Annotated in this window: 47 protein-coding genes (2 of these 47 running past the window's edge); 12 read left to right on the top strand and 35 right to left on the bottom strand. The window is 72.1% G+C overall.

Annotated features, from left to right (window positions below; genetic code table 11):
- The 4 genes from IL992_RS31960 to IL992_RS31945 all read right to left on the bottom strand — a co-directional run.
- Nucleotides 1-1,308 carry the 5' portion of a bifunctional glycosyltransferase/CDP-glycerol:glycerophosphate glycerophosphotransferase gene (locus IL992_RS31960; protein ID WP_193207047.1) on the bottom strand. 1,638 nt of this gene lie to the left of the window's left edge, so the window shows 1,308 of its 2,946 coding nt (coding positions 1-1,308); its start codon is at nucleotides 1,306-1,308; its stop codon lies beyond the left edge, outside the window.
- A 95-nt stretch (nucleotides 1,309-1,403) separates the two neighbouring features.
- Nucleotides 1,404-4,790 carry a bifunctional glycosyltransferase/CDP-glycerol:glycerophosphate glycerophosphotransferase gene (locus tag IL992_RS48580; protein WP_193207046.1) on the bottom strand — a complete coding sequence of 1,129 codons (3,387 nt, stop codon included), beginning with the start codon at nucleotides 4,788-4,790 and terminating at the stop codon, nucleotides 1,404-1,406.
- A gap of 195 nt (nucleotides 4,791-4,985) precedes the next feature.
- A complete protein-coding gene (locus IL992_RS31950) occupies nucleotides 4,986-6,587 on the bottom strand; it encodes a glycosyltransferase (RefSeq protein WP_193207045.1) in 1,602 nt (533 codons plus the stop codon).
- Entirely contained in the window at nucleotides 6,584-8,485 is a 1,902-nt protein-coding gene (locus tag IL992_RS31945; RefSeq protein ID WP_193207044.1) for a glycosyltransferase, read from the bottom strand. Before IL992_RS31945 ends, IL992_RS31950 begins: the two co-directional genes overlap by 4 nt.
- 219 nt (nucleotides 8,486-8,704) lie before the next feature.
- Here IL992_RS31945 and IL992_RS31940 point away from each other — a divergent pair, with 219 nt between their 5' ends.
- Nucleotides 8,705-9,442, top strand: a complete 738-nt coding sequence (locus tag IL992_RS31940) for a polysaccharide deacetylase family protein (RefSeq protein ID WP_193207043.1) — start codon at nucleotides 8,705-8,707, stop codon at nucleotides 9,440-9,442.
- Here IL992_RS31940 and IL992_RS31935 read toward each other — a convergent pair.
- Complete coding sequence (locus IL992_RS31935) at nucleotides 9,381-10,601, bottom strand: acyltransferase family protein (protein ID WP_319018960.1); 1,221 nt, start codon at nucleotides 10,599-10,601, stop codon at nucleotides 9,381-9,383. The genes IL992_RS31940 and IL992_RS31935 overlap by 62 nt on opposite strands.
- Before the next feature lie 93 nt (nucleotides 10,602-10,694).
- The gene (gene guaA, locus IL992_RS31930) at nucleotides 10,695-12,266 is read right to left on the bottom strand and encodes a glutamine-hydrolyzing GMP synthase (protein WP_226874148.1); all 1,572 of its coding nucleotides are present in this window, start codon (nucleotides 12,264-12,266) and stop codon (nucleotides 10,695-10,697) included.
- A gap of 124 nt (nucleotides 12,267-12,390) precedes the next feature.
- On the opposite strand from guaA, the gene IL992_RS31925 reads away from it, so the two are divergent.
- Nucleotides 12,391-12,918 (top strand): MarR family winged helix-turn-helix transcriptional regulator, encoded by a 528-nt coding sequence (locus tag IL992_RS31925; RefSeq protein WP_193207041.1) that lies wholly within the window; start codon nucleotides 12,391-12,393, stop codon nucleotides 12,916-12,918.
- A 5-nt stretch (nucleotides 12,919-12,923) separates the two neighbouring features.
- On the opposite strand, the gene IL992_RS31920 is transcribed toward IL992_RS31925, so the two are convergent.
- Both IL992_RS31920 and IL992_RS31915 read right to left on the bottom strand, forming a co-directional pair.
- Nucleotides 12,924-13,781 carry a class I SAM-dependent methyltransferase gene (locus IL992_RS31920; protein ID WP_193207040.1) on the bottom strand — a complete coding sequence of 286 codons (858 nt, stop codon included), beginning with the start codon at nucleotides 13,779-13,781 and terminating at the stop codon, nucleotides 12,924-12,926.
- A 39-nt stretch (nucleotides 13,782-13,820) separates the two neighbouring features.
- A complete protein-coding gene (locus IL992_RS31915) occupies nucleotides 13,821-14,486 on the bottom strand; it encodes a TetR/AcrR family transcriptional regulator (RefSeq protein WP_193207039.1) in 666 nt (221 codons plus the stop codon).
- Between the two features lie 101 nt (nucleotides 14,487-14,587).
- Between IL992_RS31915 and IL992_RS31910 the strand changes: the two genes are divergently transcribed.
- A complete protein-coding gene (locus IL992_RS31910; protein WP_193207038.1) occupies nucleotides 14,588-16,573 on the top strand; it encodes a HelD family protein in 1,986 nt (661 codons plus the stop codon).
- A gap of 9 nt (nucleotides 16,574-16,582) precedes the next feature.
- On the opposite strand, the gene IL992_RS31905 is transcribed toward IL992_RS31910, so the two are convergent.
- From IL992_RS31905 to IL992_RS31870, 8 genes are read right to left on the bottom strand one after another with little or no spacing between them, the layout of a single operon-like run.
- Entirely contained in the window at nucleotides 16,583-17,290 is a 708-nt protein-coding gene (locus tag IL992_RS31905; RefSeq protein WP_193207037.1) for a tyrosine-protein phosphatase, read from the bottom strand.
- A complete protein-coding gene (locus IL992_RS31900) occupies nucleotides 17,287-18,900 on the bottom strand; it encodes a beta-N-acetylhexosaminidase (protein WP_193207036.1) in 1,614 nt (537 codons plus the stop codon). Before IL992_RS31900 ends, IL992_RS31905 begins: the two co-directional genes overlap by 4 nt.
- A 34-nt stretch (nucleotides 18,901-18,934) precedes the next feature.
- Complete coding sequence (locus IL992_RS31895) at nucleotides 18,935-20,932, bottom strand: NPCBM/NEW2 domain-containing protein (RefSeq protein WP_193207035.1); 1,998 nt, start codon at nucleotides 20,930-20,932, stop codon at nucleotides 18,935-18,937.
- Nucleotides 20,933-20,943: 11 nt separating this feature from the next.
- Nucleotides 20,944-22,488, bottom strand: coding sequence for an alkaline phosphatase D family protein (locus tag IL992_RS31890; RefSeq protein ID WP_193207034.1), 1,545 nt, complete (start codon nucleotides 22,486-22,488; stop codon nucleotides 20,944-20,946).
- 7 nt (nucleotides 22,489-22,495) lie between these two features.
- On the bottom strand, nucleotides 22,496-23,830 hold the full coding sequence (locus tag IL992_RS31885) for an ABC transporter substrate-binding protein (protein WP_193207033.1): 1,335 nt from the start codon (nucleotides 23,828-23,830) through the stop codon (nucleotides 22,496-22,498).
- Nucleotides 23,831-23,845: 15 nt separating this feature from the next.
- On the bottom strand, nucleotides 23,846-24,655 hold the full coding sequence (locus IL992_RS31880) for a carbohydrate ABC transporter permease (RefSeq protein ID WP_193207032.1): 810 nt from the start codon (nucleotides 24,653-24,655) through the stop codon (nucleotides 23,846-23,848).
- A gap of 8 nt (nucleotides 24,656-24,663) precedes the next feature.
- Nucleotides 24,664-25,572 carry a carbohydrate ABC transporter permease gene (locus tag IL992_RS31875; protein ID WP_319018959.1) on the bottom strand — a complete coding sequence of 303 codons (909 nt, stop codon included), beginning with the start codon at nucleotides 25,570-25,572 and terminating at the stop codon, nucleotides 24,664-24,666.
- Nucleotides 25,569-26,882: a glycoside hydrolase family 36 protein gene (locus tag IL992_RS31870; protein ID WP_193207031.1), complete on the bottom strand. Its 1,314-nt coding sequence runs from the start codon at nucleotides 26,880-26,882 to the stop codon at nucleotides 25,569-25,571. Before IL992_RS31870 ends, IL992_RS31875 begins: the two co-directional genes overlap by 4 nt.
- A 171-nt stretch (nucleotides 26,883-27,053) precedes the next feature.
- Here IL992_RS31870 and IL992_RS31865 point away from each other — a divergent pair, with 171 nt between their 5' ends.
- Complete coding sequence (locus tag IL992_RS31865) at nucleotides 27,054-28,238, top strand: ROK family transcriptional regulator (RefSeq protein WP_193207030.1); 1,185 nt, start codon at nucleotides 27,054-27,056, stop codon at nucleotides 28,236-28,238.
- On the opposite strand, the gene IL992_RS31860 is transcribed toward IL992_RS31865, so the two are convergent.
- Together IL992_RS31860 and IL992_RS31855 are read right to left on the bottom strand one after the other, a co-directional pair.
- Entirely contained in the window at nucleotides 28,235-29,944 is a 1,710-nt protein-coding gene (locus IL992_RS31860) for a GMC oxidoreductase (RefSeq protein ID WP_193207029.1), read from the bottom strand. The genes IL992_RS31865 and IL992_RS31860 overlap by 4 nt on opposite strands.
- 13 nt (nucleotides 29,945-29,957) lie before the next feature.
- The gene (locus IL992_RS31855) at nucleotides 29,958-31,514 is read right to left on the bottom strand and encodes a succinic semialdehyde dehydrogenase (RefSeq protein WP_193207028.1); all 1,557 of its coding nucleotides are present in this window, start codon (nucleotides 31,512-31,514) and stop codon (nucleotides 29,958-29,960) included.
- A 120-nt stretch (nucleotides 31,515-31,634) separates the two neighbouring features.
- Here IL992_RS31855 and IL992_RS31850 point away from each other — a divergent pair, with 120 nt between their 5' ends.
- Together IL992_RS31850 and IL992_RS31845 are read left to right on the top strand one after the other, a co-directional pair.
- A complete protein-coding gene (locus tag IL992_RS31850; protein ID WP_193207027.1) occupies nucleotides 31,635-33,770 on the top strand; it encodes a serine/threonine protein kinase in 2,136 nt (711 codons plus the stop codon).
- A gap of 45 nt (nucleotides 33,771-33,815) precedes the next feature.
- A complete protein-coding gene (locus IL992_RS31845; RefSeq protein WP_193207026.1) occupies nucleotides 33,816-35,759 on the top strand; it encodes a beta-propeller domain-containing protein in 1,944 nt (647 codons plus the stop codon).
- A 3-nt stretch (nucleotides 35,760-35,762) separates the two neighbouring features.
- Here the strand turns inward: IL992_RS31845 and IL992_RS31840 are convergent, their stop codons facing one another.
- Nucleotides 35,763-37,523, bottom strand: a complete 1,761-nt coding sequence (locus tag IL992_RS31840; protein ID WP_193207025.1) for a glycerol-3-phosphate dehydrogenase/oxidase — start codon at nucleotides 37,521-37,523, stop codon at nucleotides 35,763-35,765.
- 191 nt (nucleotides 37,524-37,714) lie between these two features.
- On the opposite strand from IL992_RS31840, the gene nagA reads away from it, so the two are divergent.
- Nucleotides 37,715-38,860, top strand: a complete 1,146-nt coding sequence (nagA, locus tag IL992_RS31835; protein ID WP_193207024.1) for an N-acetylglucosamine-6-phosphate deacetylase — start codon at nucleotides 37,715-37,717, stop codon at nucleotides 38,858-38,860.
- 57 nt (nucleotides 38,861-38,917) lie between these two features.
- On the opposite strand, the gene IL992_RS31830 is transcribed toward nagA, so the two are convergent.
- Together IL992_RS31830 and guaB are read right to left on the bottom strand one after the other, a co-directional pair.
- Complete coding sequence (locus tag IL992_RS31830; RefSeq protein ID WP_193207023.1) at nucleotides 38,918-40,036, bottom strand: GuaB3 family IMP dehydrogenase-related protein; 1,119 nt, start codon at nucleotides 40,034-40,036, stop codon at nucleotides 38,918-38,920.
- A 33-nt stretch (nucleotides 40,037-40,069) separates the two neighbouring features.
- Entirely contained in the window at nucleotides 40,070-41,551 is a 1,482-nt protein-coding gene (gene guaB, locus IL992_RS31825; protein WP_193207022.1) for an IMP dehydrogenase, read from the bottom strand.
- A 572-nt stretch (nucleotides 41,552-42,123) separates the two neighbouring features.
- Between guaB and IL992_RS31820 the strand changes: the two genes are divergently transcribed.
- Together IL992_RS31820 and IL992_RS31815 are read left to right on the top strand one after the other, a co-directional pair.
- Nucleotides 42,124-43,128, top strand: a complete 1,005-nt coding sequence (locus IL992_RS31820) for a helix-turn-helix transcriptional regulator (RefSeq protein WP_193207021.1) — start codon at nucleotides 42,124-42,126, stop codon at nucleotides 43,126-43,128.
- 84 nt (nucleotides 43,129-43,212) lie between these two features.
- Entirely contained in the window at nucleotides 43,213-43,590 is a 378-nt protein-coding gene (locus tag IL992_RS31815) for a DUF5319 domain-containing protein (RefSeq protein ID WP_030508386.1), read from the top strand.
- On the opposite strand, the gene IL992_RS31810 is transcribed toward IL992_RS31815, so the two are convergent.
- The 5 genes from IL992_RS31810 to IL992_RS31790 form a co-directional block, all read right to left on the bottom strand.
- On the bottom strand, nucleotides 43,551-43,766 hold the full coding sequence (locus tag IL992_RS31810; protein ID WP_193207020.1) for a hypothetical protein: 216 nt from the start codon (nucleotides 43,764-43,766) through the stop codon (nucleotides 43,551-43,553). The genes IL992_RS31815 and IL992_RS31810 overlap by 40 nt on opposite strands.
- Nucleotides 43,763-44,389 carry a sigma-70 family RNA polymerase sigma factor gene (locus IL992_RS31805; protein WP_030508385.1) on the bottom strand — a complete coding sequence of 209 codons (627 nt, stop codon included), beginning with the start codon at nucleotides 44,387-44,389 and terminating at the stop codon, nucleotides 43,763-43,765. The genes IL992_RS31810 and IL992_RS31805 overlap by 4 nt, the downstream gene beginning before the upstream one ends.
- Nucleotides 44,390-44,704: 315 nt before the next feature.
- On the bottom strand, nucleotides 44,705-46,330 hold the full coding sequence (groL, locus tag IL992_RS31800; RefSeq protein WP_193207019.1) for a chaperonin GroEL: 1,626 nt from the start codon (nucleotides 46,328-46,330) through the stop codon (nucleotides 44,705-44,707).
- Nucleotides 46,331-46,397: 67 nt separating this feature from the next.
- Nucleotides 46,398-46,709 (bottom strand): co-chaperone GroES, encoded by a 312-nt coding sequence (groES, locus tag IL992_RS31795; protein WP_030508383.1) that lies wholly within the window; start codon nucleotides 46,707-46,709, stop codon nucleotides 46,398-46,400.
- A gap of 277 nt (nucleotides 46,710-46,986) precedes the next feature.
- On the bottom strand, nucleotides 46,987-47,829 hold the full coding sequence (locus IL992_RS31790) for an NAD-dependent epimerase/dehydratase family protein (protein ID WP_193207018.1): 843 nt from the start codon (nucleotides 47,827-47,829) through the stop codon (nucleotides 46,987-46,989).
- A 140-nt stretch (nucleotides 47,830-47,969) separates the two neighbouring features.
- On the opposite strand from IL992_RS31790, the gene IL992_RS31785 reads away from it, so the two are divergent.
- From IL992_RS31785 to IL992_RS31775, 3 genes are all read left to right on the top strand, one after another.
- Nucleotides 47,970-48,530 (top strand): MarR family winged helix-turn-helix transcriptional regulator, encoded by a 561-nt coding sequence (locus IL992_RS31785; protein WP_193207017.1) that lies wholly within the window; start codon nucleotides 47,970-47,972, stop codon nucleotides 48,528-48,530.
- Between the two features lie 44 nt (nucleotides 48,531-48,574).
- Complete coding sequence (locus tag IL992_RS31780; protein ID WP_319018958.1) at nucleotides 48,575-49,783, top strand: class I SAM-dependent methyltransferase; 1,209 nt, start codon at nucleotides 48,575-48,577, stop codon at nucleotides 49,781-49,783.
- A 156-nt stretch (nucleotides 49,784-49,939) separates the two neighbouring features.
- Complete coding sequence (locus IL992_RS31775; RefSeq protein WP_193207016.1) at nucleotides 49,940-50,800, top strand: hypothetical protein; 861 nt, start codon at nucleotides 49,940-49,942, stop codon at nucleotides 50,798-50,800.
- A 47-nt stretch (nucleotides 50,801-50,847) separates the two neighbouring features.
- On the opposite strand, the gene tsaD is transcribed toward IL992_RS31775, so the two are convergent.
- The 9 genes from tsaD to IL992_RS31730 all read right to left on the bottom strand — a co-directional run.
- The gene (tsaD, locus tag IL992_RS31770) at nucleotides 50,848-51,885 is read right to left on the bottom strand and encodes a tRNA (adenosine(37)-N6)-threonylcarbamoyltransferase complex transferase subunit TsaD (protein WP_193207015.1); all 1,038 of its coding nucleotides are present in this window, start codon (nucleotides 51,883-51,885) and stop codon (nucleotides 50,848-50,850) included.
- Nucleotides 51,886-51,978: 93 nt separating this feature from the next.
- Complete coding sequence (gene rimI, locus IL992_RS31765; protein WP_404804800.1) at nucleotides 51,979-52,476, bottom strand: ribosomal protein S18-alanine N-acetyltransferase; 498 nt, start codon at nucleotides 52,474-52,476, stop codon at nucleotides 51,979-51,981.
- A 19-nt stretch (nucleotides 52,477-52,495) separates the two neighbouring features.
- Nucleotides 52,496-53,218: a tRNA (adenosine(37)-N6)-threonylcarbamoyltransferase complex dimerization subunit type 1 TsaB gene (gene tsaB / locus IL992_RS31760; protein WP_193207014.1), complete on the bottom strand. Its 723-nt coding sequence runs from the start codon at nucleotides 53,216-53,218 to the stop codon at nucleotides 52,496-52,498.
- A gap of 112 nt (nucleotides 53,219-53,330) precedes the next feature.
- Complete coding sequence (locus tag IL992_RS31755; RefSeq protein WP_193207013.1) at nucleotides 53,331-53,885, bottom strand: class F sortase; 555 nt, start codon at nucleotides 53,883-53,885, stop codon at nucleotides 53,331-53,333.
- A 2-nt stretch (nucleotides 53,886-53,887) separates the two neighbouring features.
- The gene (locus tag IL992_RS31750) at nucleotides 53,888-54,526 is read right to left on the bottom strand and encodes a hypothetical protein (RefSeq protein ID WP_193207012.1); all 639 of its coding nucleotides are present in this window, start codon (nucleotides 54,524-54,526) and stop codon (nucleotides 53,888-53,890) included.
- A gap of 292 nt (nucleotides 54,527-54,818) precedes the next feature.
- Complete coding sequence (tsaE, locus tag IL992_RS31745) at nucleotides 54,819-55,280, bottom strand: tRNA (adenosine(37)-N6)-threonylcarbamoyltransferase complex ATPase subunit type 1 TsaE (RefSeq protein WP_193207011.1); 462 nt, start codon at nucleotides 55,278-55,280, stop codon at nucleotides 54,819-54,821.
- On the bottom strand, nucleotides 55,277-56,329 hold the full coding sequence (locus IL992_RS31740; RefSeq protein WP_193207010.1) for an alpha/beta fold hydrolase: 1,053 nt from the start codon (nucleotides 56,327-56,329) through the stop codon (nucleotides 55,277-55,279). Before IL992_RS31740 ends, tsaE begins: the two co-directional genes overlap by 4 nt.
- Nucleotides 56,330-56,353: 24 nt before the next feature.
- Nucleotides 56,354-57,499: an alanine racemase gene (gene alr / locus IL992_RS31735; protein WP_193207009.1), complete on the bottom strand. Its 1,146-nt coding sequence runs from the start codon at nucleotides 57,497-57,499 to the stop codon at nucleotides 56,354-56,356.
- 54 nt (nucleotides 57,500-57,553) lie between these two features.
- Nucleotides 57,554-57,671 carry the end of an NAD(P)H-hydrate dehydratase gene (locus tag IL992_RS31730; protein ID WP_193207008.1) on the bottom strand. Its footprint extends 1,385 nt past the window's final position, so 118 of the gene's 1,503 nt are visible here — the last part of the coding sequence; the start codon falls outside the window, past its right edge; its stop codon occupies nucleotides 57,554-57,556.

The following is a 57,671-nucleotide window of genomic DNA, read 5'->3' as shown; positions in this document are numbered from 1 at the left end:
GGTCACGCCCCGCGCCCGCACCCGCGCGTGCAACGCCCACCGGCCGGCGGGCAGGACGTCGAGGGCGATCACGGTCTCGAAGCCGGAGTCGTCGTGGCAGGCGACCGACTGCCGGGAGTCGGCGGTCACGTCGGGCCTGCGGGTCCGCCGCACCGGCAGCATGATCCGCTCCTCTCCCCGCTGGAGCCACAGCTCCATCCGGCTGCGCCCGCTGTCCAGATGGGCGATGTACGCGTGGCCGGTCAGGGCGAGCCTGCCGTCCGCGTGGCGTACGTCGTCCACGCAGGCGACGAGCCGCAGGTCGGGGGTGGCGTCGAACAGTGAGCGCGGCAGCCGGGGGTCCCGGCGGAAGGGATAGTCGAGATACCAGCGGCGGCGCCTCAGCCCCCGCCGCAGCACGCCCCGGTGCCTGATCTCCGACGCGGCGAACGTGCGCAGCTCCGCCAGTTCGCCGATCATGCCGCGCGCGGCGAAGTGGATCTGGAGCCGCCTGAGCACCGGCAGCCGTTCCACCGCGTTCGGGTCCAGGCGGCCCAGGGCCTCGGCGAGCCCGTCGGGAACCCGGTCGCGTACGGCCTCAAGCACGGCTTCGAGGTCGGGCCCCTCCGCCAGGCGCAGGTCGTAGGCCGTACGCAGGCGCGGCGCGTGCCGTCCGAGCAGGTCCGACACCTCCAGCATGGCCCGCAGGCGGCGCAGCGGGTCGGCCTGCGGCCGGGACCCGCGCGTGAGGCAGACCACGTCGCCGAGCACGTCGGCCGAGCTGGACAGCACGTGCGCGGGGATCGTCACCGGGAAGTCCTCGCCCAGGCCCGGCGGGAAGGCGAACCCGTGCCGGTTCCAGAACTCCCGGCGGAACACCGTGCCGCCCGCCCGCGGGTCGTCCAGCAGCTTCTGGTGCCGGGTGATGTGCGTGCGCAGCCTGGCCTTCGCAGCCGGGGCGGGCGCCTGGCTCGGCGTCCAGGTGCGGATCCGGCCGCAGGCGAGGTCGGAGCCGGTGTGCTCGAGGGCGCCGACCAGCGCGCGGTAGGCATCCGCGGGGACGACCGAGCCGGGGTCGGCGAAGGCGAGGTAGCGCCCGGTGGCGAAGGCCGCGCCCGCGTTGCGCGCCGTGCCGGGGTCGTCGCCGCCATCGCCGAGCGTGAGGAGCGTGAACCTGTGGTCGGGCGGGCGGAGACCGCGCGGGCGGCCGACGAGGATCACCTCCATGTCGTCCAGGGTCTGGTCGCGCAGGGATTCGAGGCACTCCTCGGCGTGTTCCTCCCCGCCGTGCAGGGGGACGACCACCGAGAGCCTGGCAGGCACCGTCACGCCGTCAGGATGCCGACGCGTGGCCGCATGCCACCCGCTCATCCCCATTGCCTTACGGTCGCTTGGGCACCTCTTGACCTGCCTCCCCGGCGCGGTCACCCGAACAGGGCGTCCACCAGGCGGCGGGCGGCCTGCCCGTCGGCCATCGGACGATACCTCGCCAGGAACGCGGCGTACGCGTCCCGGTGCTTGTCCGCCACCTCGTCGAGGTGCGCGAGCGCGTCGAGCACCTCGGCCTCCCGCCGAAGCACCGGCCCCGGCGCCTCGGGCAGGAGCCACAGGTCCTGCGGCCGGCCGGCGTGCAGGAGCACCGGGCGTCCCGTCACGGCGAAGTCGAACACCGCCGCCACGTCCCCGGCGAGCAGGACGTCGGCGGCGAGGTACAACTCGTGCGGGTCCGGATGGCCGCCGGCGTCCCACAGACGGACGCCGCCCGCCCCGGTTCCTGAGGGATGGGTTTCCGAGGGATGGCGGACCAGCAGGACGTGGTCGCCGGTCAGGCCCGCCGCCAGGCGCCCGGCGTCGAGCGTGTCGTGTTTCCCCGCGACGTACAGCAGGACGTGGGCGCGTTCCGGCAGGCTGAGGCGGCGCCGCACCTCGGCGGCGCGCTCCGGGGCGTCCGGACCGGTCAGCAGGTCGTCGCAGGGCAGGCCTGTCTGCAGCACCTCTCCCTCGAAGCCGGACGTCCGCCGCAGCGACGCCGTCGACCACGGGCCCGCGGACACGAGATGGGTCCACTGACCCGCCCCGCGACCGCCTGCCGCGTCCGTCCCGGTGCAGACGACCACCTGACCGGGCCTGCGCTCGAACCACGGCGGCAGCGGCGCGTCGGTGACGACGTAGCGGCACCGGGCGAGGGCCTCGTAGTGCTCCCGTCCCAGCATGCGCACCGGTTCGACGTCGCCGGGCAGGGCGACCTGGCCGTCCCGCACGTTCCACAGCAGCGGCAGGTCGGTCCCCCGGCGGCGCAGTTCCTCGCAGACCGCCCTCGGGCCGCCGCCGAAGCGGGTGCCCGCGCCGCCGTCGAACAGGACGGCGTCCCGCAGCGGCCTGTCCCTCATCTGGGGGTAGGTCCTCGTGCGCAACACCCGCTGAGCCTTCTTGCCGCGCTCGTCGGCGGTCAGGTCGCCGCTCACCGTCAGCACTGCCCGGCCCGGGCCCGACGTGACGATCCCGAACGTACGGCGGGCCGTCTGGTGGGCCGCCGGCACGTCTGTGTCGAACTCCAGCGGGAGGTCCGTCCACTCTCCCCCCGTGGTGCGTGCCCGGATCGCCAGGGCGTACCGGCCGCGCGGCAGCGGCAGCCGCCCGGCGGGCGAGCCGACCTGCTCGGGCGTCAGCCGCGCCCTGAAGCGGGTTCCCGCTCCCCCGATCGGCAGCAGCCACTCCCCGCGCCGCCCGGGGGTGGCGCGGGTCGCCCGGGTGACGGGGCCGAGGGCGGCCACCACCAGCGCCGACATCTCGTGCGGCACCGCGAGGCCGCCCTCGACGAGCAACTCGCCGCCAGGCAGCCACTCGGCGAGGTCGGCGTACGCCGCGACGGGCTGGTCCCGCAGCACGAGGCCGCCGGTGCGGTCGCGGAACACGACGATCTCCCGGCCGTCCAGGCCGTACCGGCCGGTGGGCACGTCCTCGGCGACGGTCACGGGCGTCACCGTGCCGTCGGCGGCCCGCACCTCGACCTCCCACCACGTCTCGGGCGCGGCGACCTCCGCCGGCACGGCGATCTGTGAAGTCCGGGACGCGGGCAGCAGGTCGTGCAGGTCGACGGCGGCCTCGAACGTACGGCGGTCGACGTTCACCGGATAAGTGCGGGGGACGCCTCCGGGGCGCCGGGTGACCTGGAGCACCGGGCTCGGGCCGAGGTCGTTGACGACGTGGCCCACCAGGCGCAGGCGGCCGTCCCGCACCTCCCGCGTGACGACCCGGGCGGTCTCCCGCTCGGCCCGCAGTACGAAGACGCCGGTCTCCCCGAGCAGCGGGGCGACGTAGTGGTCGGGGCCGACGGTGTGATACCCCGCCTGCTCGACGATCGAGGCGGCGGCGCGCGGGTCCGGGTCGGTCAGCCGTCCGCGCCGCAGGACGCCCCGGTGCAGCACGCGCAGTTCGACGTGCCACCGCCCGAGCCGGCCCGGCCTGGCCAGCGCCGCGGGGTCGATGGTGAGCCGGAAGCCGCCCCAGTCGCGCTCCTTCGACTTCGTGGACACGCGGGCCCTGGAGACCGAGGCCGGCACCCGGACGCGCCGCCCGGTCCGCTCGTGCACGAGGGCGGCGAAGACCTGCTGGTGGACCCGCCGGGTGGGGCGCAGGAACGGCGGTGCCGCGCGTCCCTCCACCACGAGCAGGCCGTCCTCCCAGCGGACGGCGTCGATGCGGTGACGCGGGACGAGTTCGTCCCTGGCCCTGGTGACGGCGGTGGGGATCTCCCGGTCGGCGGAGCGGGCGAGGGGCACGTTCAGGTGGTGGCCGCCCATCCTGCGGACGAGCCGCCGGTCGGGTTCCACCTCCCGGTCCCAGGCCAGGACCTCGAGCAGCTCGGCCGGGCGGCGCAGGCGCACCAGATGCCACTGCAGGCGCCGCAGCGCGGGCAGCCCGTCGAGCACGGGCGGCGCCACGTCCTCCAGGTAAAGGCCGGCGAGGTCGAAGAAGCGCTGCCGGAACGCCGGGGAGGCCTGGTCGAGCGCGTCGAGGAAGTTCGTGAGGTCGCCGTCGAGCACGGCGTGGTCCCAGGCGTGGATGTGCGCGGTGAAGTTGTGCCGGCTGAGGAAGCGGCGGACCTCGGAGACGGCGGCGAACCGGTCCTCCAGATGCGCGGCCCGCGTCTTGTCCTGCGTGATCGAGCGGCCGCCGCCCTCGCGCCGCCGCCACAGGTAGACCGGCGCGGGCAGCACGTCCACGGCCCGCGCCAGGAAGTGGGCGCGCAGGGCCACCGCGATGTCCTCGTACAGCACGCCTTCGGGGAAGGCGAAGCCGTGGGCGTCCCAGAACGAGCGGCGCCACAGCTTGTTGGTGACCAGGCGGTCGCGCAGGAGCGCGCGCGTCCGGGTGATGTGGGTGGCCGCGGCGGCGTCGGCGAAGACGGCCCGGTGCATGGCCGACTGGCGGGCGCCGCGCCCGTCGAGGCGCAGCACGTTGCCCGTGGCGAGGTCCGATCCCGTCCGTTCCAGAGACGCCAGGAGGTATTCGAGGGCGTGCGCCGGCAGCAGGTCGTCGCTGTCGAGGAACATCAGGTGCTCCCCGGTCGCGTGCCGCACGCCCGTGTTGCGCGCCGCCCCGAGCCCCGCGTTGGCCTGGCGCACCAGCCGGAACCGGCCGTCGCGCGCCGCGAAACCGGCGGCGATCTCGGCGCTGCCGTCGGGCGAGCCGTCGTCGACCATGACGACCTCGATGTCCTGCCAGGTCTGCGCGGCGACCGAGGCCAGGCAGCCGGCGAGGTACGGTTCCACGTCGTAGATCGGGATGATCACACTGAGGCGGGGCACGGGCGCTCCTTAAGGTCGGCGAAGCGGCGGACGGAGACACGAGCGATCCGGAGGGGCTCGCCGCCGGTCTGGACTGAGGAGCGAGCGGGGAGCGAGGGACGAGCGACTCCGAGCGACGAGGGCTGTGTCCCCGCGCGCCTGCGGCACGACCGGCGGGTGTGAGCGCCCCGATGGTGAGCGGGAAACACGCGCGGCTCAGGCCGGGCGCACGAGCGCGCGCAGGCGCCTGCGGAGCAGCCGGGCGGTGCGGCGCAGCGGCCGGGCACCCGGACGGCCCTGGTGGCGCGGATGGCGAGGCGCCTTCGCGGCGCCCGCCTCGCCGGGAGCTCCCATCCAGGCGCGGCCGGGCACCGGCGGGGCGGCCGTCGCGGCGAGCGCCGCGGGCAGGAACCCCCATTTGTCGCCCGCGTCCCACACCGTGCCGTACATCTCGTGGACCAGGTCGTCGAGGTCGTCCCCAGGCCCGGCGCACCGGCGGGCCCGGCTCATCGCGGCGGTGCGCTCCAGCCGGGCGTGCACCACGCGGCCGTCCTCGCGCTCGTCCAGCGCGAGCGAGACGATCCCGAGCCGCTGCCGGTCGGCGTGCTTGATCACCGAGCCGATGGTGCCGCGCGACGGCACCCACCCCGGCGGGCAGTGGAAGCGGAACGGCACGGGGAAGCAGTCGTCCGGCACGGCCTCGTGGAACCGCACGCGCGGCTCGCCCTGATAGCAGGCGAGCACCAGGCGCAGGTCGAGCGAGGGGTCGCCGAGCGGGTCGCGCCGCCCGCCGCCGAGCCGTCCCCAGGGCCCGACGACCGTCACCCGCACGTCGGGCAGCCGCCCGGCGAGCACGGCGTCGACGGTCGCCCTGACCTCCTCGAACGACGCGTCCCCCACCTCGACCACGACATCGACGTACGGCACGAGGTAGGTGCGGTGGGGGTGCCTGCGCAGCCAGCGGAAGCTCGGGACGCGCTCGGCGAGGTGGGGCCAGTTGTGCCGCTTCACGTCGGGCTCGCGGCGCATGACGGTGGACCGGCCGAGGTGCCAGCACCGGCTGCGGCGGTCGGGCACGAACACCGCCCCCGCCTGGGCCAGCCGGTAGCCGAGCTCGGTGTCCTCGCCGAGGACCAGCGAGGCGTCCAGCCCTCCGGCGGCGCGCAGCAGGCGGGCCGGCAGCGACGCGGTGGCCCCGACCATGACGGAGAACGCGCTGAAACCGGCCGTCCGCAGGTCGTCGGTCTGGTCCCAGCGCCGCTCGGTCCACTGCGGCGTGGCGTCCTCCTCGGCGAAGAGCTTGGGCACCGCGCCCGCCTCGACGGCCGCGAGCACCTCGCTCGCCGGAACCTCGTCGAGGCCGGGCACGAACCGCAGGTGCCCGAGCACGACCAGGTAGTCGGCCAGGTGGTGCCAGCGCATCTGGGCCTCCACGTGCTCGGGGAACAGCACGAGGTCGGCGTCCAGGTAGAGGATCACCTCGCCCTCGGCCGCCTCGGCCCCCGCCGCGCAGGCGCTCGCCCTCCCCCACGCCCCGCCGCGCGGGCGGACCACCCGCAGCCGCTCCGGCAGCGGCCCTGCCGACGACTCGGGCGGCGGCTCCATGGGCCGCTCGCCGTCGTCCACCACCACGACCTCCATGAGGTGGGCCGGGTAGGTCTGCCGGGCCAGGCCGGCCAGCGTCAGCGGCAGCGTGCGCTCCGCGCGGTAGGCGGGGACCACCACGCTCACCGTGAGCGTGGGGGTCCACTCCCCCGGCGCGGGCGGCTCTCCGAGCACCCCGTAGTCGTTGAGCGGGATGCGTGCAGCCCCCGTCACGTCCTCACCTCCGCCCGCCATCGGGCACCGTCCTCCATCAGTTCGTTGAAGACCAGCCCGCGCCACTGCTCCTGATAGGACGCGAGGAACGACTGCACGGGCTGGCGCCAGGTGTGGCCGTACGCGCTGCGGCGGCGCAGCACGTAGCCGAGGCCGTGGGTGCGGTAGATCCGGCCGCCGACGGCCTCCACCGCCTGCAGCAACTGGCCGTCCACGGTCCTCGCCAGGGGCCGGAAACCGCCGGCCGCCTCGAACGCCGCCCGGGTGACCAGCATCGTGCCGCCGGCCACCAGCGGCGCGAACCGCTCGGTGCCGATGCACCTCCTGATCGTCACGTCGAGCGGCTCCAGGTAGACGAACTCCGCGGCCGACCCGACGAGGTCGGCGCCGCTGTAACGCCGGGCGAGCAGGAGGTCGGCGAGGTGGTCGGGCCCATACCAGTCGTCGTCGTCCACCTTGGCGAGGTACGACCCGGAGGCGACGGCCGCCATGCGGTTCAGGACCTCCCCGAACGGCGTCGCGACGGAGGCCTCGATCACGGTGACCGGCAGCCGCGTGCGGGGGATCGCCGCCTCCCGCGCGGTGAAGCCGTGGAGCCCCACGATCAGCTCGGCGGTCACTCCGCGCTGGCGATCCATCTGCTCGACCGCGAACGGCACCATCTCCGGGCGGCGCGTGCACAGCAGGATCGAGACCCTCGGGTGCGGCGGCACCGGCAGGCCGGCGGCCAGAGCGAGGCGTCGCCAGCGGGCGGCGGCCCCGTGCTCGCGCAGCGCGGCCCTGCGCAGCCGGATGCTCAGCTCCTCGCGGCGCAGGTCGGACGCGAGCGCCTCCTCGGTCACGGCGGCCAGCGCGGCGGCGAGGCCAGGTCCCAGCGCCCGGTCGCGGGCGGGATCGGGCGCGGCGAGCACCGGGATCCCGGCGGCCGAAAGGGCGGCCACGACGCGGGCGACCTCACTCGCCCGCCCCTGCTCTGCCTGTGGGCCGAGCGCGGGCACCTCGATTCCGCGCACGTCCCGCAGGCGGGCGACGTCCACGTCCGTGACCCGCCCGCAGGCCGGGAGCCGTACGAGCCTGTCCGCGCCGAGGGTGACGACGAACCCGTCCCGGTGCGCGGCGAGCGCCGCCAGCCCCTGCGAGGGATGCTGCCGGAATCCGATGGGGTTGACCACGGCCTCGTCGAGCGGCGGCATCATGTAGCCGACCACCGTGTCATCGACCACCGCGCCGCCGACCACCGGCCCGTCCGCCTCCGCCCGGCGCAGCGGCAGGTCGCAGCCCGGGGCGTCGCGGCGGTCCGGCACGGGCCCGCCGGGCGGCGACAGCGTCACGTTGGGGTCGCCGGGCCTCCAGTCGGCCGTGCCGCCGCCCTCGATTCCCGCGACGGGAGTGGTCGCCTCGCATCCACCGAACAGGCCGTTCGCGACGTGGGCCACGACGTCGCCGGCCGGCACCGGCTCGGTGAAGGCGGCGTCCAGGTGCCAGCCGCGGCCCCGGCGTACGATCCGCATCTCGGTCAGGTGCCGCCAGCAGGCGCCGGGCGCGGTGACCGGCAGCGGCTGGGCCGCCCAGGACGGCACGTCGGCGAGGGCGATCCGCACGCGCGTCGCGATGGGCAGCAGGCCGCGCAGCGGTACCGCCCTGCGCAGGTCGCCCGGGGACCGCGCGGCGAGCACGACGCATCCGATCGCGTCGGCCGCGTGCCGTGTCGCGTCCCGTGTCGCGTCCCGGCTCGCGTCCGCGTCGCCCATCGGAGCTGTGCCGAGATCGGGGACGGGAACGTCCTGCAGCGGAGTCCAGGGACCGGCGAAGCCCTCGACCAGGCGGCCGAGCAGCGTGGGACAGGACTCGAACCCGATCCACGTCCCCCACGCCGACCGGGTGGCGGTTCGCGTCACCCGCCCTCCTCACGCTGCCCGGTTCCTCTTCCGACCGGCCCAGCATCGCGAACCCCACTCCTGAGGGGGCAGCCTTAGTCCCTTCCTTGGCCGAAGGTTTAATCGCTCCCGTCACAGGTGGACGAAGGTTTCCGGTCGGTACCAAAACGGACTGACGAGGAGGAAGTTACGCGGAGCACGTTACGATGCCGCGTTATAGATCCCCCCGAGGAGTACCCCATGGCTGTACGTCGTCTGATCCCTCTGGCCGTCGCGTGCGCCCTCGCCGCGGCCGCCGCCACCCCTGCGCAGGCTCGCGGGACCGATGAACCGTACTGCGCGACCCACAAATGCATCGCCCTGACCTTCGACGACGGTCCGGGGCCGTACGCCCAGACGTTGCTGAAGACCCTCTCCGAATACAAGGCGAAGGCGACGTTCTTCGTCATCGGGATGGAGGTGAAGAAGCATCCGAAGCTCACCGCGCAGATCGCGAAGGCGGGCCACGAGATCGGCAACCACTCGTGGGACGCCAGCTATCTGACCGAGCTCACGTACGCCCAGATCAACAAGAAGATCGGCGACACCCAGCGGCTGATCCAGAAGACGACCGGGAAGGCGCCGAAGCTCTTCCGCGCGCCCGGCGGGCTGCGCAACGGCGGCGTGGAGGAGATCACCGCCAAGTTCGGGCTCATCCAGGTGCCCGGCACGACCGCCACGAAGGACTACATCAAGAGCTACCGGCATGTGGACCTTCTCACCAACCGGGCCCTGGACGTCGCCGGAGAGGGCGAGGTCGTGCTGATGCACGAGACCGTCAAGGAGACCGTGGAGTCGATGCCCGAGGTGCTCCAGACGCTGACCGCGGAGGGCTACAGCTTCGTGACGGTGTCCACCCTGCTGGAGGGCCAGGAGCTCACCCCGGGACAGGTATATCCCGACCGGTCGGGGATGGAGACGACGACCGACGTCCACTGATCCTGCGGCCCAGCGCCTGGGCCGGCGCCTCCACGAAGCGGTAGGTGAGCCAGCTCAGCGTGAGCAGCGCCACGAGGTAGCCGAGCGCGACGGCCACCTGGCCGGTCGGCGTGAGCGACCGAAGGTCGCCGGCGAGCGCGTTCAGATACTTGAGCAGCGGGTGGTGCACCAGGTAGACCGAGTAGCTGATCAGGCCGAGCCAGGTCAGCACGCCGGGGACGCGCCGCCCGCGCAGCGCCATGCCGAGCGCGAACGTCCCGCCGGCGAGGACGATCGTGATGATCCACACGTCGGGCTGCACCCACCACCAGCCCGCCTGGATCGACCACACCGGCGCGGCGGCCACCAGGGCCGCCGCGGCCACGACCGGGCCGATCCCGCCCGTGCCCCGCTCCCAGCGGTACAGGGCCGTCCCCGTGAACATCACCGCGAGGATCGCCGCGCCGAACCACGGCACGAAGCTGCCGAACACGAGCAGCACGAGCGCCATCAGGCCCAGCGCGTACGCCGCGACCGTGCGGAACCGGCCGGTGATCAGGCAGGCCAGGCCCGCGACGAACAGCACGCAGGCGGCGATCGCGGGCCACGGCCCCGGCAGCAGCGGCGCCGACAGCACCAGCCCGGCGGCGACCGCAACGACGCCGAAGGCGATCGCCAGCGTCCCGCTGCGCCGGTGCACCCCGCCCACGAACAGCGCGGTCACCAGCAGGTAGAACACCATCTCGTACGACAGCGTCCACATCGGGTCGGCGAGGGCGCCGGTGTGGACGACGTCGAGCAGCATGCTCACGTGCGCGGCCACGGCCGACGGGTGCCGGGGCACCTCCTGGCGCACCGGAACCCAGAACGCCATGACGAGCACGGCGGCGATCACCAGCAGGTAGAGCGGGTACAGCCGGAAGACCCGGCTGACCCAGAACGCTCCGACGTCACCCCTGTTCTCCAGGGACGCGGGGATGATGTACCCGCTGACCAGGAAGAAGACCAGCACGCCGTACATGCCGAGGCTGAACCAGTAGGGGCGCAGCGACGGCATGAGCCAGGGCAGCGCGTGCTCGGCGACCACCGCCATCGCGCCGATCCCCCGCAGGGCGTCGAGCCACGCGAGGCGGCTGACCTTCGCACCTGACCGATCGGCGACGGGGTGAGTGGCAATCACACCGCGCCACTCTATCCGGCACGGCCGGGATCAATCCGATTGATCCCCACTAGTTGATCCCCGTTCAGCGATCCCCGCGCCTTGATCCCCGGGTCACTCCCACTCGATGGTGCCCGGCGGCTTGCTCGTCACGTCGAGGACCACCCGGTTGACCTCCCGGACCTCGTTGGTGATCCGGGTGGAGATGCGCGACAGCACGTCGTACGGCACCCGCGCCCAGTCGGCGGTCATGGCGTCCTCCGAGGTCACCGGCCGCAGGACGACGGGGTGGCCGTAGGTGCGGCCGTCGCCCTGCACGCCGACCGAGCGGACGTCGGCGAGCAGCACGACCGGGCACTGCCAGATGTCGCGGTCGAGACCGGCGCGGGTGAGCTCCTCCCGGGCGATGGCGTCGGCCTCGCGCAGCAGGTCGAGGCGCTCGCGGGTGACCTCGCCGATGATCCGGATGCCGAGGCCGGGGCCGGGGAACGGCTGGCGCCAGACCATCGCCGCGGGCAGGCCCAGCTCCTCGCCGGCCCGCCGCACCTCGTCCTTGAACAGCGTGCGCAGCGGCTCGACCAGTTCGAACTTGAGGTCCTCGGGCAACCCGCCCACGTTGTGGTGCGACTTGATGTTCGCGGTGCCGGTGCCGCCGCCGGACTCGACCACGTCGGGGTAGAGCGTGCCCTGCACGAGGAAGTCCACCGGCCCGTCGGCGAGGATCGCACGCTGCTCGTCCTCGAAGACCCGGATGAACTCGCGGCCGATGATCTTGCGCTTCTCCTCGGGGTCGGTGACGCCCGACAGCGCCTTGAGGAAGCGCTCCGAGGCGTCCACGACGCGCAGCTTGACGCCGGTCACCTCGACGAAGTCGCGCTCGACCTGCTCGGCCTCGCCCTTGCGCAGCAGCCCGTGGTCGACGAAGACGCAGGTCAGCCGGTCGCCGATGGCCCGCTGCACGATCGCGGCGGCGACCGCGGAGTCGACGCCGCCCGACAGCGCGCAGATCGCCCGGCCGTCGCCCACCTGGGCGCGCACGGCCTCCACGGCGTCCTCGACGATGTTGACCATGGTCCAGGAGGGGCGGCAGCCGGCCGCCTCCAAGAAGTGCTTGAGCACCTGCTGCCCGTGCTCGGAGTGGAGCACCTCGGGGTGGAACTGCACGCCGTACAGGCCGCGCGAGGGGTCCTCCATCGCGGCGACCGGGGTGGCGTCGGTGGCCGCGGTGACGGCGAACCCGGCGGGGGCGCCGACCACGGAGTCGCCGTGGGACATCCAGACGGTCTGCGCGACGGGCAGGCCGGCGAACAGCAGGCCCTCCTGGAGGACCTTGAGCGCGGTCCCGCCGAACTCGGCGGAGTCGGTCCTGGCGACCTCGCCCCCGAGCGCCCGGGCCATGGCCTGGAAGCCGTAGCAGATGCCGAAGGTCGGCACCCCGGTCTCGAACAGGCCCTCGGGAACCGGCGGCGCGCCCTCGGCGTACACCGACGAGGGGCCGCCGGACAGGATGATCGCCTTGGGCTTCCTGGCCAGCATCTCCGACACCGGCATCGATGACGGGACGATCTCGGAGTAGACGTGGCACTCACGCACCCGTCGCGCGATCAGCTGCGCGTACTGCGCGCCGAAGTCCACGACGAGGACCGTGTCGAACTCAGACACTGGAAAGGACCCCCATGAAGGCAGCGAGGCGGTAACGCCAGTCTATCGGCGCGGTGACGCTGCCCGCCCGGACGTGCCGGAGCCGCCGGCGCTCGAAACTTGGCCGACCAATATACAGCGGGTACGATGACCGGGTAAGGAGGTCCCCATGGTGGAGAGGGTGGAGTCGCCGACCCGGGACGCCCCGACGTGCCCCGCGGACGCCCCGGCATGTCCCACGCTGCCCGCGGACGTCGAGGACTCGCTGGGCTGCCTGATGGCCAGGGCCTCGCTGGGGCACCGGAGCCTGCTGGGCGCCCTGCTTGCAGAGATCGATCTCTATCCGGGACAGGACCGCGTGCTCAACGTGCTGTGGACGCACGGCCCGCAGTATCAGAACAAGCTCGCGGCGAAGCTGGGCATCGACATGTCCACGATGACCAAGAGCCTCCAGCGCCTGGAGCGCAGCGGCCTGGTGAGCCGTTCGCCCTGCCCCACCAACCGGCGCCTCAGCATCGTGAGCACGACCCCGAAGGGCGACGCCCTGCGCCCGCGGCTGCGCGGCATCGAGGAGGAGGTCCACCGGAGACTGGCGCGCGGCCTGACGCCGGAACAGGTGGAGACGCTCTGCTCGCTACTCGCCGTGGTCCGGGACAACACCTGCCGCGAGGCCCCGCGCTCACCCGGCGGGGACTGACCCCGTCAGGCCCTCCGGCGGGCGTGGGTGATCACCGAGATCCCGCTGCCGGCCAGGGCGTCCGCACGCTCCCGGAGGGCGGGGCCCGCAGCGTCGCACTCCGGCACCTGCTCGACCACCTCGAAGCCGTGCTCCTCCAGCAGGTCCGCCGCCTCTCGCGGGCTCAGGAACGTCAGCCAGGGCTCGCCGCCCTCCGCCACCAGCGGCACCAGGGTCTCGGCGTACGCCGTGGCACGCGGGCCGCGCAGGGCCTCGGGCAGCAGGTGGTCCACGACGATCTCGCTGCCGGGGGCCAGGCGGCCGAGCCCGGCCAGCGTACGCGCGACGGCCTCGCGGGTGAGGTAGACGGTCACGCCGAGCCAGCTCACGAACGCGGGCCGGGCGAGGTCGAACCCGTGCGCGACCAACCGCCCGACGGGGCACTCCTCCGCCTCCATGTCCGCGGGCACGTACGTGAGGCGGGGCGGCGCCGGGAGGCCCGCGCGTGCCAGCGCCTCCCGTTTCCAGCGCTGGGTGCCCGGATGGTCCACCTCGAAGACCTCCACGGGCCCGGAGGCCGACCGGCAGGCATAGGTGTCGAGCCCCGCACCGAGGATCACGTACTGGCGGACGCCCCGCCGTACGGCGCCGGCCAGGCGGTCCTCGGTGTAGCGGCCTCGGGTGACGACGGCCGCGCGCAGCCCGGCGAGAACGGGGTGGTCCGCCATCTCGCGGTGCGGGCGCACGTAGGCCTCGGCGCACTCGCCCAGCAGGGCGTACGCGAACGGGTCGCGGAAGACGACCGGCTCTCCGTCGACGATCAGGTGGGCGGCACGCGCCGCCGCCGTGTGGAGCGCGGTCCCGCTGGGCCCCTCGGTCTGCACCCGTCGAGCGTAAACCGCCTCAGCGATCTTGACGATGGGTCAGAGGCCGTGCGCCCGCGCGCCCTGCCGTAGCAGTTCGAAGGCGATGCCTGCGGCGGCGACGGCCTCGCCGTACACCTCGCCGGCCGTCCGGCCGGACGCCAGCGCCGCATAGTTGTCCCTGGCCAGGATCTGCCGCACGGCGACGTACTGCGCGGCCACCAGGCGCGACGTCAGGCGCGGCACGGGACGGGACGTGCTTCCAGGGGCGCGGGGCGCGGGGCCCGCCGCCTCGCTCATCGCCTCCGCCAGCGCCTCCGTGTCCGCCGCGGCGTACTCGGCCACGCGGGACGCCAGGCTGGGGGTGTCGAAGACGAGGCGGTGGTAGGCCATCACCGCCGGGTGGTCACACAGGCCGGTGGTCGGCTCGCGGGCGTCCAGTCCGGCCATGAAGGCGTCGTACAGCGCGTCCAGCGGGGTCCGCCCGGCCGGACGGGCGCGCACCACGGCCGCCGCCTCTCCCCTGTGGTCGGCGATCCGATGCAGGACCAGATCCTCTTTGGAGGGGAAATACCGGAACAGCGTGGGCTTGGAGACCTCCGCCGCGGCCGCGATCTCGGCCACGCCCACCTGGTCGAAACCGTGTTCCAGGAACATCGCGATCGCGACCTCGGAGATGGCCCGGCGGGTCCGCTCCTTCTTCCGCGTCCGCAGCCCCTCGACCATGCGCACAGGCTAGCAGCATCGCCGCGATAAGTTAACCCGGTTGCATTTTTAACCGAGTTGCTGTTCCATGCCCCTACGGAACCGGGGGAAGGAGTCGGCGGATGACCCCGCTGGAGGAGGAGCAGGCGTACGTCGAACGCTGCAGGGAGGGCCTGCGCCGGATGCTGGACGGCGCCCGGCACAACGTGGTCATCGGGGAGACCGTGGCGAGCGACCGCTACAGCGCCGAGCGACTGGGCCGCCACCTGAAGAGCCTGGCGAAGGAGCTCGGCGAGGACGACGGAGGGCCGCCGTTCTTCGGACGCGTCGAATTCGCCCCGGACATGAGCGAGCACGCCGGGCGGCGCTACCACATCGGCCGCCGCCACATCTCCGCCGACGGCGGCGCGCAGCCCCTGGTGATCGACTGGCGGGCGCCCGTCTCCCGGACCTTCTACCAGGCGTCGGCCCGTGACCCGCAGGGCGTGGCCGTACGGCGGCGCTTCGGCTGGGCCGGCGGGGAACTGACCGGCTTCGAGGACGAGCGCCTCGACCTCGGCGTGGATCTGGGCGGCGCAGGCCGGATCCTGACGGCCGAGATCGAACGCCCCCGGGTCGGGCCGATGCGCGACATCGTCGCCACCATCCAGCCGGACCAGGACGACCTGGTCCGCGCCGACCTGGAGGACTCCCTGTGCGTGCAGGGCGGGCCGGGCACCGGCAAGACCGCCGTCGGCCTGCACCGCGCCGCCTACCTGCTCTACGCCCACCGCAAGCGGCTGTCGCGCGGCGGTGTGCTCGTGCTCGGCCCGAACCTGGCCTTCCTCGGCTACATCTCCGCGGTGCTGCCGGCCCTGGGCGAGGTCGACGTCGAGCAGACCACGCTGGACGCGCTCCTCACCCGGGTTCCGGTCAAGGGCACCGACGGCACGGACGCCGCCGTGGTCAAGCACGACGTGCGCATGGCCGAGGTGCTGCGCAGGGCGCTCCACCGGCACGTCCGCGAGCCCGCCGAGCCGCTCGCCGTGGCCGACGGCTCCTCCCGCTGGCGCGTCTCCGAGGACGAACTGCGCCGCGTGGTCGAGGAGACCCGCCGCGAGGCGATGCCGTACGGCGTGGGTCGTGAGCGCGTCATCGCCCGCGTGGCGTCGCTCGTGCGGAGCCGGGCGGAGGCCCGCGGCCGGACGATCGACACGGCGTGGACACGCCGGACCACCCGGGCCGTCGCCGCCGCCGTGGACGCCTTCTGGCCGGCCGTACGCCCCGAGCAGGTGCTGTTCGAGGTGCTCCGCGACCCTTCGGAGGCCGCCGAGGGCGTGCTCACGGCGGCCGAGCGGGCGGCGATCACCTGGGCGAGACCGCCGCGCACCTACCGGAGCGCCGCCTGGACGGCCGCTGACCTGATCCTGCTCGACGAGCTCGCCGGCCTGATCGAGCGTCCGCAGGGATACGGCCACGTGATCCTCGACGAGGCGCAGGACCTGTCGCCGATGCAGTGCAGGGCCGTCGCCCGGCGCAGCGAGCACGGCTCGCTCACCGTGCTCGGCGACCTGGCGCAGGGCACGACCCCGTGGGCCGCCCGCGACTGGGGCGAGCAGATGGCGCACCTGGGCAAGCCGGACGCCGAAGTCATGGCGCTCACCACCGGCTTCCGCACGCCCGCCGCCGTCGTCGAGCTCGCCAACCGCCTGCTGGCCGAGCTCGCGGTGAACGTGCCGCCCTCCCGCTCCTTCCGGCGCGACGGCCGGCTGCGCATGCTGCGCGGGGACGACCCGGTGGTCGTGACGGCGGTGCGCGAGGCGCTGGACCACGAGGGCTCGATCGGCGTCGTCGCCGCCGACGCGTCGGCCGGCCGCCTGCGCGCCGCGCTCGCGGACGCCGGGCTGGCCGTCGCCGACGGTCTCACGCCCGACCCGTCCGTACGGATCTCCGTGGTGCCCGCCACCCTCTGCAAGGGCCTGGAGTACGACCACGTCGTGCTGGCCGAGCCCGCCGAGATCGTCGAGGCCGAGGAGCGCGGGCGCCACCGGCTCTACGTGGCGCTCACCCGCGCGGTGTCCCGTCTGGACGTGGTGCACCGCCGTCCGCTGCCGTCCCCCCTGACGTGATGCCCACGATCACGCCGAGGTCAGCCGGGCGCGCAGCGCGGCGACGCCCGTGAACCCCGCCCGCGTGAGGTACGACTCCGGCCCGCCGTACCGGGCGTCAAGGTAAGCGAGGGTACGCAGCATGGTGGCGGGGGTGACCTCGGCGAACAGGCGGCGTGACCGCAGCCGCGCCGCCTCGTCGGGAAGAGCGGCGAGGTGGTCGTCGAGGCTCAGGCAGCGGGCCGTCTCGGCGTAGTCGGCGGCGATGTGGCGGGCAGGAACACCGGCCAGCGCGAGCGCGATGGCGGCCACCACGCCGGTGCGGTCCTTTCCCGAGTGACAGTGCAGCAGCACGGGGCCGGGAGGCGCGGCGGCGATGGCGGCCAGGACGGCGGAGATCCGGGCCGTCCCCCGGTCGAGCATGGCGCGATAGATGCCCGCCAGCGTGTCAGCCATGCGCTCCAGCACCGAGTCGCCGGGCCCGAGAACCGAGATGTTGCGGTAGGCGGGATGGGCGGAAAGCGGGCTGGGCAGCGTCTCGCACTCCGCGGGGAGCCGGAGATCGACGATCAGACCCGGCCGGAGCGCCGAGATCGCCTCGGCCGCCGAGGCCGGGGGAAGCTCCGAGCGCAGCAGGGCGCCCGGGCGGATCCGGCCGCCCCCGGCGGCCGGAAGCCCGCCCAGGTCGCGTGCGTTGACGCAGCCGGGCCAGGACGGGCCGGGGATCGCCCTGCTCACACCCGCCCCCTCAGGTTTCTGGTCCAGCCGGCCACCGTGGCCCGCCATTCGTCGGGATCCTCGGGCCGCCCGGGTACGCCGGGCCGGGTCTGCCACGGCCGCGGACCGTCCTCACGGCGGTACTCCACCCCGATGGCGTCGAGACGGGGCAGGTGGGCCTGCAACCTGTCGTGGAACTCCGTGAAGTCCCGCTCGGGCGGGCTCCAGACGGTCTCCGCGAAGGCACACAGCCGAGGGAACGTCATGTAGTCCACCTGGCGGTTCGAGTCGATCAGCTCGGTCCACACGGCGCACTGCGAGCCGATGACATGTGCCTCCGCCGGATCACCGCGCAGGCCGGCGGGGACGGGCTCGAAGGCGTACACGTCCGCCAGCGTGAGGACGGTGCCGAACGGGACGGGCTCGCGCGGCCCCTCGTCCTGCCGATAGTCGAAGTAGACCGAGGTGTTCGGGCAGGTGACAACCTCGTGCCCGGCCCTCGCGGCGATCACGGCGGCGAGGTCGCCCCGCCAGGAGGCGACGATCGCGCCGGAGACGTGGCCGCCCTCGAGGATCTCGTCCCAGCCGACCAGACGGCGTCCGCGCGCCGTGAGGTAGTCGTCGAACTGTTCGATGAACCAGCTCTGCAGTTCGTCCTCATCGCGCAGGCCCAGCTCGGCGATCCTGGCCTGTGCGGCGGGGCTGGTCTTCCACTGGTCCTTGCGGCACTCGTCCCCGCCCACGCAGACGTAGGGACCGGGGAACAGTTCGAGCACCTCGTCGAAGACGTCCTTGAAGAACGCGATCGTGGCGTCCTCCACGTTGAGCACGTTGTCGCCGATCCCCCAGGTGGTGCGGACCTCCAGCGGTGTGCCGGCGTTGCCGAGCTCGGGATAGGCGGCGATGGCGGCCTGGGTGTGGCCGGGCAGGTCGATCTCGGGGACGACGGTGATGTACCGCCGCGCCGCGTATGCGACGATCTCGCGAATGTCGTCGTGGGTGTAGTAGCCGCCGTGCGGGCGGCCGTCCATGGCGCCGTTCCAGCCGGTCTGGCTCTCCCGGCGCCAGGCTCCGACCTCGGTGAGGCGCGGGTGGCGCTTGATCTCGATCCGCCATCCCTGATCGTCGGTGAGGTGGAGGTGCAGGACGTTCAGCTTGTGCATCGCAAGAAGGTCGATGAAACGCAGCACGTCGGCCTTGGTCATGAAGTGTCGTGCGACGTCGAGCAGGCAGCCGCGCCAGGCGAAGCGCGGCCGGTCCTCTACCCGTACGGCGGGCAGCGACAAGGGGACGCCGGTCGCCGCCCGCCGGAACGCCGCGGCGGGGAGGAGCTGCCGCAGGGTCTGTGCGGCGTAGAAGGCCCCGGCCGCTCCGCCCGCTTCGACGCGCACTTCGTCGGCGCCGACGGTGAGCAGGTAGCCCTCGGGATGCATTCCGCCGCGCAGGGCAAGGGTGATCGTTCCCGGGCCGGTCCGGCCTGGCAGCAGAGCGCCGCCGGTGACCGGGCTCAGCTCCCCCCGTAGCCAGGCGGCCACCTCGCCGAGCTCGGGATCGGCGGCGAGGGCGGTGTTCCGGTCGAGGACGAAGCGGCCCTGTCGGGTCTCAACCCGGACAGGCCTCGGGATGATCATGGGGATTCCTCCTGGTAAGGGTGGTGATCCTCGGCTAGTCGCAGGTGATCGTGGCGTCCGCGAGGTCGGCGTGGTCGAAGTAGGCGTTGTCACCGGCGTTGGTGACGACCAGGCGGACATAGCGGGCGTCCCGTACCCCGGCGCTGACCCTGACGGCCGGCTGGGAGCCGGTGATCACGCCGGAGCGGGCCACCCGCTCGCCGTCGGCCCAGATCTCGAACTGAACCGAGCCGTTCGCCCCGACCTCGTCGTCGACACCGCCGAGGAACCGCACCTCGGAACAGCGCCGTGCCACGTAGAACTCGATGTCCGCCGGCGCGTGCGCGCCGAGGCCCTTGGCGTAACGGACGCCCTCGATCGTGATCGGGCGGCCGTCGCCCGCCGCCGCGTCGCCGTTGCTGGTGTCCCGCTCGACCGGGCCGAGATGGCTGGTCGCCCGGGTCCAGCCGAGGTCGCTGAGCGCGGTGGTGCCGCGCGCGGGCGCCTCCGCCACCTGGACCACCGCGCGTCCGCTCACCTGTGCCGTACGCTCGCGCCAGCCGAAGGCGGCCCTGCCACCGATCTCGAACGCGGTGCGCGAGGCGCCGGCGGGCGGGGTCACCGCCCAGCGCACCGTGAAGGTCTCACCCGCGCCGAGACGGCCGGACGACCGGGCGGGAGTGAGCGCCCTGGTCTGCCATCCCTCGGGCACGTCGAGCGTCACCTCGACGTCGTCGAGCCGGTCGGTGCCCCCGGTGTCGGTCACCCGGGTGACCAGCTCGTTCTCCCGCCCGGGCTCCAGGGCCGAGGGCCGGTCGTCGCCGAGGAACGTCGCGGGGTCCACCTCGAACGTCACAGCGGGCGGCGCCTGTTCGCGCCCGGCGCCGATCCGGTACATCACCACCCCGTGCGCGGGCACGGCCGCGGCCAGCCGGCCCTCGGTGAGGGTGACCTCGCCCGTCCACAGATCCTCGACTCGATACGCCGACGCGTGGGGCAGCTTCAGCCGGGAGGCCGTCGTGGAGATCGTCGTCTGCCGGTCGCTCTCGTTGAACAGCGCGACGGCGCGGTCGCCGTTCTCCAGCGGCTTGACCAGCACGTGGTACCAGCCGTCCGTGGCGGCGAAGTGGGCCTGCACCCCCAGCGGGTCCTGGTCGACCGCGATCACCTTGGAGTTGGCGACGATCGCGGCGGGCGCCTTGACCGGGTCGGCCATGAGGACCAGCGGCGCGGCGCCCATCGCCCACAGGCTGAACTGGGTGCGGTATTCGGCCTCGGTCATCCCGCCCCCACCGGCCAGGATCAGGTCGGGGTCGGCCCAACTGCGCGGACCGGGGTAGTCGGCGCGCAGCATGTCGGTCTCCCAGATGCCGACCATCGCGGCGTAGTTGTCGGTGATGGGCCGGTTGTAGACGTTGGTCCGCCACGTGGTGGCGACCTGGGCCCCCCAGAGCCAGGGGACGCTGTTGCCGTCCTCGTTGTTCATGGCGAACGCGATCGTGTCGCCGAGGGCCTGCCGCATGCGGGGGTAGAGCGTCTGGGCGATGGCCTGGGAGTTCTTGCCGGGGAAGTCGGCCGTGGGGATGGAGCACCAGTCGTACTTGAGATAGTCGACGCCCCAGGACCGGATCAGCGCGCCGTCGGCCGCCTCGTTGCCGTAGGAGCCGGGGCCGCCGCCGGCGCAGGCCTTGGTGCCGGCCGACAGGGCGAGGCCCAGCTTGAGCCCCTTGTCGTGGACGTGGTCGGCCAGTGCCGTGATGCCGGAGGGGAAACGAGTGCGGTCGGCGACGAGGGCCCCACCGTCGCGCTGCGGCGCCAGCCAGCAGCCATCGATGATCACGTAGCGGTAGCCGGCCGGGGCCAGCGCGGCGAGGCCGTCGGCGGCCTGCCACACCGAGGTCTCCGAGACCGAGCAGCCCTGGCTGCGGCTGCTCCAGCCCATGGGCGGGGCGTCGATCGCGGGGGGCGACGTGGCGCGGGCCGCGGCGCCCGCGGCGGGTATGGCGAGCATGCCGAGGAGGACCGCCGTGAGGGCGGCCGAGCGTATGCGCATGGGTGGTCCCGTCAGGCTGAGTGGAGGCGCGGGTCTCCGGGCTCGATGGCGAACGAGCCGGAGGTGTAGGCGGGGGCGTAGGGCTCGGTGACCCGGCTGAGCGAGCGGAAGTCGACCTTCATCTCGTCCTGCGTCAGCCGCGCCCGGACGTAGCCACGGCGTCCGTTGAAGAACTTGACGTGCGGGTTCTCGGCCAGCAGCTGCTTGGTGTCGGGGTATTCGTCCATGCCGTCACCGGCGGAGGTGACCGACGTCGTGACGAGCTCGACCGCGACAGACGGCGACTCGGGGTCCTGGTAGTCGCGCTTGACCTCGCCGGCCCAGTGGGAGTGCACGTCGCCGGTGAGCACGACGCCGTTGCGCCGGTTGTCGGCGATCGCGGCGGCCAGCCGATTCCGGGACGCGACGTACCCGTCCCAGCCCTCGTTGCTGTAGCCCTTGCCCTCGCCGGTCGTCCAGTCCATCTCCATGAGGAAGACCTGCTGGCCGATCAGATCCCAGGTGGCCTCGGACGTGCGCAGCCGGTCGGTCAGCCAGGCCTCCTGTTCCTCGCCGAGGATGGTGCGGTTGGGCGCGAACCGCTCGGCGCAGTCGGGTCCCACGGTGCCCGACTTGCCGGTGCAGGGGTAGAGGTCCCGGTATTGGCGGGTGTCGAGCAGGTGCAGGTTGGCCATCCGGCCCCAGCGCAGCGTGCGGTACAGGTGCAGCGCGGCGCCCTGGGGCCGCTGTGCCCGGCGCAGCGGCATGTTCTCGTAGTACGCCTGGAAGGCGGCGGCGCGGCGCTGGAGGAACGGCGGGTCCGGCTGCTCGGGGACGTCGCCCGCCCAGGCGTTCTCGATGTCGTGGTCGTCGAAGACCACCGTCCAGGGGGCGACGGCGTGCGCCAGTTGCAGGTCGGGGTCGGCCTTGTGCTGGGCATGCCGCAGCCGGTAGCCCGCCAGGTCGAAGCACTCCCCGCCCGCCTGGTCGCGCACCGGGTACTTGTAATCGCCGTACTCGTAGATGTAGTCGCCGAGGAAGGCGACGAGGTCCGGCTCGTCCTCGGCCATCCGGCGGTACGGGGTGAACCAGCCGACCTGGTAGTCCGCGCACGAGGTGAAGGACAGATTGAAGGCGCGGCCGCGGGTTCCGGGGGCGGGCGCGGTCAGGGTACGGCCGGCCGGCGATGTCTCCGTGCCCGCCCGGAAGCGGTAGAAGTACTCGGCGCCCGCGTCGAGGCCGTCGACCTCCACATGGACACTGTGCGCCGCCTCGGGCCGGGCGATCTCGGTGCCGTGCCGTACGACCTTGGTGAAGCGGTCGTCCTCGGCGACCTGCCACTGGACCGGGACGGGCCGGTTCGGCATACCGCCGAGACCGTCCGGGGCTACGGGGTCGACCGCGAGGCGGGTCCACAGCACGAAACCGCCGGGGTCGGGCTCGCCGGAGGCGACACCCAGCTGGAAGACGTCGGACAGGGGGGACTGGCGGGCGGCCGCGCGCACGGGCGGGACGCCCAGCGCCGCGGCGGCGGCCACGCCGGCACCCCCGGCGAGGAAGCTACGCCGGTTGATCATCGTGCTCCTACCTGATGCTCGCGTTGCCTTCGGCGACGGCCTGGTCTGCCGCCTGCTTCGGAGTGATCTTGCCGAGGTACATCTCGTTGAAGATCTGGTTGAGCTTGGGCTCGAAGCCGGTGAACCCGGTCGTGACGGGCAGGCTGAAGGTGTCGCCCTTCGACTCCTCGAGGAACGGCGAGACGTCGATGCCCTCGGTCTTCTGCCAGTAGTCGAGGTAGCCCTGGGCCAGGCCGTTCAGCGCCGGGAACACGTATCCGCCGTCCGCCATGACCTTCTGGGCCTGCTCGGAGGCCAGGAAGGTCGCCAGCTTCATGGCCTCCTTCTCGTGCTTGCTCTTGGCGTAGACGGTCTCGGACAGCCCGTTGATGTTCACCGACCGCCCGGCGGGCCCCTGCGGCATCGGCGCCACGCCGACCTTGAACTTCGCCTCCGGCACCACGAACGGCAGCAGCGCGTTGTTGGCCGGGAACATCGCCACCTCGCCCCGGGTGAACATGTCGGTGACCTTGCCGGTGGGCGGGTTGGTCCGGGTCGCGGGCGGCGAGACGTCGTACTTGTTGACCAGGTCGACGCCGAACTGCAGCGCCTGCACCGACGCCTCGTCGTTGAAGGTGTATCGGCCGAACGGCTTGTCCAGCAGTCTGCCGCCGTTGGAGTTCACCCAGTTCATCCACTGGGTCTGGTAGTGGTTCCAGGACGCGAAGCCGTACGTCTTGACCTTGTCCTTGTCGAATCCGGGATCGCCGGGGTGGCGGCCCTCCTCGTCGGCGGTGAGCTTGCGCGCGGTCTCCAGCAGCGTGCCCGAGCCGTCCGGCGCCCAGGTCAGCGTCTCCGGCATCTCGACGCCGGCCTTCTTGAAGAGGTCCACGTTGTACAGCAGGCCGACGATGCCCCAGTCCTTGGGCACGCCGTACAGCTTGCCGTTGTAGGTGTAGGCCTCGACCACCTTGCTGTGGTACTTGGACGTGTCCAGCTTGAGCGGGGTCAGGTCCGCGAGCACTCCCTTGGTGACGAACTCGGGGAACTGACTGGTCTGCATCCAGAAGACGTCCGGCGCCGTGCCGGCCACGGCGTCGGCGGTCAGCTTGGTCCAGTACTGGTCGTACGGCAGGACCTCGATGGTCACATCGATGTCCGGATTGGCCTTCTCGAAGGCGGCCATCACCTTCTCGTAACCGGCCTTCTGCTGTTCGTCCCAGAGCCGGTAGGTGAGGGTGACCGGGTCACCCGGAGAACCGGAACCGGAACCGGAACCGCCGCAGGCGGTGACGGTGGCGGCCGCGGCGAGCAGTGCGACGCCGGCGAGCGGCTTGGCCCAGCGAACTCGGGGGGCTTGCATATTCGCTGACCTTTCTCATTTGAGGCCGGTGAGAACCACCGACCGGATGATGTACCTCTGGAAGAACACGAAGATCGCCACCATCGGGACCAGGGCGATCAGACCGCCGGCCATCATGAGGTTGTAGTCGACGCCGATGCCGCCCTTCAGCCCGGCGATGGCCACCGTGATGACCTTGGTGTCGTCACCGCTGGTGATGATCAGCGGCCACAGGAAGTTGTTCCAGGACGAGATCACCGTGATGATCGCGAGGGTGCCGAGCGCGGGGCGGGACAGCGGCAGCAGGATGCGCAGCAGGATCGTCAGCGGCCCGGCGCCGTCGATGCGCGCCGCCTCCTCCAGGCTCGCCGGCAGCCCGCGGAAGAACTGCCGCATCAGGAAGATCCCGTACGGCGTTCCGAGGAGGTACGGCAGCAGCAGGCCCCACCAGGTGTTGACCAGGCCCAGCTGCCGCATAATGAGGAAGAGCGGGATGACGGTGACCGCGCCGGGCACCATCATGGTCGCCACGTAGAGCCAGAAGAGGACCTCTCGCCCCCGGAAGCGCAGCCGGGCGAAGGCGTAGGCGGCGAATGTGGTGAACACGAGCTGGCCCGCGGTGAGCGCGGCGGTCATCAGCAGCGTGTTGGCGATGTAGTGGGGGAAGTCGCCGCCGAGCAGCTCGGCCAGGTTGGCCGTGGTGGGCGGCATCGCGGGCAGCCACGGCGCCGTGGAGTTGAGCTGGGTCCGCGTCTTGAACGCGGTCAGGACGACCAGCAGGTAGGGGAAGACGGAGAGGAAGGCGCCGACGGCGAGGGCGGCGTACAGCAGGGTCCGCTTGGTCATCGTGGCTCTCAGCTGAGGTCGTAGGTCGTGCGCTTGCCGAAGAACCGCACCTGGGCCAGCGTCACCACGAGGATGATCACGAAGAGCAGCATGGAAAGCGTGGAGGCGTAGCCGAAGTCGAAGTCCTTGAAGGCCGTGTTGTAGATCCGGAAGTTGATCACGTCGGTGCTGCCGCTGGGACCGCCGTCGGTCATCACGAAGATGGTGTCGAAGATCTGGAAGGCGCCGATCAGGTTCGTCACCGTGACGAAGAACATGGTGGGATTGAGCAGCGGCAGCGTCACCCGGAAGAACCGCTGCACGGGCGTCGCCCCGTCCGTGGCCGCGGCGTCGTGGAGTTCGCTCGGGATGCCCTGCAGGCCGGCCAGGAAGAACAGCATGTTGTACCCGGTGTGCTGCCAGACGTTCACCAGCGCGACCGCCGGCAGCGCCCAGGCGGGATCGGACAGCCAGTCGGGACCGGTGACACCGATCAGGGAGAGCGCGCCGTTGAGCGCGCCGCCGCGCGGATCGAAGATCCAGTTCCAGGTGAGGCCCATGACGATCGGCGTCGCCATCCACGGCACCACGAACAGCGCGCGGTAGTAACGCATGCCCCTGACCCGCTGGTTCAGCAGGAGGGCGAGGATCATGGCGAGGACCGTCTGCAGCGGGACGCACAGCAGGACGTAGAGGACCGTGACCCAGACCGAGTGCCAGGCGGCGCCGTCTTCGGCGAGGCGCCGGTAGTTCTCCAGCCCGGCGAACATCGGGTCGGACAGCAGCTTCCAGTCGAAGAAGCTCAGCCCGAGCACGATCAGGACCGGCAGCAGCAAGAACGCCGCCACGCCGAAGAGGCTGGGGGTGACGAACAGGTAGCCGTACCAGGCGCCGGATCGCCCGGTGCGGCCGGCGCGACCGGCCGGGTCCGCTGTCACGACGGGTTCGGGCGGGTGGGAACCATCAACCGCCGGGTCGTGTCCAGGCCCCACTCGTCGAGAGCGGCGATCGGGTCGCTCGACCCGCGCAGGCCGCCCGTGCGGTGGACATGCTCCGCCCACTCCTCGCGCGCCTCCATCTCCGGCCGGGCGATGAGGCAGTCGGGGTCGTTCACCCACCACCGGGCGTGGAGGAACTCGCGGGCCGCGCCGGTGAGCCGGGCGCCGAGCTGCGAGGGCTGGCTGATGTCGCCCGACCTCGGCAACATCCTGAGCGCCACGTCCGGGCTGACCCGCATGATGTCGACCAGGCCGATGCTGGGCAGCATGGGTGCCCCGCAGCCGTGCAGGACGGCGTCGTCCCCCGCGCCCTCGCGGATCAGTTCAAGCCCGCGGCGGTAGGCGGCGATCGGATCGATCTCCTCGTTCCGCCGGCCGGGCAGGGCGCCGGCGTAGAGGTAGTCGAGCTTGAAATGCGTCACGCCCTTGGCCCGCAGGGTGCGGAAGACGTCGACCAGGTGGGCGGCGGCCTCCGGGTGCGTGACGTCGAGGACGGCGAGGTCCTGGTCCCACATCGTCCCGGCGTGGGCGCCGCCGACCAGCCAGTCGGGGTGCTCCCGGAAGACGCGGCTGCGGCGCCCGGCCAGGAAGGGCGCCACCCAGATGCCGGCCCGTCTGCCCGCCTGCGTGACCTCGCCCACGACCCGGTCGAGCGAGCCGAACCCGGGACGCAGCTCCAACCAGTCGCCGATCTCGGCCTCGTAGCCGTCGTCCAGCAGGAACATGTCGGCCTCGATTCCGTGGCGGGATGCGAGGCGGAGGTTCTCCAGGACGTCGTCGTCGGTGACCTTGTCCCAGTAGCCGTACCAGGAGCACCACATCGGCGGCACCGCGGGGAACCGGTCCGGGGCGATCCCCGCGGCCATCGCCGTGGCCCAGCCGCGGAGCGCGGCGTCGAGTCCGCCCTCGATCCGCTCGTGCCGTACCGGCCCGTCGGCGGAGACGACGAGGCGGCCGCCCTCGGCGCGCAGGCGGATGGACGGGACCCGCAGCGGGTCGGGCGCCGACCAGAGGAAGATCGGTGCGCCCTCGCCGGGGTCCACCGCCAGGAGGCCCTCCCCCTGGTAGGTGTCAGCGGGGACGGGCGTCTCCGGGCGGTAGCAGAGGACCTGGATGTTGGCGTCCGCGGCCCGGGGAGGAGCCTGCCCGAAACGATAGGTGCCGGTGGGACTCCAGGACTGCCACCCATGCTCGAAGACCAGGGCCTTCCCGGGGTCGCACACGATCTCGCCGATGTCAGTGAACGACATCAGACTTCATTCCTCTCGTTCACTTGTGATGGAGTCCTTCATTAGTAACAGTGGGGTGATGGCCGGTCAATAGCCGCTTGCAGCGAACTACGAGGACATGACGGGCGGCAAGATCTCCCACCGTCTGTCATAATCGGTACTTCTGGAGGTTTCCTACGTTAGGGACGGTTCATGGGGAACCCGCCGCTCGGCGGTGACCTGTCGCGGCTGCGGCAGCTCAACGCGCTTTCCACGATCAGGGCGCTGCGCGGAAGCGCGCCCGCCACGCTGTCGGCGCTCTCCGCGCGGACCGGCCTGTCACGCCCCTCCTTGAAGGAGGTCGTCGGCGAGCTGACCAGCCTCGGCTGGGTGGAGGAGGTTCCCCCCACCCCGGGCGGAATGGGGCGGCCGGCCCGCCGCTACCGTTTCCGGGCCGACCGCGGTCACCTGGTCGGGATCGACATCGGGGCGCACAACGTCCGCGCCGCCCTGTCCAACCTCGACGGGACCGTCCTGGCCGAGACCAGGCAGGCCGTCGTCCCGCAAACGCCGGTACGGGAACGGATGGAGGCGATCGGACGCGCGGTCGGCGGCTGCCTCGCCCTCACCGGCCTGACCATGGCGGAGGTGTGGACCGTGGCCGTCGGAACCACCGGCATCGTCACACCGGAGGGCGTCGTCACCTACTCCGCGGGAATCCCGGCGTGGACCGGTCTCGACCTGGCCGGGCTGCTCGGCGCCATGTTCCCGTGCGAGGTGCTCATCGAGAACGACAGCCGGCTCGCGGCCCTGGCCGAGGCCAGGCGAGGGGTGGCCCGCGGCGCGCGCGACGTGGTGTTCCTGCACGTGGGGCGGCGCATGGGCACCGGACTGATCATCGATGGGAAGCTTCACCGTGGGTTCGGGGCGGCGGCGGGAGAGATCGTCATGCTTCCGCAGGCCCGCTGGTTCGACGCGCCCGACCATCTCAACAACTGCCCGGTGGTCCCGGAGGGCACCCCTGTGGAGGACGCCGCCAGCCACACGCTGGCCGCCGCCAGAGACGGCGACCCGGCGGCGCTGGCCGCCGTCGAGCGTTACGTCGACGATCTCGCCGTCGGGGTCGCCGCGATCGTCCTGGTGCTCGATCCCGAGATCGTCGTGCTCGGCGGAGGCTTCTCCCGCTCGGCCGACGTGCTGCTCCCGCCGCTGGGCCGCCGCCTGGAGGCGGTCTGCCTGCGCATGCCCGAACTGCGCGCCTCCACGCTCGGCGACGAGTGCGTGGTGTTCGGCGCCATCGACCACGCGGTCGATCACCTCGACCGGCAGTTGTTCACGGCGGACTCCGGCACGTCGCTGCCCGTCCCCCTCACCAGGGACGCCGTCTCGCGATCCTAACCGGCGCGCCCTTCCGCGTCCGGCGCGGCGGCGCCGTGGGTGATGCCCACGATCGGCAGGCGCAGCGCGCCCGGCGCCGACGCGGGGACGACCGGCCGCACGGGCGCGACCGGCCCGAGCCGCACGTACGCGGAGCCGAGGGCGGGGCGCGGGTCCGGCTCGCCCTTGTTCGGCCACAGCGCCATCGCGCGCTCGGCCTGGGCCGTGATCGTCAGGGAGGGGTTCACGCCGAGGTTGGCCGACACGGCCGAGCCGTCCACGATGTGCAGGCCCTCGTAGCCGTAGACGCGGTGGTAGGGGTCGATCACGCCGGTCTCGGGCGAATCGCCGATCGCGCAGCCGCCGAGGAAGTGCGCGGTCGCCGGGATGTCGAACAGGTCGAGCCAGGAGCCGCCGGGAAGGCCGCCGATCTCCTCGGCCGCCAGGCGGACGGCCTCGTGCCCGGCGGGGATCCAGGTGGGGTTCGGCTCGCCGTGGCCCGGACCCGCCCGCAGCTTCCCGCCCTTCAGCGAGAGCGTGATCGAGTTGTCCTTCGCCTGCATGACGAGGGCGATGACCGTGCGCTCGGACCACCTGCGGTGGTTGAACAGCCGGGGCAGCAGGTGCGGCCGCCGCAGGGCCGCCCCGAGGAACTTGAGCCAGCGCGGCGCCCGCCCGCCGCCGTCCACGAGCAGCGTGCGCAGCAGTCCCATGGCGTTGGAGCCGTCGCCGTACCGGACCGGCTCGATGTGCGTCTCGGCGTCGGGATGGATCGAGGAGGTGATCGCCACGCCGCGGTTGAGTTTGGCGCCCTTGGCGGTGAGGCGTTCGAAGCCGAGCAGGGCCTCGGAGTTCGTCCTGGTCAGCGCGCCGAGCCGAGGCGAGATCCGGGGCAGCGTGGTCGCCCGGAGCCGGTGGAGCAGGTGCTGCGTGCCGTACGTCCCGGCGGCGAAGACCACCTGCCCGGCGGTCAGCGTGCGAGTGGGGCCGAACGGTCCTGTACGCCTCACGGTGATCTCGTAGCCGCCCTCGATCGGCCGCACACCGGTCACCGTGGTCTCCGGGTGGACCTTCGCCCCGGCCTTCTCGGCCAGGTAGAGGTAGTTCTTGATCAGCATGTTCTTGGCGCCGTGGCGGCAGCCGGTCATGCACTCGCCGCACTCGGTGCAGCCTCGGCGGCGCGGCCCCGCGCCGCCGAAATAGGGGTCGTCCACCTCGACGCCGGGCTCGCCGAAGAACACCCCGACAGGGGCGAGATGGAAGGTGTGGCCGACGCCCATCCGCTCGGCGACCTTCTTCATCACCTCGTCGGCAGGGGTGACCGTGGGGTTGTCCACCACGCCCAGCATGCGCCTGGCCTGGTCGTAGTAGGGCGCGAGCTCGGCCCTCCAGTCGGTGATGTGGCGCCACTGCGGGTCATTGAAGAACGGGTCGAGCGGCTCGTAGAGAGTGTTGGCGTAGACCAGCGAGCCGCCGCCCACCCCCGCGCCGGCCAGCACCATCACGCCGTTGGCGCCGCGCAGGACGTGGATGCGCTGGATGCCCTTCAGGCCGAGCGCGGGCGCGAACAGGAAGTCCCCGGCCCGCCAGGAGGTCTTGGGCAGGGTCTTCTCGTCGAACCGCCGGCCGGCCTCCAGGACGCCGACCGAATAGCCCTTCTCGGTGAGCCGCAGCGCGGTCACGCTCCCGCCGAACCCCGACCCGATCACCGCGACGTCGTAGTCCAACGCCCCGCCTTCCTTACTTGAGGTGCAGCCGCTTCATCGTCTTGAGCAGTCCCGCGAGCGTGTCGGCGTACTTGTCGTAGGTCATGCCGAGGATCGGCTCGAAGCCCAGCCACGTGGCCTGGCTGGCCACTGTCTGGACCTCCGTGTACTTCAGCAGGCCCTCGGTCCCGTGGCGGCGGCCGAGCCCGGACGACTTCATCCCGCCCATCGGCGCGTCGTAGGAGGCGTACGCCGAGCCGTACCCCTCGTTGATGTTGACGGTGCCGGCCTTGATCCGGGCCGCGAGGCGGCGGCCCCGCGCGACGTCCCTGGTCCAGATCGAGGCGTTCAGCCCGTACGCGGTGTCGTTGGCCGCGTCGACCGCCTCGTCCTCGTTCCTGAAGCGGTAGAGGGACACGACCGGCCCGAACGTCTCGTCCCTGCAGACGGCCATGTCCTCGCCGACGCCGTCGAGGACGGTCGGCTCGTAGAAGAACGGGCCGAGGTCGGGGCGCGGCCTGCCGCCCGTCAGCACCGTGGCGCCCTTGGCGACGGCGTCCTCGACGTGCGCCGCGACCCCGTCGAGCTGCCTGCGGGAGGTGAGCGAGCCCATCTGTACGTCCCAGTCGAGACCGGGGCCGATCCTCATGTTCTCCACGGCCCGGACGAACTTGTCGCGGAAGGCGTCGTCGATCGTCTCGTGCACGTAGAGGCGCTCGATCGAGATGCACAGCTGGCCCGCGTTGGTGAAGCAGGCCCGGATCGCGCCCTGGGCGGCCACGTCGAGGTCGGCGTCGTCGAGCACGATCATCGGGTTCTTGCCGCCGAGCTCCAGCGAGCAGCCGATGAGCCGCTTGGCCGCCTCCTCGGCGATCTTCCGCCCGCCGCGCGTCGAACCGGTGAACGCGACGTAGTCGGCGCCGTCGATCAGCGGATCGCCGACGTCCTCCGGATCGCCGAGCACGACCTGCCAGATGTCGCGCGGCATGCCCAGCTCGGCCAGCAGGTCGATCGTCCACAGCGTGGACAGCGGGGTCTGGGTGTCCGGCTTGTGCACGACCGCGTTGCCCGCGATCAGGGCGGGGACCACGTCGGTCACGCCGAGGGCCAGTGGGTAGTTCCACGGGCTGATCACCGCGACCACGCCCTTGGGGTGGCGCAGCTCGGCGGCCCGGGTGGCGATCGGGAAGATGCCCTGCCTGCGCTGCGGTTCCAGCAGCCCGGGCGCCCGCCGCACGTAGTACAGCGTGCAGCCCGCCACGTCCGCCACTTCCTCGTACGCGTGGCGCCGCGCCTTGCCGGTCTCCCACTGCACGATGTCGAGCAACTCCTGGCGGCGGTCGAGCATCGCGTCGTGGAGCCGCAGGAAGGGCCTGATCCGCTCCCGGACCGGCAGCGCCGCCCAGGCCTCCTGCGCCTCCCTCGCCCTGGCGTACGCCGCGCGGACATCCTCGGCGGTCGAGATCGGGACCTCGGCCAGGACCTCGCCGGTGAACGGCGCGACGATCTCCCTCGTCTTGCCCTCGGACGAGACGTGCGTGAGGATCCGGTCGACCATGGCCGCGTCGAGCGTCCGATTCGTGGCACCCATGGCGGAAGAATATTCCGGAGCCCCGCTCATGGCTACCGGTAAGTAATTGGAGGCGCCGGGCGAACGGCGTCCTCGCCGGAAACAACCTCGCCGCCGCGTCGGTTTAGCAAAATCGAGTACGTGCCGGACATCTCACCTCTGCGACCAGGCGACCCCCAGCGCATCGGCCAGTACATGCTCACCGGCCGTCTCGGTACGGGCGGACAGGGCATCGTCTACCACGCCACCGGGCCGACCGGCGAACCCGTCGCCGTCAAATGGATCCGTGCCGATCTGACCGGTGACACCGTCACCACCGAGCGCTTCCTGCGGGAGGTCGCGGCGGCCAAACGTGTGGCGGCCTTCTGCACGGCACAGATCCTCGACACCGGCATGGAGTCCGACCGGCCGTACATCGTCAGCGAATACATCGACGGCCCCTCGCTCCAGCAGAGCGTCGCCTCCTCAGGTCCCGTCAGGGGGAACGCCCTCTACCGTCTCGCCATCGGTGTCGCCACCGCCCTGGCAGCCGTTCACAAAGCCGGAATCGTGCATCGCGACCTCAAGCCGCCGAACGTGCTCATGGGGCCCGACGGGGTGCGGGTCATCGATTTCGGCATCTCCCGCGCGCTGGACGCCACCTCGTCGCTGACCTCGGTGCCCATCGGCACTCCCGCGTACATGGCGCCGGAGCAGTTCCTGAACAAGGACATCGGCCCTGCCACAGACATGTTCGCCTGGGCAAGCACGATCGTGTTCGCGGCGTCCGGAAACTCCCCGTTCGGCAGTGCATCCCTGCCCGCCGTGATCAACCGGATCCTCAACGCCGAGCCAGAGATCCGCGGCATCGACGGCACGTTGCGGGATCTGGTCACCTCCTGCCTTCGGAAAGACCCGGCACGGCGGCCGAGCGCCCAGCAGGTCATCGAGGCCCTGTTGGAGCAATACACCCCCGACGCCGTCGCCCCCGGTGGCGGGGGCCTGCAGCCGGAGACCGTCACCGGCGCGGCCGAGCCGGACACCGGAGGGCCGCCGCCCCCTCCATCCGAGACCCCCGTGTGGTCACGGTCCGCTCCGGGCCGGCGGCCCGATGCCCGCGCCGGCGCGCGTCCGGTCGAGGCCGGCGGAGGCCGGGAGACGGAGATTGAATCGGCCGTCGAGCCGGGCGGCCGAGCGGGTCGCCACCGGATCAAGGTCGCCGCCGCGGTCGCCGTGATCGCCGCGATCACCGCCGGCCTTCTGCTCCGCTCCGGCGACCGGGGCGGCACGGGCGCCGAAGCGGCCAGGGTGGTCACTTCTCTCACGCCGCCGCCGACGGCCCACACACCGCAGGGGGGCGGCTCGACGCCCGCCGCGGCCTCGACTCCGTCCGTCACCGTCCCCAGGACAGGCCTGACCAAGACGAAACTGCCCGGCGTGGCGGCCACTCTCTATGAGCATCCCGACGACCCGGTGTCGGTCGCGTCTTTCACCACGGACGCGGCGGAGTACACGTACGTCAGGGATTCGATGTCCGCACCGTTCAAGAAGAAGGACGGCTATCTCGACTACACCGTCTCGCCGGACGGCACGTACGGGCTGGGCATACCCGTCTACTTTTATAAGGGCACATCGTCCGTTGATCTCATCCAGCTGAGAACCGGAGTGATGCACAAGGTGAAGACAGTGCGCCAGCCCAAGGTGGCGGACTTCTTCCAGTGGTCCCGGGACGGCGGCAAGGTCCTGCTGAGCATCAGGAAGCCTTCCGGCGAGGACCAGATCACCACCGGCTTCATCGTGGTCGACGCCGCCCGGCGGACCGCGAAGATCGTGGAGGTCGACGACCCGGCCATCAAGGAATCGGTGTTCGGGTGGGACGCGGACGAAGAGGGAGTGGTCGCGTTCTTCCGCAGTGGCCGGACCAAGGGCCTGCGCTTTTTCGATCTGAGTGGGAAGGCGGTCCGCGACATCACCGGCCCGACCATGTTCAACGACATCGCCCAGTTCCTGTTCTCCCCGTCCGGAACCTCGTTCGCCAGCGACTGCCCCCAGGGCGACGCGGATCTGTGCGTCTGGGATCAGGCGACGGGGCGGGAGAAACTGCGGATCGCGTCCGGATGCTCTCGGTTCATGGGCTGGTATGACGAGCGGCACGTCGTCTGCTGGGAGAAAGGCGACGGCGACAAGAACGTGATGGTGATCCTCGACATGACGGGCGGCATGGTACGCGCGCTCATGCAGGCCAGTGACGAGGCGGTGGACGATCTGATCGTCAACCTGAGGTTCAGGCCCTCGTGAGCCGCACGCGGTGAACCGCCCCCGGCGGCGGTCCGTCTTGGGGGCATGAGGACATCGATTCGTACGGCGGGCATTCTCGCCGCGCTGCTGGCCACGGGAGCCACGGGCTGCGCGGGTGGCCGTACGGCACAGGACTTCCCGCCCCCTCCCACGGACCTGACCGGCAAGGTGCGGCTCGTCGCCTACAGCGACTGCGACGAGATGACGGAGGGGCTGCGGCAGGCGGCCGCGCGGAACGTGACCCCCTGGGGCTTCGGGGACGCCATGCTCTACGCGGCCGCCGACGCCACCGTGGCCAAGCGGGCGACGCCCGAGCAGCAGTCGTACTCGACCACGAACACGCACGAGGCGGGCGTGGACGAGCCCGACCTGGTCAAGACCGACGGCGACCGGGTGATCACGGTCACCGGGGGCGTGCTGCGCGTCGTGGACGCGAAGACCCGCAAGGTCACCGGGACGCTGCGACTCGTCGCCGAGGACCAGTCGTGGGCCCAGGCCGACCTGCTGGTGCACGGCGACCGCGCGCTCGTACTGTTCCAGGGCGGCGGGATCATCCCGTTCGGGGCGATGGCCAAGACCCGGGCCGGCTCCGGCGGCCCCAGGTACGTGCTCGTGGACCTGTCCGGCGAGCCGCGCGTCCTCGGCGCGATGACCGTGCGCGGGCAGCACATCGACGCCCGCCAGGTCGGCTCCACGGTGCGACTCGTCGTCCGGTCCCAGCCGGAGATCGCCTTCCCGACGCCGGAGCAGGACGAATCGGAGAAGGAACTGCTCGAAGGCAACCGCAAGGCCGTGCTGTCCGCCCCCGCCGACGCGTGGCTGCCGTCGTACGACGTCGAGTCGGGCGGCGCGAGCCACACCGAGCGGGTCGGCTGCGACCAGGTCAGCCACCCCGACCAGTTCACCGGCACCTCGATGCTGACCATCCACACGATCGACCTGGCCGCCGCCACGCCGTTCGGCTCGCTCACGCCGATCGCGGTGGCGGCCGACGGCGACACCGTGTACGGGACGGGGGGCAGCCTCTACGTCACCAGCAATCCCCGCTGGTGGGCGGCGCGCCCGATCGACGTGGTGCCAGTGCCCGATTCGTCGGCCGCCACGCCCACGCCGGCGGCGCCGCCCGAGCGCACGGAGGTGCACCGCTTCGATGTCTCCGCCCCCGGCGCCCCGCGCTACGTCACGTCGGGATCTGTGCCGGGACGGCTGCTGAACCAGTACTCCCTGTCGGAGTACGACGGTCATCTGCGAGTGGCGACGACCAGCGGCGCCGAGGTGTTCGGCGCGAGCCCGGGCACGAGCGAGAGCGGCGTGTACGTGCTCGACGCAGGCACGCTCGCCCAGACAGGCTCGGTCACGGGCCTTGGCAAGGGCGAGCGGATCTACTCGGTGCGGTTCATGGACGGCCTCGGCTACGTGGTGACGTTCCGCCAGACCGACCCCCTGTACACGCTCGACCTGCGGGACCCGGCCGCGCCGAAGGTCACCGGCGAGCTGAAGATCACCGGCTTCTCCGCCTATCTCCACCCGGCGGGCGAGGGGCGGCTCATCGGCATCGGCCAGGAGGCGAGCGAGAAGGGCCGGGTGCTCGGCACGCAGATCTCGCTGTTCGACGTCTCCGACCCGGCCGCGCCCGCGGTGCTGTCGCGGTTCCACCAGAAGGAGTCCGGCTCTGAGGCCGAGTGGGACCCGCACGCCTTCCTCTACTGGCCCGCCACCGGGCTGGCCGTGCTCCCGCTCCAGAACTGGGCCGAGGGCGGGATCGCGGGCAGCGCGGCCCTCGCGCTGCGCGTCGGCGACCGCGAGATCACCAAGCTGGGCGTCGTGACCCACCCGCGGCCGCCCGCGAAGAGCGACTTCGCCCCCGCCGACCAGGGCATCCGCCGTTCCCTCGTCATCGGCGACGACCTGTGGACCGTGTCCGACACCGGCCTCAAGGTCAGCGACGCCGCCACGCTGGCCGACCGGGCGTGGATCCCCTTCGCCTGACGATCAGTTGTCGTTTCCCCGCGCCTTCGCGAGGTCACGCGGGGGCGCGACGGGGACGATCTCCGGCGCGCCGAGGCGGATCGCGTCGGCCTCCTGATCGGTGTCCTGCTCCTGGGAGGCCCGCTCCGCCTCGACTCGCTTGGTGTAGTACTCGACCTCGCGCTTGACCTGATCGGCGTCCCAGCCGAGCGGGCCGGCCATGAGCTCGGCGGCCTCCTGGGCGACCGCGGTCCCCCGGTGGAAGGTCTCGATCGAGATGCGGGTGCGCCGGGTCAGCGCGTCGTTGAGGTGCCCGGCGCCCTCGTGCGTCGCCGCGTACACGATCTCCGCGCGCAGGTAGTCGTCCGCGCCGTCGAGGGGCCGGCCCAGCGAGGGGTCCTCCTTGATGAGCGCGAGCACCTCGTCGATCAGCGAGCCGTACCGCTCCAGCAGGTGCTCGATCCTGGCCACGTGCAGCCCGGAGGAGCGCGCCATGCGGTGGCGGGAGTTCCACAGGGCCTGGTAGCCCTCCGCGCCCGCGAGCGGCACCTGGTCGGTGCAGGACGGCGGCACGCGCTGGTCGAGGCCGTGCGCGACCGCGTCGACGGCGTCGGCCGCCATGACCCGGTACGTCGTGAACTTCCCGCCGGCCACCATGACCAGCCCCGGCACGGGATGGGTGACGACGTGCTCGCGCGAGAGCTTGGAGGTCTCCTCGGACTCCCCTGCCAGCAGCGGCCGCAGCCCGGCGTACACGCCCTCGACGTCGTCCCTGGTCAGCGGCACCGAGAGCACCGAGTTGACCCGGTCGAGCAGGTAGTCGATGTCCGCCCGCGAGGCCGCGGGGTGGGCCTTGTCGAGGTTCCAGCGGGTGTCGGTGGTCCCGATGATCCAGTGCCGGCCCCACGGGATGACGAACAGCACCGACTTCTCGGTGCGCATGATGAGCCCGGTGAGCGAGTGGATGCGGTCGCGCGGCACGACGAGGTGGATGCCCTTGGACGCCCGCACGTGGATCTGCCCCCGGCCGCCGACGAGCTGCTGGATGTCGTCGGTCCACACGCCGGTCGCGTTGACGACCTGGCGCGCCCGCACGTCCAGCTCCGCGCCGGTCTCCAGGTCGCACACGCGCACCCCGGTGACCCGCTCCCCCTCGCGCAGGAAACCGACCGCCTGCACCCGGGAGGCGACGTGCGCGCCGTACGTCGCGGCGGTGCGCAGCATGGTCATCACGAAGCGGGCGTCGTCGACCTGGGCGTCCCAGTACTGCACGGCGCCCGTGAACGCCGACTTGCGCAGCGAGGGGACGACCCGCAGCGCCTGGCGGCGGGTCAGGTGGCGGTGCCCCGGCACGCCCCGGGTGAGGCCGAAGGACAGCCCCAGCGTGTCGTAGAGCGCGAGCCCCGCCCCGATGTACGGCCGCTCCCAGCCCGCGTGCGTGAGCGGGAACAGGAACGGCACCGGCCTGACCAGGTGCGGCGCGATCCGCTTGAGCAGCAGCGACCGCTCCCGCAGGGCTTCCCTGACGAGGTCGAAGTTGAGCTGCTCCAGATAGCGCAGCCCGCCGTGGATCAGCTTGGACGACCGGGACGACGTGCCTGAGGCGAAGTCGCGCGCCTCGACCAGGCCCACCGAGAGCCCGCGGGTCGCGGCGTCGAGCGCGACGCCGGCGCCGACCACGCCGCCGCCGATCACGACCACGTCGAGTTCCTGCGCCTCCATCCGCGCCAGGGCGGCGGTACGTTCTGCCGGACCGAGCCGTGCCGTCCCCATCCTCGCCGTCATAGGGCTCCTTCTGTACCGCTTTCGCCTGTGCCGAGCAAATCTACCCGCGAGTAGCTACCCGGGAATCCATCTTTTCCGCCGCCTTTCCCAAGGATCTCCGGAAATGTCGGTGAACAATCCTGAGGAGCCGCGCCCGTCCGTCATCCCGCCCCGGGGCGGCGAGCCGGCGCCGTACGCGGAAGGATGGCGGCATGAGCGTGACTCTCTCCGATGCCCGCGTCGTCACTCCCGACGGCGTCCACGACGGCTGGCTCACCATCGAGGACGGCAGGATCACCCACATCGGGCGCGGGCAGGCCCCGCGCGACGGGCTCGGCCTGGGCGGGCGCACCATCGTCCCCGGCTACGTCGACATCCACAGCCACGGCGGTGCCGGCGGGAGCTTCCCCGACGGCGACCCGGAGACCGCCGCCGCGGTCGCGGCCTTCCACCTGAGCCGCGGCTCGACCACCCTCATGGCGAGCCTCGTCACCGCCGCGCCCGACACGCTCGCGCGGGCCGCCACGACGCTCGCCGACCTGTGCGAGCAGGGCCTGATCGCCGGCATCCACTTCGAGGGGCCGTACATCGCCAGGTCGCGCTGCGGCGCGCACGAGCCGACGCTGCTGCGCGAGCCCGACGTGGCGGAGTTCCGGGCGCTGGTTAAGGCCGGGCGGGGCCACGTCCGGATGCTGACGATCGCGCCCGAGCTGCCGAACGCGCTCGACGTGATCAGGGACGCCGCCGCCGAGGGCGTCGTCGCCGCGCTGGGCCACAGCGACGCGACCTACGAGCAGACGATCGAGGGGATCGACGCCGGGGCGACGGTGGCCACCCACCTCTACAACGCGATGCCGCCGCTCGGCCACCGCGCGCCGGGGCCGATCGCCGCCCTGCTCCAGGACGAGCGGGTGACCGTCGAACTGATCAACGACGGCGTCCACGTCCACCCGGCGATGCTGCGCCTGGCCATGCACGCCGCGGGCGCGGGCCGTACGGCGCTGATCACCGACGCGATGGCGGCGGCGGGCATGGGCGACGGGCGCTACCCGCTCGGCCCGATGACCGTCGACGTCGTGGACGGGGTGGCCAGGCTCGCCTCCGACACTCCTGGCGGCGGCTCGATCGCCGGCAGCACGCTCACGATGGACGTGGCCTTCCGCCGCACCGTGCGGGAGGCCGGGCGCTCCCTGGTGGACGCCGCGCTGATGGCCTCGCTCACCCCCGCCCGCGTCCTCGGACTGGACGGCGAGATCGGCTCGATCACGGTCGGCAAGTACGCCGATCTCGTGGTGCTCGACGACGACCTGGGCGTCGGCGGCGTGATGAAGCGCGGCGCGTGGGTCCGCCACCCCTGACCGATCCCGGAAAGCCGAAGGCCGGGCCCGGCGGGCCCGGCCTTCGCCGGCAGCGGCTCAGCGCTGCGGCGGGGCGACGACCACCTCGACGCGCTGGAACTCCTTGAGGTCGGAGTAGCCGGCGGTGGCCATCGTGCGGCGCAGCGCGCCGAGCAGGTTCATCGAGCCGTCGGCCAGCGACGACGGGCCGTGCAGGATCTCCCGCAGCGTGCCGATCGTGCCGAACTCGACCCGCTTGCCGCGCGGCAGCTCGGGGTGGTGGGCCTCGGATCCCCAGTGGAACCCGCGGCCGGGGGCCTCGCTGGCCCGCGCGAGCGGCGAGCCCACCATGACGGCGTCCGCGCCGCAGGCGATCGCCTTGGCGATGTCGCCGGAGCCGCCCATGCCGCCGTCGGCGATGACGTGGACGTAGCGGCCGCCCGACTCGTCCATGTAGTCGCGGCGGGCCGCGGCCACGTCGGAGATCGCGGTGGCCATCGGCACGACAACGCCCAGCACGTTGCGGGTGGTGTGCGAGGCGCCGCCGCCGAAGCCGACCAGCACGCCGGCCGCGCCGGTGCGCATGAGGTGCAGCGCCGCCGTGTACGTCGCGCAGCCGCCCACGATCACCGGGACGTCGAGCTCGTAGATGAACTGCTTGAGGTTGAGCGGCTCGGCCCGGCCGGAGACGTGCTCGGCGGAGACCGTCGTGCCGCGGATCACGAAGATGTCCACGCCCGCGTCGATCACGGCCTTGTGGTGCTGCACGGTGCGCTGCGGCGACAGCCGTACGGCGGTCGTGACGCCGGCGGCGCGGATCTCCTCGATGCGCCGGCCGATCAGCTCGTCCTTGATCGGCGCGGTGTAGATCTCCTGCAGCCTCCTGGTCGCGGCGGCCCGGTCGAGGGTGGCGACCTCCTCCAGGAGCGGCGCCGGGTCCTCGTAACGGGTCCACAGCCCTTCGAGGTCGAGCACGCCGAGGCCGCCCAGGCGCCCGATCTCGATGGCCGTCTGCGGCGACACGACGCTGTCCATCGGGCTCGCCACGAGCGGAGAGTCGAACCGGTAGGCGTCGATCTGCCAGGAGATCGACACCTCCTCCGGGTCGCGGGTGCGCCGGGAGGGCACGATGCCGATCTCGTCCAGCGCGTAGGCACGCCGCCCGCTCTTGCCGCGCCCGATCTCCACCTGTGTCATATCGCCTGTTCTTTCCGTTTCTTCCGCTACGAGCTAGCGCCCGTGGTAGTTCGGAGCCTCGACCGTCATCTGGATGTCATGCGGGTGGCTCTCCTTGAGCCCGGCCGCGGTGATCGGCATGAGCTGCGCCTTCTCGTGCAGCTCCTGGATCGTCCGGGAGCCGGTGTACCACATGCCCTGCCGCAGGCCGCCGACGAGCTGGTGGGCCACCGCCGCGACCGGGCCGCGGTAGGGCACCTGGCCCTCGATGCCCTCGGGGATGTACTTGTCCTCCCCCGACACCTCGGCCTGCGCGTACCTGTCCTTGCTGAACGACGCGCCGCCGCGCTCGCGGTTGCGCACCGCGCCCAGCGACCCCATGCCCCGGTACGACTTGAACTGCTTGCCGTTGATGAAGATCAGCTCGCCGGGCGACTCCTCGCAGCCGGCCAGAAGCGAGCCGAGCATGACCGTGTCCGCCCCGGCGGCCAGCGCCTTGGCGATGTCGCCCGAGTACTGCAGGCCGCCGTCGCCGATGACCGGGATGCCGGCCGGGCCGCACGCCAGCGCGGCCTCGTAGATGGCGGTGAGCTGGGGGGCGCCCACGCCCGCGACGACCCGGGTGGTGCAGATCGAGCCGGGCCCGACGCCGACCTTGACCGCGTCGGCGCCCGCGTCGACCAGCGCCTGCGCGCCCGCGCGGGTGGCGACGTTGCCACCGATGACGTCCACCCGGCCGTTGGCCTTGATCTTGGCGATCATGTCGCACACGCCGCGCGAGTGCCCGTGGGCGGTGTCGACGATGATGACGTCCACACCCGCCTCGATCAGCGTCATGGCGCGCTCCTCGGCGTCGCCCGCGACGCCCACCGCCGCGCCGACCATCAGGCGGCCGTCGGCGTCCTTGGTCGCGATCGGGTACTGCTCGCTCTTGGTGAAGTCCTTGACCGTGATGAGGCCCTGGAGGCGGCCGGTCTCGTCCACGAGCGGAAGCTTCTCGACCTTGTTCTGCCGCAGCAGCCGGAACGCCTCGTCGCGGTCGACGCCCACCGGCGCCGTCACCAGCGGCATCGGGGTCATGACGTCGCGTACGGCCCTGCTCTGGTCGCTCTCGAACCGCATGTCGCGGTTGGTGACGATGCCCACGAGCACGCCGTCCGCGTCGGTGACCGGGACCCCGGAGATCCGGTAGGTCGCGCACAGCCGCTCGACGTCGGCGAGGGTGTCCTCGGGAGAGCAGGTGACGGGATTGGTCACCATCCCCGCCTCCGACCGCTTGACCAGGTCGACCTGCTGCGCCTGCTCCTCGATCGAGAGGTTGCGGTGCAGGATGCCGATGCCGCCCTGCCGTGCCATGGCCACCGCCATGCGCGCCTCGGTGACCGTGTCCATCGCGGCGGACACCAGCGGGATGCGCAGCGTGATGGTGCGGGACAACCGGGTCGTCGTATCGGCGTCCCCCGGCTGCAGGTCCGAATAGGCGGGAACGAGGAGCACGTCGTCGAACGTGAGTCCCGGTTCGGTGAACTTGGCCATCTGCTGCACCCCTCCTGCGCTGTGGGTCCCTCGCGCGTAGGTCCCTCGCCAGACCCGAGGTCAGTCTAGTGGCCGCCCCAAACCGCATCCCGCAGACCTGTCAAGAGGGAGGGCACAAAAAGTGGGGGGACCGGCTTCCGGTCCCCCCACTTCCCCGCGTCGCGCCCGCCACGCCCGTCGAGCCCCCCTCCGCGCCCGGCAGACGGGGCGTTCCCGGCTAACGCTGGGTCAAGAATGCGTCACGGAGCGTCCACGCGCAATGGCGTAACGTGCAACTGCACAAAGATGCATTTCCCGTCTCTCACAACTCCGCCCGAAAACAAATGCGAACCCTCACATCCATACAAAAGCCGCCACGGTCAGCCCTGCCAAATGTGTGAACGGGACGGACAGCGCGCAAAATCCGAGCTATTCTCGCGACCCGAAGCGAGGCGGGGATGGGACGGAAGTCGGCGCACCGGATGCCGGGAAACGTTTTCTCCCAGGGACCGGTGAGCCAGTGGACAGTGAGCAGTGGGACCGGTGCGCCCAATGCGTCCGGCGCGACCAGTGTGACCACCGACGGAGCGAGCATGAGTACGACGCGCAACGCCGCCTCCCGGGCCGACCCGTTCGAAAGCCTCGGCCTCTCCCCCGACCAGGCGGCCCTCTACACGGCCATGCTGCGGCTGCACCGCGCCACGCTGAGCGAACTGGCCGAGGCGGTCGACCGGCCCGCCGAGGACGTGCTCGACGCCCTGGACGGGCTCGTACGGCTCGGCGCGGTGAACCGGCGGCGGGAGGAGTTCCTCGCCCGCCATCCGGCCGCGGCGATCGGGCGGCTGGTGGCCGAGAGGCTGGACCGCATGGCCAGGGAGACCCGCCAGATCGACGAGGTGCTCGCGGCGGCCGGCCGCCTGACCCATCACTACGACGCGGGCCGCGACTGGCGCAGCGGACGATTCTCGGTCGAGCCCGTGAGCGGCGCGGACGAGCTCTGCGAGAGCGTGATCGGCCTCGCGCTGCAGGCGCCCCCCGCCGAGCTGGTCATGGCCGTGCCGGACCGCAGGACCATGATCAGGTTGGCGGACGGGTACGGCGGCCAGTGGATCCAGGCCGCCACGGACGGCATCCTGCGCCCGCGCATGGTGGTCGCGCTCGACGCCGTGTCCGCGCCCGCCATGCGAGAGGTGTGCGCGCGGTTCTCGGCGGCGGGCGCGGGGCTGCGCGCCCTCGACGCGGTGCCGAGCTGGTTCTTCGCGCTCGGCGAGGGCACCGCCGGGCTGCCCGCGGAGTGGGGCGTCCCGCTGCCCGAGCACTCCTACAACTGCTACCTGGTCCACGCCCCGGTGGCGGTGGGGGCGCTGCGGGCGCTGTTCGAGGAGCTGTGGGCCCGGGCCGCGCCGATCTCCCCGCACACCAACGCGCTGCAGGTGCTGCGGCTGGCCGCGCACGGCCTGTCCGACGACGCCATCGCCCGCCACCTCGGGGTCTCCGTACGCACGGTGCGGGCCAGGTTCGCCGAGGCGATGTCGGAGCTGGGGGCCCAGTCCCGCTTCCACGCCGGCGTGGAGGCCGCCCGCCGCGGCTGGCTGTGACACCCGTGTCCCGGGGCACGGCCCGACGAGCAGATGAGGCGCACTTATCCTCGTGGAGGGGGCCGTGGTCATAAGGTGGGATGCGTGCTGGAAGACGTCCCCCGCGACCCGTTCGCGGATGACCCCAACGACCCCGCGGCGGAGCTTGGAGCGCCCGACGATGTGGAGCCGCTGACGCTCGCGGAACGCGACGAGGCGCTGACCGATCTCGCCGACGTGGAGGTCTTCCGTTCCCTGCTCGAACCCCAGGGCGTGCTCGGCCTCGTCCTCGACTGCCCGGAGTGCGGCGAACAGCACTACTTCGACTGGGACCTGCTGCGCGGCAACCTGCGCCAGATGATCGACAACGGCCGGCCGCAGGTCCACGAGCCGGCCTACCAGCCCGATCCGGCCGACTACGTCAGCTGGGAGTACGCCCGGGGCTACGTGGACGGCGTGATCGACACGGAGGAGAGCCGCTGACTGTCCACGTCGGCCACGAGCGCGCCGAGCAACCGGACGGCGGCGTCCGCGCCGCCGACCGGCTCGCGGCGGGCGAGCGCGTCGAGGACGGCGTCCGTCCGCATTACGTCGCCCTCCACGTCGGCATCGCCGTACGACCCGAGGTGGCGAGCCGTACGACGACGTTTCGTGGTCACGCAATCGACTCCAGCTCGGCCAGCTGCCGGAGCCTGGCGAGCGCACGATGCTGCGCGACCCGGACGGCACCTGGTGACATGCCGAGTACATTACCCGTCTCCTCGGCGGACAGGCCCGAGACCACCCGCAGAATGAGGAGCTCGCGCTGCGTGTCCGGGAGCCGGGCGAGCAGGTCGCGGGCGTGCTGCGCCTCGATGTAGCGCACCACCGTCTCCTCCGGCCCTGGGCCCTCGTCGGGCCCGTCCGGCAGGTCCTGCGTCGGCACGGCCGAGCGGACCGAACTGCGCAGCGCGTCGGCCACCTTGTGGGAGGCGATGCCGAAGACGAACGAGGCGAACGGGCGGCCCATGTCGCGGTAGCGCGGCAGCGCCGACAGCACCGCGATGCACACCTCCTGGGCCACGTCGTCGGCGATGTGGTACTGACCGGACACCCTGCCCAGTCGAGCCCTGCAGTAGCGGACCACCATCGGGCGCAGGTGTCCCAGCAGTGATTCGATGGCGGTGCGGTCTCCCTGTACGGCAAGGCTGGTCAGTTCCCTGAGGTCGGGTTCATCCGATCTCGTCGCAAGCCTTACCCCAGTTGCGGCGTCGGCGACGCATCCCTCGGTCACGTTAGGCATGATGCCCGTCGCGATCGTTCATGTCGTCATGGTTAACGGCTACGGATTGGTCACATTGACGCGGCGATAACCTTCGGTAATCGCCTGATCACTCGTCCGTTGGAACATTCCAACAGGAATGCCCAAAACGAGGGATATACGCCTAACGGGCTTGACAAGGAAAAGGAAGCATGCCGGTCGTTCGCATTGCCCGCGGCCCGGCTTCGTCCGCGACGGCCCGTCCGCGCGCGGGACGGGCAAAGGGCGGAAAAGCGGTGCGCCCCGCGGTCCACCCTTGCGGGCGGGCGCGGGGCGCGATGCGTGGAAGGCGCGGGATCAGTGGCCGTGACCGTGGCCGTGGCCGTGGCCGCCGTTGGCGGCCGGAGCCTCCTCCTCGGGCTTGTCCACGACAAGGGCCTCGGTGGTGAGCAGCATGCCGGCGATGGACGCGGCGTTCTGCACGGCCGAGCGGGTTACCTTGACGGGGTCGATGACGCCCTGGCCCACCAGGTCGCCGTACTCGCCGGTGGCGGCGTTGAGGCCCTCACCGACGTTCATCGCGGCGATCTTGGTGGTGACGACGTAGCCCTCCATGCCCGCGTTCTCGGCGATCCAGCGGGCGGGCTCGATCAGCGCCTTGCGGACGATCGAGACACCGGTGGCCTCGTCGCCGGTCAGGCCCAGGTCGTCGAGCTCCTTGGACACGTGCACGAGCGCGGAGCCACCGCCGGAGACGATGCCCTCCTCGATCGCGGCGCGGGTCGCGGAGATCGCGTCCTCGAGGCGGTGCTTCTTCTCCTTCAGCTCCACCTCGGTGGCGGCGCCGACGCGCAGCACGCACACACCGCCGGCCAGCTTCGCGAGACGCTCCTGCAGCTTCTCGCGGTCCCAGTCGGAGTCGGACTGCTCGATCGCCACCTTGATCTCGCGGACGCGGTCCTCGATCGCCTGGGCGTCGCCGGCGCCGTCCACGATCGTGGTGGTGTCCTTGTTGACCACGACGCGGCGGGCCGTGCCGAGCACCTCGAGGCCGACGTGCTCCAGCTTGAGGCCGACCTCCTCGCTGACGACCTGGCCGCCGGTGAGGATGGCGATGTCCTGCAGCATGGCCTTGCGGCGGTCGCCGAAGCCGGGGGCCTTGACGGCGACGGAGGTGAAGGTGCCGCGGATCTTGTTGGTCACCAGGACGGCCAGGGCCTCGCCCTCGACGTCCTCGGCGATGACCAGCAGCTGGCGCTTGCTCTGGGCGACCTTCTCCAGCAGCGGCAGGAAGTCCGCGATGGAGGAGATCTTGCCCTGGGTGATGAGGATGTAGGGGTCCTCCAGGACCGCCTCCATGCGCTCGGAGTCGGTCACCATGTAGTGCGACAGGTAGCCCTTGTCGAACTGGAGGCCCTCGGTGAACTCCAGCTCCAGGCCCATCGCGTTGGACTCCTCGACGGTGATGACACCGTCCTTGCCCACCTTGTCGAACGCCTCGGCGATCAGACCGCCGATCTTCGCGTCCTGCGCGGAGATCGTGGCGACGTTCGCGATCTCCTTCTTGTCCTCGACGTGGCGGGCGCTGCCGAGCAGCCGCTCGCTGACGGCCTGGGCGGCCTTGTCGATGCCGCGCTTGAGCCCGAGCGGCTGCGCGCCGGCGGCCACGTTGCGCAGGCCCTCGCGGACCATGGCCTGGGCCAGGACGGTCGCGGTGGTGGTGCCGTCGCCCGCGATGTCGTTGGTCTTGGTCGCCACTTCCTTGGCGAGCTGGGCGCCCAGGTTCTCGTACGGCTTGTCCAGCTCGACCTCGCGAGCGATGGTCACACCGTCGTTCGTGATCGTCGGGGCACCGAACTTCTTGTCGATGACGACGTTGCGGCCACGGGGGCCGAGCGTCACCTTGACGGCGTCGGCGAGAGCGTTCACACCACGCTCGAGAGCGCGCCGCGCGTCCTCTTCGAACTCCAGGATCTTCGGCATTCAGGTCTCCTTGTGAGCGCGCGGAGCCCCGGGCGCATTGTCCCGGGGCTCCACAAGCCGGCGCGGCCTACTTCTCGATGATGGCGAGCACGTCGCGGGCCGAGAGCACCAGGTACTCCTCGCCGCCGTACTTGACCTCGGTGCCGCCGTACTTGCTGTAGAGGACGACGTCGCCCTCCTTGACGTCGAGCGGGATGCGCTTCTCGCCGTCCTCGTCCCAGTTGCCCGGGCCCACAGCGAGGACACGGCCCTCCTGCGGCTTCTCCTTGGCGGTGTCCGGGATGACCAGGCCGGAGGCGGTGGTCTGCTCGGCCTCAAGCGGCTGGACCACGATGCGGTCGCCAAGCGGCTTAACGGGAACCTTGGTGGCGGTCGTCACGATCGGACCTCCCCTTCAGATTGCGATGAATGAGCTGAAGAGGCGACCAGCGGCCTGCCGTCGCGGGTGTCAGACCTGTCTCGTCGCTGTTGGCACTCTCGATGGGAGAGTGCCAACACGAAACAGTATGCAAGTGGCGCGTGACAGTCAACACGAACCGGCATCGCAGGTCAGACGCATCTGACGGCAACGCGCCCGAGATCGCCCGTTCAGCCGTACGCCGCGCCGGCGTCACCGCCGCCCCTTTCCGGCGGGCCTGCGCCTCCTGCGGGGACGGTCAGGCGCGGGAGGCGTACGAGCCGGAGCGGACGTCGTCGACGATGCCGGGGCGGCTCGGCTGCCAGCCGAGGACCTTCCTGGCGAGGTCGCCGCTCACCACCTGGCTCAGGGCCAGGCCCTCGGCGAACGGGCGGCCGAGCACCTCGCTCGCCTCGTCGATCGGCCACGGCACGGCCTTCCCCGTACGGCCCGCGGCCGCCGCCACGTCGGCGACGCTCACCGCCTCCTCGGCGACGGCGTGGAGGAGGCTGCCCGGCGCGGCCTTCTCGATCGCGAGCACGATCAGGTCCGCCAGGTCGTCGACGTGCACGGTCGCCCAGGTCGGCACCGGGCCGCCCGCGTGGACGTAGCGGCCGTCCTCCTGCCCGGGGGCGGTGAGCACCGTGGGGATGCCGGCGCCCCGGCCGTACACGACGCCGGGCCTGACGACGACGCCGCCCGCGTCCAGCACGAGCCTTTCCACGCGCGGCCGGTAGCGGGAGACGGCGATGGGGTTCACCGGCGCGTCCTCGCCCGCCGCCTCGGTCGTGGTGCCGAGAACCCAGACGCCGCTGGTGTAGACGAGCCGCGCGCCCCCTCCGGCCAGCGCCTCGATCGCCGTGACGTCCACCTCCTCGTCCCCGACCGGGTTGGCGGCGTGCACGACGACGTCGATGTCCGGCGTCACCGCCCTCCTGAGCGTCTTGGGTTCGTGGAGGTCGCCGTGGCGCACCTCACCCGGCACGGCGGTGTCGCGGGCCTTCTGCCGGACGAGCGCGACCACCTCGTGGCCGCGTTCGGCGAGGCGCTCCGCCAGCGCGGAACCGATGTACCCCGTCGCGCCGAGCACCAGGACCTTCATCTCTTTCACCTCGAATACTTCGATCCTTTATTGTTCGACGGAGAAGGTACCCCATGCCCCGCTCACATTTCAACGTCGAAGTGTCGGTTACGATGACCGGTGGAGGAGGAGCGGCGGGGAGGACCCAGGCCGCGCGCGCTATGAACGACACCCTCACGAACGACACCTGCACGAACGACGCCGCCGGCAACGACGCCGTCGGCAACGACGCCGTCGACCAGATCCTCGGCCAGTGGGCCCGGGCGCGTCCGGACGTGGACTGCTCGCCGATGGGAGTGGCCGGGCGGATCTCCCGCGCGTCGCGGCTGCTGGAGAAGGGCATCAAGGAGTACTTCGCCGGGCACGACCTGGAACCGTGGGAGTTCGACGTGCTCGCGACTCTCTTCCGGTCCAACCCCGATCATCGGCTCTGCATGAGCGACCTCGCCACGGCCGCGATGGTCAGCTCCGCGGCGCTCACCAACCGGGTGGACCGCCTCGTCGCCAAGGGCCTGGTGCATCGGGAGGTCGCACCCTCCAACCGCCGCATGGTCCTGATCACCCTCACCGACGAGGGCCGGCTGGTCGTCGACGCGCTGCTGGAGGGCCACGTGGCCAACGAGGAGCGGCTGCTGTCCGGTCTCACCGGCGAGGACCGGGAGCGGCTGTCCGGACTGCTCTGCAAGCTGCTCACCTCGCTCGGCGACGTCGGATCCTGCTGACCGCCCGCCTCCGTGCGCGCCGGGCAGACGGTAGCGTCGCGGGCGTGGACCTGGACGCCTTCCGCATGCTGCTCACGCCCGCAGGGCGCGCGGCCCTGGACGGGGCCGTGAAGATACTCGCCGACGGCGCCGACCCGGTGGCCGCCGCGAGCGCGTTGCGCCGGAGCCACCCGGCGGACCTCGCGGCGGCGGCGCTCACCCAGGCGTCGCTGCGGCGGCGGGCCGAGGTCAAGTTCGGCCCCGACGCCGCGGTCATGTACTTCACGCCGCACGGGCTGGAGCAGGCCACGCGCCCCGAGGTCGCCGCACACCGCGCTACCAGGATCCGGGCCGCCGGGATCCGGGCCGCCGGAGAGCCGGAGGGCGGCCCCGCCGTGCTGGACGTCTGCTGTGGCATCGGCGGAGACCTCCTCGCGCTGGCGAGGGCGGGCTGCCCGGTGGACGCCGTGGACCTCGACCCGCTGACCGTGGAGATCGCCCGGGCCAACGCGGCGGCGCTCGGCCTGTCCTCCCTGGTCGGCGTCCGGACGGGCGACGCCGCGCTGGCCGACCCCGGCGGATACGGCCTGCTGTTCGCCGACCCCGCCAGGAGGGGGGCGAGGGGACGGACCTTCGACCCGATGGCGTACTCCCCCACGTGGCCGGTCGTGCTCGACCTGGTGGCCCACGCCCCGGCGGCCTGCCTGAAGGTGGCCCCCGGCATCCCGTACGAGTTCATCCCGGAGGGCGCCGAGGCCGAGTGGGTGTCGTACCGCGGCGAGGTGAAGGAGGCGGCGATCTGGACCGGGATGGGAGCGGGCGGCCGGCGCGCCACCCTGCTGCCGTCCGGCGCCACGCTCACGGCGTCCGGCGCGGAGGCGGAGACCGGGCCGGTGAGCCGCTATCTGTACGAACCCGACGGCGCCGCGGTGCGGGCCCACCTGGTCGCCGAGGTCGCCGCCCTCGTGTCGGGGCACCTCCTCGATCCCCGGATCGCCTACATCACGAGTGACCGTCTCGTACGCACGGATTGGGCGCCCTGCTACGAGGTGACCGACGTCATGCCGTTCTCGCTCAAACGGCTGAGAGCGGCGCTGCGCGAACGGCACGTCGGCGCGGTCACCATCAAGAAACGCGGTTCCGCCGTCGACGTCGAACGGCTGCGCAAGGATCTGCGGCTTTCCGGCGACGATTCCGCCGTGATCGTGCTCACCCGCATCGAGGAACGGCCGTTCGCCCTGCTCTGCCGGCCCGTGACCAGCGCGAACGGGTAAAACAGGAACAATTCACCGGCAATTACCGCCTTTCTCATTCCACGCCTGATGGCCGCGGGTCAGGGCCTAAAGTTGGCCGTCGGGCGTGCCGCCTGTTCGTTCATCTGCGCGAGACCGGGCCGAACCGATGTTTCGGCGAGTGAAGGAGCATTCTCGGTGGAGCATTCCAGCCACAACCTCCTCCAGGCGGGCAGCCAGACCGCCATCTCCGACCGGATGCGTGAACTGCTCGCCCGGGCCGCCCAGGACCACGTCTACGAACAGCGGACGCAGGGCGCCGTGCTCGACGAGATCCGCCAGCGGCTGGAGGGCATGGAGTGGCTCCTGCGCGAGGTGCGCGAGCGCGAGCTGGGCGGCCTCGGCGTGGCACTCGAGGCGATCACCCAGCGGCTCGACGACATGGCGGTCAGGCCGCCCGCCTGGGCCGAGGGGCTGGCCCAGCACATGGAACTGCTGCGCGACCACGTGGACGAGGTCGGCGGCCGGACCCAGGGCCTCGCCGACCGGATGGCGGACTTCGCGCACCGGCTCGGCAAGTTCCAGGGGAGCATGGAGGCCGCCGCCGGGCGGTTCACCCGGATCGACAAGGCTCTCGCCGCGCTCACCGAGCGCACCGAGCGGCTGGAGGCCGTCGTCGTCGAACGGCTGGACTCGGTCGGGGGCCGGATCGAGGCGGTGGAGAGCGGCGTGGGAGCCGCCGTGGACGGCATGAACGCGACGGTCGCCGGGCTGAGCGCCGGCATCGGAGACGTCGCCGCCGGCGTGGACGAGATGAGCACCACCATCGCGGGCATGAACGCCGACCTCACCCTGGCGGCGGGGGCCGTCGTGCCCCTCGCGGACGCGGTGCGCAGCAGGCCCGACCGTGAGCAGATCGCCGAGACCGTCTCGGACGCGGTCACCCGCGCCATGGAACCGGCCAGGGGCGACGTGGCCCGGCGACTCGCCGCGCTGGAGGAGACCATGCTGGCGCTCGCCGAGGTCCTGCTGCGTCCCGCCCGCGGCCACGCCGACTGAGAACCCCCTGTCGTCGCGATGGACAGCGAAGGCGAGCGGGGCGGCGATCAGACGTTGACGACGGTGATCGGGAGCGACGAGTCGGCCGGGATCTCCAGGGTGGAGGGCTTCGCGCCCGCCGACACCAGGTCCGAGCCGAGCGCCGCCACCATCGCGCCGTTGTCGGTGCACAGGCCGGGCCGCGGCACCCGCAGGCGCACCCCGGCCGCGTCGCAGCGCTCCTGGGCCATGGCCCGCAGCCGGGAGTTGGCGGCCACGCCGCCCCCGATCAGCAGGTCCTTCACGTCGTAACGGGCGCACGCCTGCAGGGCCTTGCGGGTGAGCACGTCCACGACCGCCTCCTGGAACGACGCGGCGACGTCGGCCACGGGCACCGCCTCGCCCGCCGCCTCACGGGCCTCCACCCACCGCGCCACGGCCGTCTTCAGACCCGAGAAGGAGAAGTCGAGGGTGCCGTCGTCGTACTTGCCGCGCGGGAACGCCACGGCCGCGCCCGAGCCCTCGCGGGCGGCCCGGTCGATGTGCGGCCCGCCGGGGAACGGCAGCCCGAGCACCCGGGCCACCTTGTCGAACGCCTCCCCGGCCGCGTCGTCCACGGTGGATCCGAGCGAGATCACGTCCCGCGCCACATCGGGCACCAGGAGCAGCGAGGAGTGCCCTCCCGAGACCAGCAGCGCGATCGAGGGCTTGGGCAGCGGGCCGTGCTCCAGCTGGTCCACGGCGACGTGCGCGGCGAGGTGGTTGACCCCGTAGAGCGGGACGCCGAGCCCCAGCGCGTACGCCTTGGCGGCGGCCACGCCGACGAGCAGCGCGCCCGCGAGACCGGGGCCGGCGGTGACGGCGACCGCGTCGATGTCGGAGAAGCGCAGCCCTGCGGCGGCCAGCGCACTCTCGACCGTGGGCGTCATCGCCTCCAGGTGGGCCCGCGAGGCCACCTCCGGCACCACGCCGCCGAAACGGGCGTGCTCGTCCATACTGGAGGCGATGGTGTTGGCCAGCAGCGTGTGGCCGCGGACGATGCCTACGCCCGTCTCGTCGCAGGACGTCTCGATCCCCAGCACGATCGGCTCGTCACGCCTGCTCATGCCACCTCCTCGCCTTGCGGCTCGGAGTCCCGTCGTGCCGGAGGCGCGCAGGTGATCCAGCCGCGAATCGCACTGTGCTTACTGATTCGCTCGCTACGCTCGCTCATCGCCGCCCCCCAAATCCTCGTGTACTGGCCCGAGGTCCTTCACCATGGTGATGGCGTCGGTGCCGTCCTCGTAGTAGCGCCGTCGCAGGCCCAGCCGCCGGAAGCCGAACCGCTCGTACATCGCCTGCGCGGGCGGGTTGTCGGCGCGCACCTCCAGGAACACCGAGGCCGCACCGCGCCGTACGGCCTCGGTGAGCAGCGCGTCCATCAGCGCGGTCCCGATGCCGGCGCGCCGGTGATCGGCGAGCACCGCGATCGTCTGGACGTCGGCCTGGTCACCCGCCGCCGCCAGGCCGGCGTACCCCACCACGCGGTCGCCCATCTCGGCGACGACGTAGTGCCGGGTGCGCGGCTGGTCGGCCAGCTCGCCACGCATCATGGCCTCGCTCCAGGCGTCCGCGGGGAACGTGGTCCTTTCGATGTCCATCACGACGGGCAGATCGTCGTGGGTCATCTGGCGCAGCACGACCTCGGCCTGCCTCACGGCGTGCCCCCTCGGCGGGTCACGCCGTCACCCGCTTCGGCGCCCCGGGCACCTGGGCGTCGGGACGCCGCAGGTAAATGGGCCGCGGCGGGCCGAGCACGGCCAGCTCCCGCGCTTTCTCGACCGAATCCACGCGTCCCTCGGGCACCCGGGCGATCTCCGCCGCCTCCTCCTCGCTCAGCGTCGCGAGGTGCTCGGCCGCCAGGGCCGCGAGCGCTCCCGCCGAGGGATGGTCCGGACCGCGCACCCGGTCGGGGCCGATCACGTCGGCGTACAGTGCGCCGCCCGCGCCGATCACGGGCAGTTCTCCGGGCAGGTCGTGCGGCCGGTCCACGCGCGGCCCGTCGAGCCGCGTGCGCGGGTCGCCGTACCGCGCCCAGAAGACCTCCTTGCGGCGCGCGTCGGTCGCGACGAGGAACGGCCCGCTCTCCCGAGCGGAGTACGCGAGGGCGTCGAGCGTGCACACTCCGAACGCGGGCACACCGGCGGTCATGGCCAGCGCCGTCGCCGTCATCAGGCCGACCCGCAGTCCGGTGTACGGCCCGGGGCCGGTCCCGGCGACGATGGCGGTGACGTCCTTGAGCGTCGCGCCGGACTCGCGCAGGACATGCTCGACGGCGGGCGCGAGGAGCTCCCCATGCCGCCGCGCGTCGATCGTCGTCGACTCCGCCACCACGCGCTCGCCGTCGTAGAGCGCGGCGGTGACGGCGGGAGTGGCGGTGTCGAAGGCCAAGACAAGCACGAAGGTCAAGCGTAGTCGCTGTGCGGAGGCGGACGACCACAGCCGGGGTCTGTCCGGACCCGTTCGCCCTCGCCGCCGCGGCGGGCTCGGCCCGCGCACCCGCCGGACGGCCTCAGGCGGCGCGGATCAGGGAGGCGTAGACGATGATGTTGTCGCGGTACTCGTGCCGCGACCAGTCGAAGTTCCCGCCGCAGGTGATCAGGCGCAGGCCGTCCTCGGTGTAGACGCGCTCGGCCGGGAATTCGTCCTTCGGCACGCGCTCCACCGAGTCGACCCGGTAGGAGGCGGTCTTGCCGTCGCTGCGCACCACCTTCACGACCGCTCCCTCACGCAGGTCGCGCAGCCGGTAGAAGACGGCGGGAGCGGTCTTGGTGTCCACGTGGCCGATGATCACGGAGGCGCCGGGGTCGCCCGGCACGGCGCTTCCCGTGTACCAGCCCGCGGTGGACGGCTTGTCGAACGGCGGCAGTTCGACGTCGCCCTCGTCGGACAGGCCGAGCTTCATCAGGGGAGCCTTGAGGTGCAGCGCCGGGATGTCGATCCGCTTGGGGACGACGGAGGACCTGGCGGCGGGCTGGTCCGTCATCCCCTTGCCGCCGGCGACGGCGGCGAACGCGAGCCCGGTGACCACCCCGGCGACGATCACCCCCCGGGTGGACAGCGCCAAGGTCAGGCTCCGGAGCGCCTGCGGGCCACGCCGATGCCGACGCCGAGCGCGGCCAGCAGCACGACGACGGTGACGCCCGTCGGCAGGCCCGACTCGTCTTCGGGGCCCCCGGCCGCCGTGCCTCCGCCGCCCGCGTGCGGCGCCCGGGTGGGAATCCTCGTGTGGTCCTCGGTGTGGTCGGGCTCCGGCGTGACGATCCTGAACGACGCGCTGCCGATGTCGTTGGTGGCCTCGCAGCGCACCTGCACGCGGTAGCCGCCCGCCTTGGCCCCGGCCCTGATGGTCGCGCTGCCGCGCACCATCGGCACGGTCGCAGTCGGGGTGGCCGACGGCGGCGCCGGGGCGACCAGCGTGACGAGCCCGGTGAAGGCGTCGGAGCGGGCGGTCGCCCGATATTCGGTGCCGCCCTGGGGCAGCGGGCACCTGGCGGTGATGTGGATGCTCTTGGTCGACCCGCCGACGATCCGCTTTGGATCGACCTCCACCCGCACGTCCTGCCGCGAAACCGAGACGAGCGGCGTCGGCAGGGCCGGTGTCAGCGTCATCGTGGGGTCGGTGGAGACCGTCTCGGCCGACGCGGTGCAGCCCAGCGCGCCGAACAGTAAGGCTCCTCCGACGGCGACCTGCGTGATCCTGCTCAACGGCACACCTCTTCCACGCGGGTCCCTTACCCAGAAAATCCTTACCGACTCATGACCGAGGATCTTCCTTCGCCTCGATGATCCACAGGAACGCGGACAGGCGTCAAGGACTGTGCGGCGGACCGGTCTGGATCGCGGACGAACGGCGCCCGGCTTGTCCCCGCAGGTCCTTCTCGCACGTCAGAGTCCGGGTTGCGGCCCTTTATGCGGCTCCGGGCGGCAACACCGTGCGGCTCAGGGCGGCCCAGGGCGGCTCCGGACGGCATCCGGGCGGCATCCGGGCGGAGGGTGCTCAGGCGAGGGAGAGCTCCGACCAGCGCGGACCCACGCCCGTCACCCGTACGCGGCGCTCCTCGCCCTCCGCGCCCCGCTCGACGTGGACCTCCAGGCGGTCCTCGGACAGGCCCTCGACCAGGCCCTCGCCCCACTCGACCACGGTCACCGACTCCTCCAGCGAGGCGTCGAGGTCGAGGTCGTCCACCTCCAGCGCGCCACCCAGCCGGTAGGCGTCCGCGTGCACGAGCGCGGGCCCGCCGGACAGGGACGGGTGGACCCGGGCGATCACGAACGTGGGGGACGTGATCGGCCCGCGGACCTTCAGGCCCTCCGCGACGCCCTGCACCAGCGTCGTCTTCCCCGCGCCCAGCGGCCCGCTCAGCACGACCAGGTCTCCGGGAGCGAGCAGCGTGGCCAGCCGCGCGCCCAGCGCCCGCGTCTCCTCGGCGGTCGCGGCCCGGAACTCAGCCGTGGTCACGCGTTTCCCCTCTCCGCTCGCTTCAGCAGCTCGCGCAGCGCCTCGTTCACGGCGTCGGGCCGTTCGAGCTGCACGAGATGCGAGGTCTCCGGCACCGTGGTGAGCTGCGCGGTCGGCGCGGCCGCCGCGATCGCCCTGCTGTGGTCGAGCGGCGTCAGCCAGTCGCGCTCCCCCACGATGATCGCGGTGGGCACCTTGTTGAGCACGTCGAGCGCGGTGAGCTTGTCGTGCGACATCAGCGCCGGGTAGAAGTCGGCGATCACCTCGGAGGGGGTGGCCCTGATCATCGACTCGACGAAGTCCACGACGGTCGGGCTGACGTTCTTGGAATCACCGAACCCGAGATGACGCAGCGCGAGGAACGACAGGTCGGTGCCGGCCTCCCGGCCCCGGTCGACCAGCGCGCCGCTCCTGCGCATGATCGAGACGGCCGACGGCACCGCGAGGTTGACGATCTTGGAGAACAGGGCCGGCAGGCCCAGGGTGAGCTCGGCGAGCTTGCCCGCCGAGGTCGCGATCAGCGACACCCCGCGGATCTTGTCGCCGAACAGCTCGGGCCGCCGCTCCGCCAACGCCATGATCGTCATGCCGCCCATGGAGTGGCCCACCACCACGCACGGCCCGGGGACGAGCTCGTCGAGCACGAGCGCGAGGTCCTCGCCGAGGCGCTCGATGGTGCAGTCGCTGGCCAGCGCGCGGGCCGACTGGCCGTGGCACCGCTGGTCCCACAGCACCAGCCGGTAGGAGTCGCGCAGATCGCGCCGCTGGTAGTGCCAGGAGTCCGAGGACAGGCAGTAACCGTGGCACAGCACCACGGTCAGCGGCGCGTCCTCCACGCCGTCGATCTCGGCATGGATTTTCACGCCGTCCGAGGTCGTGAGCGTCACCGAACGTCCGTGCAGCTCGCCGAAGGGCTCACTCGCCTCCAGGTCCGGCCGCAGGCGGATGCGGCCGACGGCGTACCTCTTGGCGAGCGTGGCCGCCGCCACTCCCGCCGACGCCGCACCGAAGACCGCTCCGGCGATCCCGACCTTGCGACGTGTGCTCATGCCTGCCCTCCTCGCAGCCGCGGCTCAGCGTCCGTCCGTATGGACGCGAGGCACGCGGGATCCGATCCTGGTCACGATCTCATGGGTAATCGTGCCGAGGGAATCCGCCCATTCCTGACAGGTGGGCTCGCCATTGTCCCCCGGACCGAAAAGGATCACCTCGTCCCCCGATTCCGCCGGATCGTCACCGAGGTCGATGACGAACTGGTCCATGCACACCCGCCCGGCGATCCGCCGCCGCCGGCCCGCTGCCAGCACCTCCGCCCGGTTGGTCGCGTTTCGCAGGATGCCGTCCGCATACCCGAGAGGGACGAGACCAAGCGTGGTCTCACGCTCCGTGACGTACAGGTGCCCGTACGACACACCCGAGCCCGGGGCGGCCCGCTTGACCTGCGCGAGCCTGGCCGTCAGCGTCATGGCGGGGCGCAGGCCGAAGTCGCCCAGTTCGGGGATCGGGCTCAGGCCGTAGACCGCGATGCCCGTGCGGACCATGTCGTACCTCGCCCGCGGCAGCGTGACGGTCGCGGCCGAGTTGGCGAAGTGACGGATCGCGTCGCTCGGCACACCCGCCTTGTCGGCGACGGCGAGCGCCTCCTCGAACGTCGCGAGCTGGCTCTCGATGGAGGGATGGCCCGGGATGTCCGCGCAGGCGAAGTGCGACCACAGTCCGGCGATCTCGATGGCCCCGCCCGCCCGCGCGGCCAGCGCGTGCTCGACCAGCGACGGCCAGTCCGCCACCGTCGCGCCGCCGCGGGAGTTGCCGGTGTCCGCCTTCAGGTGCACGCGGGCGGTGCGCCCGGTGCGCCGGGCGGCCTCGACGATGTCGTCCACGACCCACGTCGCGCCGGCCGACAGCTCGACGTCCGCGAGCAGCGCGGCGTCCAGCGGCTCTCCGGGTGTGATGAGCCACGACATGACCGGCGCGGTGACCCCCGCCTCGCGCAGCGCCAGCGCCTCGCGGACGAACGCGGTGCCGAGCCGGCTCGCACCCGCCTCCAGGCACGCCTTCGCCACCGGCGCCGCGCCGTGGCCGTACGCGTCGGCCTTGACGACGGCCATCATCTCGGCGCCGGCGGCCGACTCGGCGAGCAGCCGTACGTTGTGCGTGATGGCGGACAGGTCCACGCGCGCCTCGGCCGGGGTGGCGGAGCGCACCGTTGAGAAGCTCATTTTTCCAGTGTGTCAGGTGGACCCGGGTGAATGCGCCCAACCTGACGCCGCACGTCAGAGCGTTCGCAGGGCCTCGGGCAGCGCCTGGGCGACGTCGAGGGCGGCGATCGGCGCCTGTCCGCGTGCCGGGTCGCCGCCTCCGGCGGCCGTCCGCGCCGCGAGTCCGTGGACG

This window comes from Microbispora sitophila (genome assembly GCF_014892245.1).
In the GTDB taxonomy this organism is placed as follows: domain Bacteria; phylum Actinomycetota; class Actinomycetes; order Streptosporangiales; family Streptosporangiaceae; genus Microbispora; species Microbispora siamensis.
The sequence above is the reverse complement of the archived record's forward strand: the minus strand, read 5'-3'. Positions and strand labels throughout refer to the sequence as shown.

What these genes read in the sequence shown, in the direction of transcription:
- IL992_RS31940 (WP_193207043.1), top strand. Translation starts at nt 8,705, where the DNA reads ATGGCTGTACGTCGTCTGATCCCTCTGGCCGTCGCGTGCGCCCTCGCC.
- IL992_RS31925 (WP_193207041.1), top strand. Translation starts at nt 12,391, where the DNA reads ATGGTGGAGAGGGTGGAGTCGCCGACCCGGGACGCCCCGACGTGCCCC.
- IL992_RS31915 (WP_193207039.1), bottom strand. Translation starts at nt 14,486, where the DNA reads ATGGTCGAGGGGCTGCGGACGCGGAAGAAGGAGCGGACCCGCCGGGCC.
- IL992_RS31910 (WP_193207038.1), top strand. Translation starts at nt 14,588, where the DNA reads ATGACCCCGCTGGAGGAGGAGCAGGCGTACGTCGAACGCTGCAGGGAG.
- IL992_RS31900 (WP_193207036.1), bottom strand. Translation starts at nt 18,900, where the DNA reads ATGATCATCCCGAGGCCTGTCCGGGTTGAGACCCGACAGGGCCGCTTC.
- IL992_RS31895 (WP_193207035.1), bottom strand. Translation starts at nt 20,932, where the DNA reads ATGCGCATACGCTCGGCCGCCCTCACGGCGGTCCTCCTCGGCATGCTC.
- IL992_RS31890 (WP_193207034.1), bottom strand. Translation starts at nt 22,488, where the DNA reads ATGATCAACCGGCGTAGCTTCCTCGCCGGGGGTGCCGGCGTGGCCGCC.
- IL992_RS31885 (WP_193207033.1), bottom strand. Translation starts at nt 23,830, where the DNA reads ATGCAAGCCCCCCGAGTTCGCTGGGCCAAGCCGCTCGCCGGCGTCGCA.
- IL992_RS31880 (WP_193207032.1), bottom strand. Translation starts at nt 24,655, where the DNA reads ATGACCAAGCGGACCCTGCTGTACGCCGCCCTCGCCGTCGGCGCCTTC.
- IL992_RS31870 (WP_193207031.1), bottom strand. Translation starts at nt 26,882, where the DNA reads ATGTCGTTCACTGACATCGGCGAGATCGTGTGCGACCCCGGGAAGGCC.
- IL992_RS31865 (WP_193207030.1), top strand. Translation starts at nt 27,054, where the DNA reads ATGGGGAACCCGCCGCTCGGCGGTGACCTGTCGCGGCTGCGGCAGCTC.
- IL992_RS31855 (WP_193207028.1), bottom strand. Translation starts at nt 31,514, where the DNA reads ATGGGTGCCACGAATCGGACGCTCGACGCGGCCATGGTCGACCGGATC.
- IL992_RS31845 (WP_193207026.1), top strand. Translation starts at nt 33,816, where the DNA reads ATGAGGACATCGATTCGTACGGCGGGCATTCTCGCCGCGCTGCTGGCC.
- IL992_RS31840 (WP_193207025.1), bottom strand. Translation starts at nt 37,523, where the DNA reads ATGACGGCGAGGATGGGGACGGCACGGCTCGGTCCGGCAGAACGTACC.
- nagA (WP_193207024.1), top strand. Translation starts at nt 37,715, where the DNA reads ATGAGCGTGACTCTCTCCGATGCCCGCGTCGTCACTCCCGACGGCGTC.
- IL992_RS31830 (WP_193207023.1), bottom strand. Translation starts at nt 40,036, where the DNA reads ATGACACAGGTGGAGATCGGGCGCGGCAAGAGCGGGCGGCGTGCCTAC.
- guaB (WP_193207022.1), bottom strand. Translation starts at nt 41,551, where the DNA reads ATGGCCAAGTTCACCGAACCGGGACTCACGTTCGACGACGTGCTCCTC.
- IL992_RS31820 (WP_193207021.1), top strand. Translation starts at nt 42,124, where the DNA reads ATGAGTACGACGCGCAACGCCGCCTCCCGGGCCGACCCGTTCGAAAGC.
- IL992_RS31805 (WP_030508385.1), bottom strand. Translation starts at nt 44,389, where the DNA reads ATGCCTAACGTGACCGAGGGATGCGTCGCCGACGCCGCAACTGGGGTA.
- groL (WP_193207019.1), bottom strand. Translation starts at nt 46,330, where the DNA reads ATGCCGAAGATCCTGGAGTTCGAAGAGGACGCGCGGCGCGCTCTCGAG.
- IL992_RS31790 (WP_193207018.1), bottom strand. Translation starts at nt 47,829, where the DNA reads ATGAAGGTCCTGGTGCTCGGCGCGACGGGGTACATCGGTTCCGCGCTG.
- IL992_RS31785 (WP_193207017.1), top strand. Translation starts at nt 47,970, where the DNA reads ATGAACGACACCCTCACGAACGACACCTGCACGAACGACGCCGCCGGC.
- tsaD (WP_193207015.1), bottom strand. Translation starts at nt 51,885, where the DNA reads ATGAGCAGGCGTGACGAGCCGATCGTGCTGGGGATCGAGACGTCCTGC.
- IL992_RS31740 (WP_193207010.1), bottom strand. Translation starts at nt 56,329, where the DNA reads ATGAGCACACGTCGCAAGGTCGGGATCGCCGGAGCGGTCTTCGGTGCG.
- alr (WP_193207009.1), bottom strand. Translation starts at nt 57,499, where the DNA reads ATGAGCTTCTCAACGGTGCGCTCCGCCACCCCGGCCGAGGCGCGCGTG.